This window comes from Streptomyces pseudovenezuelae (assembly GCF_001513955.1).
Classification (GTDB): domain Bacteria; phylum Actinomycetota; class Actinomycetes; order Streptomycetales; family Streptomycetaceae; genus Streptomyces; species Streptomyces pseudovenezuelae.
Map to the genome: position 1 here is coordinate 487,905 of NZ_KQ948148.1, position 56,168 is coordinate 544,072.

Below are 56,168 nucleotides of genomic sequence, written 5' to 3' on the forward strand. Positions count from 1 at the left end.
GCCCCCACATCCCCGCGACCCGCCGCCCCCGTTCCGCCCCCGGCCGCCGCGCCACCGTCCCCGAGTGCAAGGCGGCCTGTGAGGACGTAGAGCGCCACCGCCCCGGCCACGGCGCCGGCGAGCGAGGGAAGGGCGTCGCCGGGGCCCGGGGAATCGGGGCGGCCGGTCGCCGCGACCGCGCCGACCGCCCCGAACAGCAGGACACCCGCCGCTCCCGTGCGCCGGAAACGCAGTGCGGTAATTCCCAGGGTCAGGGCGAAAAGCGCGAGCACCGCGAGAATTCCGAGCTGGAGCACCAGTTTGTCGTCGGTGCCGAAATGCCGGATCGCCCAGTCCTTCACCTCCGCGGGCGTGCGGTCGATGGCCGCACCGCCCACCGCGACGACGGGACCGGACTGCGGACGCACCCCGCCGGCCACCGCCTCGGCGACCGCGAGCGCGGCGCAACCCGCCAGCACACCGCTGAGCGCGCCCAGCAGCAGCCGCACCGGGCCGCTTCGGCTCCTCGGTTCCCTCTCGATCTCCGTCACGTGGGGAATCCGGCCCCGAAAGCCGGGCGGATTGGTCGGACGCACGATCGGATGACATTCGATTTCCGACCCATCCGCGACCGCTTCGGCTACGGATATACGGGTATTCGGTCTTCCTGCTCTTCTCCGCCTTTCCCGCTCCTCACCGCCTTTTCTGTTCTTCACCGCTTTTCCCACGCCCCCCGCGTCCGCGAGGTGCCCGTACGGCGAAGTCCCCCGTAACGGGGAGGGCGCGACCGTGTCCAACCCTCGGAAGACCGGCCGAGAGGAGCCGCCCAGTGGCGGGGGCCCATACGCAGAGCACAGCACCGGACACCCGGGCCGACACCGACGACACCCTCCTGGCGGTGCGGGCCGCGGAGGGGGACGAGGACGCCTTCGCCGTGCTCGTGCAGCGGCACGCCCCGGCGCTGCTCCGGCTCGCCACGCGTCTGCTCGGGACCGCGGCCGAGGCGGAGGACGCCGTACAGGACGCCTTCCTCAGCGCCTGGCGCCGGCTTCCCGAGTTCCAGGGCCGCGCCGCCTTCGGCACCTGGATGTACCGGATCGTCACCAACCGCTGTCTGAACGTCCTGCGGGCCCGCAGACCCGTCGCCCCGCTGGAGGCGGCGGGCGAGGTCCCCGCGGCCGAGCACACCGTCTCCCCGGCCCGTATCACCGAGGGGCGCGACGCGGTGCGCGAACTGCGGGAGGCGCTGGACCTCCTGTCGGCCGAACAGCGCGCCTGCTGGGTCCTGCGGGAACTGGACGGCCGCTCCTACGAGTTCGTCGCGGACGCGGTCGGTATCAGCCAGGAGGCCGTCCGCGCCCGGGTCTTCCGCGCACGCCGTTGTCTGACTCAAGCACTGGGGGCCTGGCGATGACCGCCCACACCGATCCGCCGAACCGGGCGTCCGCCCACGGCGACGACGAGCGCCTGCCGTGCGGGCGGCTGCTGTCGAGAGCCTGGGAGGACCGGGAGCAGCGGCCCGACGACACGCACCCGCGGTCCTGCCCGCACTGCCGGGACGCCGTGCGCGAACTCGACCGGCTGGAGTCGGCCGTGCGCGGCCTGCGCACGGAGGCGGCGGACAACCCGGCGTACGACGCCGAGCCGCTGACCCGGCGGATCATGGACGTGGTCCGCATGGAACTGCGTCCCGGCCGCCCGCTGCCCCTCGGTGAGCCCGCCGAGGACCTGTGGATCATGGAGGCGGTCGCGGCCCGCACCCTGCGCGCGGCGGCCGAGACGGTCACCGGTGTCCGGGCCGGCTCCTGCCGGCTCCTCGACGCCGGACCGGACGGCGCCGCCGGAGCGGTCGGGGTACGCCTCGACATCCACGCCCCGGCCGACGCCCCGCTGCCCGAGCTCGCCGCCCAGGTGCGGGAGCGCGTGTGGGAGGCCGCCGACCACGAACTGGGGCTGGTCGTGGCGGTGGTGGACATCCGTGTCACCGACCTGGTCCCCGCCGGGACCGAGCACGGTCAGGAGGGCCGTACACGATGACCTTCGGCACAGCGGACACCGCGGGCCCCGCGCACGCGGTCCTCGTCGAGCAGGCCGCCGCGGCCGCGGCGGGCGTGGGCGGTGTGGCCTTCCTCCGGCCGGGCCTGGCCGACCGGCTGCGCTCCGTCAGGCACCGGGCCGCGAACGGCACCGGCGGCGCGCCCGCCCCCACCCCGGCGCCCGCCGGGGTGCGGATGACCCGGCCGGACGCCGACGGCCCCTGGCACGTGGAGATCCACGTGGTCGCGCTCCGGCGGGCCAGGACCGTGGACGTGGCCCGCGCCGTGCGGGTCGCCGTGGCACGCCGGCTGGAGGCCCTGGCGCCCTCGCAGCCCGCGCCGCGGATCACCGTGACGGTCACGGGTCTCGTCTGAGCACCGGGACAGGCACGCGGACCGTCAGCCCGGCAGGCTCATCAGGGCGACCGGGGCGGAGGTGGGGTGCGTGGAGCCGCCGGCGGGTTCGACGGTGACGCCCATGCCCGACGCCCCGTCGACCGCGCCCCGCATCAGGACCGCCTGGTCGCTGCGGCCGGGGTCCATCAGGCCGGCCGAGCGCATGGTGCCCTGCTCGTCGAACCACAGCTGGTAGACCTTGCCGCCGGGCGGCCGGGCCATCCCGGAGACGGCGAAGACCGCCCTGTCGAGGCCGCGGGAGACGACGACGGTGCCGGTGGCGCCGCCGGCCAGCCCGGCGGCCCGCGTCCGCGCGTCCGGCGCGGACAGCACGGCGGCGATCTCGTCCGTCGTCCGTGCCGCCTGGCCGGCTCGCCCACGAGCGTCCTCGGCCCGCTGGTACTGCCACACGGTCGTGCCGCCCAGCGCCGTGGCCGCCGCGAGACAGGCGGCCAGCGCCCACCGGGACAGCGCCCGGGTGCGCGGTCCGGGCCGGGCGGAGAGCGCCTGGGCCGGCGGGCCGGGCGGCACCTGGCGGACGGTGGTGATCCGGCGCAGCACCTGTGCGCGCAGGGCGGCCGGGGGTGCCGTGGTGGCGGCGAGCCCCAGCCGGGCCGCGGTGGCGGACAGTTCGGCGGTCTCCTCGGCACAGGACTCGCAGCCCGGGAGGTGGCGCTCGAACGCCGCGGTCTCCTCGTCGGACAGCGCGTGCACGGCGTAGGCACCCGTCATCCGGTGCAGGTCGACGGTCGTCACGCGGTCACCCCCAGGCAGTCGCGCAGCCGGATGAGTCCGTCGCGCAGTCGGGTCTTCACGGTGCCGAGCGGTAGCGCCAGCGCTTCCGCCACCTGGCGGTAGGTCAGTCCTCGGTAGTAGGCGAGGGTGACGGCCTGGCTCTGGATCTCGGTCAGGGTGCGCAGACAGCGCCGTACCTGTTCCCGCTCCAGACGGGCCTCGACGTGCTCGGCCACCTCGTCGTACTCGGGCAGCCGGTCCAGCAGGGCGGCCTTGTGGTCCCGGGCGGCCGCGGCGTCCGCCGAGCGGATCCGGTCCACGGCGCGCCGGTGCGCCAGGGTGAGGATCCAGTTGATGGCCGTGCCGCGGTCGGAGCGGTAGCGGGGAGCGGTCCGCCACACCTCCACGAGCACTTCCTGCACGACCTCCTCCGACTGCGCGTGGTCGCGCAGGACGGCGCGCACGACGCCCAGCACCGAACCCACGACGGTGTCGTAGACCCGGGCGAACGCTTCCTCGTCGCCCAGCGCCACCCGGCCCACCAGCTCCTGGAGATCAGGCTCCGCCGATGGCTTTTCTCCGATATGCACTGCTTCTTTCACCGAGGGCCTCCGCGATCGGGACATGTCCGGGTGTAATCCGTTTCTGCGCAGGCCGCGGATTGGATGCGCCCGGGAGGTCCTCGCGTCACGGGACGGTCCTTGCGCCCGTCCGTCCGGGGCGCCCTGACGTTCGGCGAACCCTTCACCCCGCAGACCGCCCCGGCCCCGCCTCCTGACGCCCACCGAAAACCCGTGGCCCCGCCCCCGCCCCTCCCCCTACGCTCCCCCCATGCAGCGTGCGCGAGCCATCCCGTCGATCACGACGACGCCGGAGCAGGTCCCGGCGCGCTGACAGCTGACGCAGTCCGAAGCCCCGGGGCGAGTGCCCCGGGGCTTCGTCGTTCCCGTCGGCTCCTCGCCCCCCACCGCGAGGGAGAGCCCCGTGAACACCGTGAACCCCGTGCACGACCACCGCCGACTCGGCCGTGAGCTCGATCTGTTCGACACCGATCCGCTGATGGGCGCGGGGCTGCCGTACTGGCTGCCCGACGGAGCCGTCGTACGGCATGTCCTGGAGGAGTACGTCAGGGAGGCGGAGCGGGCCGCCGGGTACCGGCACGTGTACTCGCCCGTGCTCGGCAAGCGGGAGCTGTACGAGATCTCCGGGCACTGGGACCACTACAGCGAGGACATGTTCCCGCCGATGCGGCTGAGCGGCGGCGAGGAGGTCGTGCTGCGGCCCAGCCTGTGCCCGCATCACGCCCTCATCTACCGGTCCCGTTCCCACAGCTACCGAGAACTCCCGCTCCGCATCGCCGAGTTGGGCGGCATGTACCGCTCCGAACTCTCCGGCGTGCTCGGAGGCCTCACCCGCGTCCGCGCCATCCAGCTCAACGACGCCCACATCTTCTGCACCCTGGAACAGGCCGTGGAGGAGGCCCGCGCCGCCCTCGACCTCATCCGGCGCGCCTACGACGACCTCGGCATCCGGGCGAGCCGGTACCGTCTCTCCCTCCCGGCGGACGGCGGCAAGTACGTCCCCGACCCGGACCTCTGGCGCCGCGCCACCGCCCTTCTCGAAGAGGTCCTGGACGGCGTCGCGTACGAGTCCGCCGAGGGCGAGGCCGCCTTCTACGGCCCCAAGATCGACGTGCAGATCACCGACGCCGCCGGCCGCGAGTCCACCCTCTCCACCGTGCAGATCGACTTCCACCAGCCCGAACGCTTCGACCTCCACTACATCGGCCCCGACGGGGGAAAGCACCGCCCGGTGATGGTCCACCGCAGCGTCATCGGCAGCGTGGAACGGGCGGTCGCGCAGCTCGTCGAGGCGCACGGCGGCGCGTTCCCGGTGTGGCTGGCCCCCGTGCAGCTGGTGGTCCTGCCGGTCGCCGAGGCACAGGAGGAGCGCGCCCTGGACGTCGTACGGCAGGCTCTCGCGCGCGGTATCCGGGCCGAACTCGCCGCTCCGGGCGACGGCACCCTCGGCGCCCGCATCCGCGCCGCGCGCCTGGTGCCGTACCAGGCGGTGATCGGCGGGCGGGAGGCCGACGCCGGCGGTGCGGCCGTACGGCTGCGGGACGGACGCAGGCCGGGAGCCGTGCCGGTCGCTGAACTGCTGGACCGGATCGGAGCCCGGGACGCAGACCGCGGGGCCGAACTCTGGGCGGCTGCGTAAGGTCGGTCCCGTACGCCAGTGACGAAAGGATCCCCGCCGTGACCGGTCAGCCCATCCCGGTGATCATCGACTGCGACACCGGTGTCGACGACGCCCTGGCCCTGCTGTTCGCCGTACGGCATCCAGGCATCGACCTGCGCGCGGTCACCTGTGTCGCCGGGAACACCGACGTCGACGGCGTCGTCCGCAACACGCTGACCGTGCTGGAGCAGGCCGGGGCCGGGGACATCCCGGTCGCCCGGGGTGCCGCACGGCCGCTGATCGAGCCCGTGCGCACCGCGCAGCACGTGCACGGCCTCGACGGCATGGGCGACCTCGGGCTGCCCGCGCCGACCCGGGTGGCGCTGGACATGGACGCAGTGACGCTGCTCAGGCGGGAGATCCTGGCCTCGCCCACCCCCGTGACGCTCGTCCCGACCGCGCCGCTCACCAACATCGCGCTGCTGCTGCGCACCCACCCCGAGGTGGTGCGCAACATCGAGCGGATCGTCTTCATGGGGGGCGCCGTGGCGACCGGGAACGCCACACCGGTAGCGGAGTTCAACGTCTGGCACGACCCGGAGGCGGCCGCCGTGCTGCTCACCGCCGGGGTGCCGATCACCATGTACGGCCTGGACGTCTTCCAGCAGGTCCTGGTGCCGGCCGCCGACGTGGAGCGGCTGCGCGCGAGTCCGGAACCGTCCCTGCGCATGGCCGGCGAACTCCTCGCCCACCGCGACCCCGCCACCTCCGGCGACCCCACCCCCACGGGCGGTCTCGGTGACGCGGGCGCGGTGTGCGCGGTCGTCGACCCGGACGGACTGACCACCGAACTGCTGCCGGTGGAGGTGAGCCTGGCCCCGGGCCCGACGCGCGGCCAGACCGTCGTCGACCGCCGTCCCCGCCCCGGCGAGTCCGAGATCCACGAGGGCGAGCGGGAAGTGACCCTCGTGGACGTGGGGTTGGCGGTGGACGTGGAGCGTTACGTGAAGCTGTGGCTGACGGCGGTGGAAGGGGTCTAGCCGGGCGTCGGGCGGGCGGTGGGCCCGTCGGGGCGAAGGCCGGTCAGGAACCGCTGACGCCCCACCGCTGCTCGACCTTCGCGAGTCGCCAGTAGGCGATCGCCGCCGCCCACACCACCACGAACAGGCCGACGATGACGTAGCCGACGTTGTCGAGGTCGATGTCGGCGATCCAGGTGGTGAGGGCGTCGGTGAGGTCGAACTTGTCGTGCAGGACACCGACGAGCTCGATCGTGCCGATGAAGAAGGCGACCGCGATGGACAGCCCGGTGATGGCGAGGTTGTAGAAGACCTTGCGGACGGGGTTGGAGAAGGCCCACTGGTAGGCGAAGTTCATGAACGTGCCGTCGAGGGTGTCGAACAGGCTCATGCCGGCGGCGAAGAGCAGCGGCAGACAGAGGATGGCGTACCAGGGCAGCCCGGCGGCCGCGCCGGACCCGGCCATCACCATCAGCGTGACCTCGGTGGCCGTGTCGAAGCCGAGCCCGAAGAGGAAGCCCAGCGGGTACATCTGCCCCGGCCGGGTGATGGACTTGGTGAGCCGCCCGAGGATCCGGTTCATGAAGCCCCTGGAATCCAGGTGCTGTTCCAGCTCCTTCTCGTCGTACGACCCCGCCCGCATCGACCGGAAGACCTTCAGGATGCCCAGCAGGGCGACCAGGTTGAGGGCGGCGATGAGATAGAGGAACGTGCCCGAGATCGTCGTACCGAGGAAGCCAAGGACCTGGTGGGTGCTCGACCCCTCGTTCATGACCTTGCCGGCGAGCTGGGTGCCGCCCGCGATGAGCGCGGCGAGCAGGACCACGACGCTGGAGTGCCCGAGCGCGAACCAGAACCCCACCGACACCGGCCGCTTGCCGTCGGCCATCAGCTTGCGGGTGGTGTTGTCGATCGCGGCGATGTGGTCCGCGTCGAAGGCGTGCCGCATGCCGAGGGTGTAGGCGGTGATGCCGAGTCCGATGCCGAAGGCCTTGTTGCCGACCTCGTAGTGCCCCGGCACGACCAGCAGGAACAGGATGCCGAAGGCGAGGACGTGCAGGGCGGCTATCGCGGCCATCAGACCGGCCGTCTTGACGGTGTCCTCGCGCCGCCAGCGGAAGGAGGCGGTGGCGGTCTCGGACACGGCAGGATCGGTCATACGGTGGTCACTCCAGCACCTCGTGGATGAACGCGTGAGCTGCCGTGGCCGGTCTCCTGGCTTACGGGTCGTACGTCTCCCTGCCCGCCTTCCCGGCCCGAGGGTGAGGGCCAGTGGCTGTCCCGCGAGGGACGTGGGAGGAAGACTCCCCGATCACAGTGGCGAGGGCCGCACCGGCATGGACCTTTGAGGGGTCGTCACCGGTTTCCCGAGCACCACGGCCCGCCCACCGTAGGCGGGGGCGGGGTCTCCTGCATAGCTGCACACCTGCGCAGGTATGGAAGATCACACAGCGCGGCCTGCGAGGATGTGCCGCATGCACCTCGTCCCGGCCGACCGAGCCGACCGCCGCACCATCGACGGGCACCGGGTGTGCGACGCCATCGCCGCGATCGGCGACCCGGGACACGTCCGCACCTGGTCCGACCGCTTCGCCCTCCTCGCCGACCCGAACCGCCTCTCGCTGCTCCTGGCCCTGCACCGCACCGGCCCGCTGGCCGTCTCCGACCTCGCGATCGCGACCGGCATGAACGACCCGGCCGTGTCCCAGGCGCTGCGGCTGCTGCGGGCGGCGGGGGTGGTCGCGGGGGAGAAGGAGGGGCGCGTGGTGCGGTATTCGGTGGTGGACGCGGAGGTGCGGGGGCTGTTGCAGCAGGTGTCCTGAGGCGGCGGTCCCCGGTGCGGTGGCAGACCTGCCGTGGTCCGGCCGCCGGTCGGTCGCCCACGGCGTAACCCATACGGCCCGGAACGCTGGTGACCTCCGGGAACCCGGTGATCACTTGAAGCATGACCCCGCCCCGCGCCGCCCGCGCCGCCACCCTCGCCCTCGCCCTGTCCGGGCTCCTCGCCGCCACGGCCTGCTCCGCGCTCTCCACGCCGCCCACCGCGCCCAAGCCGCCGATCACCCCGCCCAGCAGCGCGCCGCCCCGGTCCCCGAAGGCGTCTGCCGCCGCGTCCTCGGTCCTCACCGAGGCCATGGCGCAGGCCGCGCTCGTCACCGACGCGGACCTGGGTGAGCCCTGGACGCCGAGCCAGGGGGTGGCCACCTGGCACGACGGGGTGCTGAAGGCGAAGGCGGACCGGCGGGCGTGTCAGCGGCTGCTCGACGCGCTGTACGCGGACGAGGTGTTCGGGGCCGACGCGCAGGCCCGAGCGGTCGTCGGGATGGACGACGTGTGGAACGAGGCGCAGATGCGGTACCAGGTGCTCGCGCGTACGCCGGCGGAGATCGACAAGACCCTGTCCTGGCTCAAGGGCCTTCCCCGCACGTGCGCGCGGTTCGCGGCCACCACGGCCTCGGGCGCCGTCCTCGGTGTGCAGGTCGCCGAGCTGCCGTTGCCGGAGGCGGGGGACGCGCGGCAGGGGCTGCGGGTGCTGCTGACCGGGCAGTCGCGGGACGGCGAGCCGACGACGCTCACGCTGGACGTCGCCGCGCTCCGCGTGGGGGAGGACGCGATCAGCGTGACCAACGGCGGCTTCGGCGACGTGCAGACGGAGGCCACGCAGACGGCCGTACAGCTGGGTGCCGAGCGGCTGAAGGAGGTGCGCAGGCAGGGACGGGTGCAGGTGTGAGCTGTCCGTCCCGGTCGACCGCTCCGGCCCGGCCCCCTCATGCACCCTTCACAGACCGCACACTCATTCATTACGGTCGTCGGTGACGGTCAGGGAGCGGCCGCTCGGCGTCACACCGTGCCGGAGCCGCCCGCGCGCTCCCGCCCGTCCGCCCTCCCCCACCACCCCGAGCCGAGCCGTGCCGTGCTCTTCGTCCCTGTCCCGCGACGCCGACCGGGGCGCCTCCCGCCGTCCCGAGCGGGCCGGGGACCTTCCAGGAGGGCCGCGAGACGAGGCGCGCGGCCCCACCGGGGCGGTCGCCGTCCACCGAGGACGACGGCCGCCCCGGCACCCGGTTCAGCGCTTCTCGTACGGATCCGCCAGAGCTGTCACAGAGGGGGCTGTGCGGGTGCGGGTCCGAGCGTGGTGGTGCCGGGGGCCGTACGGTGTCCCAGGCCCGTCCGGTACGCGTCCAGCGCAGCCTCGACCCGTCCCGTACGGCGCAGCAGATCCCCGAGCAGCCGGCACAGGTCGGCCAGGTCACCGGCGGCGCCGGCCCGCTCCAGGAGGCTCAGGGCGCGGACGTAGTGCTCCTCGGCGGCCTCGGTGTCCCGGGCGTCCTCGGCGATGATCCCGAGGAGGCGGTGGGCGGCGGCGGAGTGCAGGGCGCCGCGCTCGGAGCTGAGGTCGCTGAGCACGTCGTGGAGCAGGGCGGCGGCCTCCTCGGACTTGCCGCGCCGGTGCAGTACGTCGGCGAGCTCGACGGCGGCCTGGCTGGAGTAGAGGGCGGCCCGCTTGGCGGAGAGCATGGCGAGGGCCTGCCGCAACTCGGCCTCGGCGCGCTCCAGTTCGCCGTTCTGGGCGTAGACGTATCCGCGCATCCAGTGGCAGTTGGCGAGTTCGGTACGGAGCTGGAGCTGCCGGTACAGTTCGGCGGCCTTGGCGAGGGAGGCGTCGGCCTCGGCGAGGCGGCCCTCGGCGAGCAGGGTGCGGGCCACGGAGCGGTGCATGCGGGCGACGAGGGCCGGGTCGCCGGACTGCGGGGCGAGCGCGAGGGCGAGTTCGGCGGCCTGGGCGGCGCGTGCGTGGGCGCCCATGTCCATGTAGGGGCCGATGACGCTCGCGTAGAGGAGGAGCAGGGCGTCCGGGTCGTGCAGGCCACCTCGGTTGAGCTCGTCGATGGTGGATTCCAACAGGTAGACCGAGTAGCGCAGTTCACCGGTGAGGTAGTGGGACAGGGCGCGTCCTCGCAGGGCGGGAACCCGGGCCGGCAGGGGCACGTCGTCGCCGAGGGCCTGCTCCGCTCGCTCGAAGTACTGCCGCGCGGCGCCGAGTTCGCCCGTCTCCACGGCGCACTCCCCGAGCCCGAGCAGGGCGGCGGCCCGCACCTCGGCGAGGTCGAGCGCGTCGGCCTCGTCGAGCAGCCGGGCGTACTGGGTGGCGGACTCCTCGGCCTCCCCGGTGGCGAGGGTGCGCTGGGCCTCGGTGAGGCGGAGCCGCAGATCGGTGACGAGCCGGGCCGGACGGCCGGTGGCCAGCTCCTCGAAGCCGACACCGAGGCGGTCGGCGAGGTGCCGGAGCGCGTCGTCGGAGGGCCGCACCCGCCCGGACTCCAGGGTGGAGATGTAGGCCGGCGTGTAGGCCGGTTCGGCCAGCTGCTTCTGGGTCAGCCCGCGTTCGACCCGCAGCTGCTGCACCCGTCGCCCGATGATGCCCGGGTCGTCCCGCTCCGACATGGCCAACTCCCCAAGCCCCTCTTGCCGTTCGGCTCGCGCAGCCCCTAGGTTAAACGGCGTATTAACCCTGCTTAATACACCGTCACCGCCATGGGTACTCACCGCCACCGCTGCGAGGTCGCCGTGCTCGAACGCACCAGCACCACCGCACGCTACGCCAGAGGGGTCGCCGCCGCGGTCGTGGCTGTGGCCACACTGGTCCTCGCGGCGAACGCGGGACCCGCGAGGGCGTCCGAGCCGCGCCCCGCCGAGCAGGCCGCGCAGACCCGGCACCAGGCCGGGCCGCCCACCGCGGACTGAGCGCCCGGGGAACGACGGCTGTCAGAGCTGGAACTCCGCGGGCGCGAGACCCAGAGCCCCGCAGGCCTCCCTCAGGACCGCCTGCTCCGCCTGGGAGAAGTGGCCGTCGGCACCGGCGATGACGATGCCGGTCTGGATCACCGCGCGGGCCTCGGTGGGCTTCTTCGCGGCCTTGGCGATCTCCTGGAGCGCCTCGGCCTTGCCCTGCGGGAAGTTGCGGGTCAGCTGGTCCACGTGCTTGTGGAAGCGCTGGCGCAGCTGCTCCGGCGGGAAGTTCTGCAACACCTCGTTGCCGAGGATCAGCGACTCCATCTGCTGCATCTCGGCCGCGTCCACCTGGCCGTCGGCTGCCGCGACCAGGGCGCACATCGCCATGCTGGCGTCCCGGTAGGCGCCGCTCTTCAACTCGGCCTTGAGCGAGCCGAGCTGGGTCTTCAGCACGCCGACGAGCTGGGACCGCGAACCGCCGCGCGAGGCGCCCTGTCCGTGCCCACCGGTCGCCGTGCCGTGCCCACCGGTCGTGCCGCGCCCGCCCTGCGCCTGCTGCTGCAGGTTCTTGGCCTGGTCCTTGAGCCGGTCGAACAGTGCCATTGACGTCACCTCGGTAATCGTCTGAGTGATCTCACCCCGTCAACGGACCGACCCGGGTAAAGGTTCCACCAAGCGTCCCCGGGGACCGCACCCCCTGCGGACGGGGTCCCCGGCGCCTACGCTGCCCGCATGACGTCTTCCGCCGCCCGCACCGCGCTGGACCTCACCGCCGGTCTCCCGGTCCCCGACCTGGAGGACTTCTACCGGGACCTGCACCGCCACCCCGAGCTGTCGTTCCAGGAGCACCGCACCGCGGCCCGGCTCGCCGAGCGGCTGAAGGCGGCCGGTTTCGAGACCGCCGAGGGCATCGGCCGCACCGGCGTCGCGGGCCTCCTGCGCAACGGCGACGGCCCGACCGTCCTGCTGCGCGCCGACATGGACGCGCTGCCGGTGGAGGAGCTGACCGGGCTGCCGTACGCCTCGCGGACGCCCGGGGTGATGCACGCCTGCGGGCACGACCTGCATGTGACCTGGCTGGCGGGGGCGGCGAAGGCGCTCGCGGACGGGCGGGACGCCTGGTCCGGGACGCTGCTCCTGGTGGGCCAGCCCGCCGAGGAGGCCGGGGGCGGGGCGGCCGCGATGGTCGCCGACGGCCTCTACGACCGTTTCCCGCGCCCGGACGTCCTGCTCGGCCAGCACGTGGTGCCGGGCCCGGCGGGCCTGTACCCGCACGTGCCGGGCCTGATCATGTCGGCGACGACGGACGTGGAGATCGTGGTGCACGGCCGGGGCGGCCACGGCTCGCGCCCGGAGACGACGGTCGACCCGGTCGTCACGGCCGCCTACATCGTCACGCGGCTCCAGACGATCGTCAGCCGGGAGATCAAGCCCCGCGAGTCGGCCGTCCTGACCGTCGGCCGGATCGAGGCGGGCACGGCCCCGAACATCATCCCCGCCACCGCCCGCATCTCCCTCAACCTGCGCACCCAGTCCGAGGCGGTCCGGGACCGGATGCTCGCCGCGATCCGCCGGATCGCCGAGGGCGAGTGCCACGCGGCGGGCTGCCCGCGCGAGCCCGAGGTGACCCTCGGCGGTTCGTTCCCGGCCACGGTCAACGACCCGGAGACCGACCAGCGGATCGCCGCCGTGCACCGCGAGGTGTTCGGCACCGACACCGTCTTCGACTCCGGCCCGGCGATGGCCAGTGAGGACTTCTCCAAGCTCGCGCTCGGCGAACTCCCGTACTCCTACTGGTTCGTGACCTCCACGCCGGCCGACACCTGGGACGCGGCGCCGGGCGCGGACCTGATGGAGAAGTTCGACGCCGTCCCCAGCAACCACAGCCCGCACTTCGCGCCGGACCTGTCGACGGTGGTGCCGGGCGTGCGGACGCTGGTGTCGGGCGCGCTCGCGATGCTCGGCTAGAACGGCGTGGCCTGCAGCTCCCGCAGCTGCTTGCGCACGTTCTCCAGGGCGCCGGGGCGCCGGCCCGGGACCCGGGCGCGCAACTGGGCGAGCAGGGTGCCCAGTTCCTGGGCCCGGGACTTGTCGCGTACCTGGCCCCACTGGTGGTGGGCCCGGTCGACGGCCTTCTCCACGCCCGGCGAGTCCGGGGCCTGTCCGGCGGCCAGCCGGGTCTCGGCCACCGTCAGCCAGATCCGGCAGCTGCGCGCCGAGTCCCTGGCGAACATGGCGAGGTCCGCCCGGACTTCGGACCAGTGCAGGGCCTGTTCGGAGGCGGGACCGTGGGCCCGGACGGCGGCCTGCTCGTGCGCCACGGCGAGCGCGTCGGCCTCCTGGTGGCGGCCGGCCTGCACGGCGGCGGTGACCTGGACGTGCGGGTCCGGGGGCGGGGGAGGAGCGACGACCGCAGGCTGCGGGGCCCGTTCCGCGCCCACCGGGCCCTGCGGCACCTGCGGACGGGGCCGTTCGGTCCGGTACGAGGGCCTGGGGGCGAAGCCACCGGGCGCGGCCACCGGCATCGGCGGCACGGTCAGCACCACGTCCCCGTACGCCTCGGGACCCAGCCTGGTGAACGCCTGCTGATGCAGCTGCTCGACGGGCGGACGCCACCCGCTGCGCAGAATCGTCGCGATCGTCTTCATGTACGCCGGCGCGGCCACCGTACGCCGGGACGGCGGGGGCGCGATCCGCCCGAACACGGCGTTGTTGCGGCCGGAGTCGAGCGCGTGCGTCCGCAGCCACCCCCACGCGTCGGCGTCGGCGTGCAGGTCGACGAGGAGCGTCGTCGACCCCGGGGAGCGCAGCCGGAACTCCTCGCGGATCCACTGCCAGGGCAGCGCGGTGTAGCGCACGGTGGCCGGTGTGGTGCGGGCCAGCGCGAGGTGGGGCAGGTGCTGGCGGCGGTCCAGGGCGAGTTGTCCGGTGACGAACACGGTGAGCGGGCCCGGCGTGGCCGCGACCGCTCGCAGCCGGGTCAGGACGGCCTGGGGTTCCAGGGGGTCGGCGAGCTCGACGACGTTGGCGGTGTCGGTGCCGGAGAGCACGGCCGGCGGCACGGCCGCGAGGACGGGAAGCACGGACGCCGCGTCCACCAGACGGCTCTTGCCCACCGGTGAGGCGGCGAGCAGCAGCACGGTTCCGGGCATCGGTCCCTCCCCATCCCCCTCGATCACTTACGGCAGAACGGTATCCGCTGCGGCCGCGAAGGGGGGTTCTCAGGAGGGCCGGCGTCCCTTTCCTGCCCGCTCGTCGGCTCTGCGCACCGCGAAGACGGTGGTGTCGTCGAGCAGGTGTCCGCCGCAGTGCCCGAGGGTGCCGTCGCGGACGAGGGCCACCAGGCGGCGGGGTTCGACGGCCCGCGGGTCGCCGGCGAGGGCGTAGAACTCCCCGGCGGGGTCCCGGGCCTCGGTGACGCCGTCGCTGGTCAGCAGGACGGTCTCGCCGGGGCCCAGGGGGACGCGGTGGACGGGCGGCGGCCCGTCGGCGGACAGCGCGCCGAGGCCCAGTGGGAGGCCGCCGGCGGCGAGCAGCGGCCGTACCCCCGACGGGCCGACCACCAGCGGCGGTTCGTGGCCGAAGACCATCGCCTCCACCACGCCGGTGTCGGCCTCGGGGAAGCCGAGCAGGACGGCGGTGGCGAAGCGGTCGCCGTCGTCGCGGCCGAGCGCGGTGACATGCCCGCCGTGCCGGCGCACCCGGATCTCCAGCCGTTCGGCGACCGTCGCGAGTGCCGGTTCGTGGTACGCCGCCTCACGGAACGTGCCGAGCAGCGCGGCCGCCTCCTCGACCGCGCCCAGCCCCTTGCCCTGGACGTCGCCGACGAGCACGCGGGTGCCGTGCGGGCCGGGCTGGATGTCGTAGAAGTCGCCGCCGACGCGGGCCTCGCTGTCGGCGGCGAGATACACCTCCGCGTGCTCCAGGCCGCCCCACACGGGCGGCAGCGGGCGCAGCACCGTGCGGCGGGTGGTGTCGGCGACGCCCCGCATGTGCAGCATGCTGCGTTCGCCGCGCAGCCGCACCGCGCAGGCCAGGACGGCGAGGATGAAGTCGGGCAGGCCGGACTGGTACTGGTGCGGCCAGGAGCTGTCGGCGGCGACGTAGGTGACCAGGGCGAGGGCGGCGAAGACGGCCGTTCCGGCGACTCCGCAGGTCGCGGCCGCGATGCCGGGGACCAGGACGACCCAGGAGATCATCCGGAGCTCGGCGGCCGTGTTGTAGTCGATCGCGGTGATCGCGACGAGCAGCAGGAGGGGCGGCAGCCAGGCGACACCGCGGCCGCGGACGCGCAGCACCTGCCCCCGGCCGACACCGCTCATGGAGTCAGCGAAACACGGGGCGCTTCAGGCCGCCATCCGACTTGCCAGCGGCCCCGCGCAGGTGTGCTCTGGTAGTCGGGGGCGTATCGGGGTGGAGAGAGAGGAGTGCTCTCATGGCTCATGCGGCACCCGCGGGCGGGTTCGCCCGGACACCCGATGTCTTCAGCGCCAAGGTGCACCTGGCCGCCAGGTACGGCATCCCGGTCGTGCTCGGGCTTGTCTACGGCTACTGGGCGGCCGCGAACCGCCGTGACGGCGGCCCGATCACCGGCTGGAACGTGCTGTTCGGCTGTGTCACGGCGCTCGCGTTCATCGTGCTGTGCGTCGCCGTGGCGACGTTCGCCCCGCTGCTGAAGCGGGAACTGCACTCGGCCGTGAAGTCCGGCTTCGCCGGGGCGGCCGTCGGGTTTCTGTACAGCCAGACGGGCGAGAGCGTGCTGCGCTCGACGGCCCTGGGCCTCGCGGTCGCGGCGGGCGTCTTCCTGGTGTTCTTCTACCGCTACTACACGCATGAGGACGGCGAGGGGAACCGGATCCGCTAGCGGACGTGCGTGGACCCCGGTCAGTGACTGACCGGGGTCCACGGCTTCCCTCATCCCACGCTCCAGCTCCAGGTTCCGGAGAAGCTCCAGGAGACGGAGCCGGAGGCCGCCCACGAGTCGGAACCGGAGTCCCAGCTCGGGTCGTTCATGTCGGCGTTGTCCCAACCGCCGTTTCTCCACTGCGGGCAGGGGTCCGCGCACGTCGGCACGGACCGCCGGCCGGTGTCGACGAACTCGGCGCTGACCCAGCCCCGGGCACCGGTGAACCAGTACCAGTACGGGTTGCCGTTGACGCTCTGTCCGCGGACCTTGCACTCGATCCGGTCCTGGCTGCCCGGCACGAGCCGGTCGACGACGGCGGAGTGCGTGGTGGGCGCCGCCCGCACGTTGAGCGCGGTGCGCGAGACGATGGTGCCCCGGACCGGACCGTCGCCATGGCCTTCGGCGTAGGCGGGCGGGGCCGCCGCCGCGAAGGTGCCCGTCGCCGTGACGGCGAGGGTCGCGCCGGTGAACAGGGCCACGGCCAGGGTCCGCAGGGCCGGAGTGGTGCGCATGATCGGCCTCCTTCTCCCCACCACCATGAGACACCCGTTCGGGTGAACCCTCCACCGGAGGGAGCAATCCCCGGCTCCCCCGCTCGCGCGTCCGGCCGCCACCGTTTTGCCTGGAAGGGTGACCTCCCGTGTCCGCGGCGCCCTGTCGGCCGCCCTGATCGCCCTGGCCTGTCTGCTCGTGCCCTTCGGCGCGTTGGCGGCCTGGGCGGCGTACGGCCTCACCGACACGGGCCGGTACGTCACGGCGATGGCACCGCTGGCCGCCGACCCCGCCGTACGGGACGGTGTCGCGGACGCGGTGGCGGGTGAAGTCGGGGAACCGGTACGGCCCTTCGTCCGCTCCCTCACCCGGACCCCGGCCTTCGGCACCGCGTGGGACGAGGGCAACAGGGCGGTCCACCAGGCCGTGTTGCGGGCGCTCAGGGAGGGCGGCCATCACGAGGTGACCGTCGACATCGCCCCGATCGCCGCCCGGGTGGAGCACCGGGCCGTCCTGCCCCGCACCGAGGTCGCCGTGCTCCCGGCCTCCGCACTGGACCGCCTCCGGAAGGGGTACGACGTGCTCGAAGTCGCCGGTTTCTGGCTGCCCGTCACGGCCGCCGTCCTCGCCGCCGCCGGCATCGCGGTCGCCGCCTGCCGCCGCCGCGCCGTCACCGCGACCGCCCTCGGCACCGCGCTCGGCGGCGCGCTGCTGGGCCTCGCCGTCGCCGTGGGCCGCCGTCTCACCCTGACCGACCTGCCCGACCCGGTGCGCCGCCCGGCCGCGGGCGCCGTCTACGACGCCCTGACGGGCACCCTGCGCACGGTCTCCTGGCTCCTGGTGGCCGTCGGTCTGGCGGTGGCCCTGACCTGCTGGCTCACCGGTCGGTACGGCTTGCCGCGAGGCCGGCGAGGGTCCGCAGGGCCCGTTCCAGATCCGGCACAGCAGCCGACGCGAGCCCGAGCCTGACCGCGTCCGGGGTGCGGTTCGGGTCGACGGCGAACAAGGGACCGGGCGTCAGGGCGATGCCGAGGGCCGCGGCGGCGGCCGTGAAGGTGTCCGCCCGCCAGGGGACCGGGAGTTCCCACCAGGCGTAGTACGCGCGCGGATCGGACCGTACCGCGAACCCGTGCAGGCACTCGGCCAGCACCCGCTGCCGGTGTGCCGCATCGGCCCGTTTCGCCTCGACCAGCCGCGCCACGGTCCCGTCCGCCGTCCACCGCACGCCCGCCTCCAGCGCGAACCGCCCCGCACCCCACCCACCGGAACGGACGGCGTGTGCCGCCGCGTCGACTTGCTTCTCCGGTACGACGAGAAAGCCGACGGTGAGCCCGGGCGCGACCCGCTTGGACAGTCCGTCGACGACATGGGTGAGGGCGGGGGCGTGCGCAGCGAAGGGGTCGTCGGCCGCCGCCAGGAACGACCAGATCCGGTCCTCCACGACAGGGAGGTCCAAGTCGTTCACGGTGGCGGCGAGTTGGCGCCTGCGTGCGGCACTCATGGTGACCGACGTCGGATTGTGCAGGGTCGGCTGCACATAGAGGGCCGACAGGGGAGCCGTGCGGTGGGCGGCGGCCACCGACTCGGGGCGCAGGCCGTCCTCGTCCGTGGCCAGCGGCACCAGGGTGATGCCGAGCCGGGCCGCGATCTCCTTGACCACGGGATACGTCAGCTCCTCGACGCCGACCCGGCCGCCCGGCCGCACCAGGCAGGCGAGGGCGGCGGCGACGGACTGGCGGGCGTTGCCCGTGAAGAGGATCCGGGACGGGTCGGGGCGCCAGCCGGGGGTGGTGAGGAGGGCGGCGACGGCCTCACGGGCGGCCGGGGTTCCGGTGGCGGCGGCCGGGCGGAGCGCCTCGGTCAGCACGTCGGGGCGCAGCAGGGGAGCGAGGGCGTCGGCGAGCAGCTCGAACTGGCCCTGCGCGGAGGGGTAGTTGAGCTCCAGGTTGACGGGGGTGCCCACGTCCTCGACGAGGCCCCGGGCGGGCCGCCCGGGCGCGGTGGCCTTCACGAAGGTGCCGCGTCCGACCTCCCCGACGACCAGTCCCCGCCGTACGAGTTCGCCGTAGGCCCGCTCCGCCGTCGACGCGGCGATCCCGTGCCGGCGGGCGAACTTGCGCTGCGGGGGCAGGCGTTCGCCCGGGCGCAGGCGTCCGGTGGTGATGTCGGTGGCTATGCGATCGGCGATGCGCCGGTAGTCGTGCACGAGGACCCCCTGTCATTGCACTGAGGGCAAAGATTTTATTGCACCGAGAAGTTCGGCGAACCTAGGGTCGGCGGCATGACGGCGATCCCCCTGGTACTGGTGCACGGCCACCCCTTCGACCACACGATGTGGCGCCCGCAGACCGAGGCGTTCGCCGCCTCCCGCCGCGTGGTCGCCCCGGACCTGCGCGGTTACGGCGCCTCGGTACCGGACGCCGAGGTCGACCGCTTCGAGCGGTTCGCGCAGGACATCGAGGCCCTGCTGGACGAACTCGACGTGCGGGCCTGCGTACTGGCGGGCCTGTCCATGGGCGGCCAGATCGCCATGGACTGCTACCGGCGCTTCCCCGGGCGGATCCGGGGCCTCGTCCTCGCCGACACCTTCCCGGCCGCGGAGACCCCCGAGGGCGTGCGGGTCCGGCACGCCATGGCGGACCGGCTGGAGCGCGAGGGGATGCGCGGGTACGCCGACGAGGTGCTGGAGAAGATGGTCGCCCCGTACGCCTCCCCCGAGGTCAAGGCGCACGTCCACGGCATGATGACGGCCACCCGTCCCGTGTCCGCGGCGGCCGCCCTGCGCGCCCGCGCCGCCCGCCCCGACTACCGCGACCTGCTCACCCGGGTCACGGTCCCGGCGCTGGTCCTGGTGGGCGCCGACGACACCTACACGCCGGTTGCCGACGCCGAGGCCATGCACGCGGCGCTCCCGCAGTCGCGGCTGCACGTCTTCGAGGGGGCGGCGCACCTGCCGAACCTGGAACGGGCCGAGGAGTTCAACTCCGTGCTCGGGGAGTTCCTGGCGCGGGTCGACGCCCGCTCGTAGGCTCGGGACGGTGACCCGCCGAAGACTCGGTACCTGGACCGCCGCCCTGCTCTTCGCCACCGTGAGCGTGGTCCTGGGGTGCCGGCTCGCCGACACGGACGGCGTCACCCCCGTCCCCCAGCTCCTCGCCTTCCTCCCCTGGCTGCTCGCGCCCGCCGGAGCGGGCCTGGCCCTCGCGCTGCTGACCCGCTGGTGGCCCGGGACGGTCTGGGCGGTCGTGATCCTCGCACTGCTGGCGTGGTTCATCGCCCCGTACGGGCGCGGCGGCGAGCCGGACGGCCGGGTGCTCGCCTCCTTGCGCGTCATGACCTCGAACGTCGAGTTCGGCCGGGCCACCGACGCCCTCGTCACCGCCGTCCGCGCGGAGAGGCCGGACCTCGTGTTCGTGGAGGAGTGCGAGTACGGCTGCTCGGACACCCTGCGCCGGACGCTGTCCGAGGACTATCCGTACCGGCGGTCCGTGGAGGGCGCCGGCTCGACGGGGTCCGTCGTCCTCAGCCGCTTCCCCCTGAGGCCCGCCGCCGGGATCCGGGGCACCATGGGCATGCCCGGCGCGGTCGCCGACGTGCGCGGTCACGCCGTACGGCTGCAGCTGGCGCATCCGATGCCTCCGCTGCCGGGACAACTCGACGTGTGGCGGCGGGAGTTGGGGGAGGTGCGGGACTTCGCCGCGGGCACCGCGGCCCCGACCGTCCTGGCCGGCGACTTCAACGCCTCCCAGGACCACGCGGCCTTCCGCGCGATCCTCGACACCGGACTGCGCGACGCGGCCCGCCTCGCGGGATCCGGCCGCACCCCGACCTGGCCGGCCCGCACCGCCCCGGCGATCGGCGCGCAGATCGACCACGTGCTGGTGTCGGCGGAGTTCTCCGCCGGCAGGGCCCGCTTCCTGGACCTGGCGGACACCGACCACCGTGCCCTGCTGGTGGACATCACTCTGCACGGGAGCGCGTGAGCCGGCTGTTCATAATGTCCCCATGTCCCGCATCGGCCTCACCCCGCCCGACTGGCTGGTCCGGAACCTCCAACCGCAACCGTCACCCGTCAACCGGCCCGCCATGGCCCGCGCGGCCATCGCGATGGCCATCCCCCTGGCGACCGGCCTCGCGGTCGACCAGGCCGCCTACGGCGCCCTCGCCTCCATGGGCGCCCTGTCCGGGGTCATCGGCGACACCGCGGACGCCTACCGGATGCGGATCCTCAACATCGCGATCCCCCAGCTGTTCGGTGCGGTCGGCGTCACCCTCGGTTCACTGGTGTACGGCCAGGGATGGCTCGCCGTCTGGGTGGTCACCGGCGTCGCCCTCGTCTCCGGGATGATCTCGACGATCGGCGCGGTCGCCTCGGTCTCGGGACTGCTCCTGCTGCTGAACTCCGTGGTCGGCGCGGGCCTAGCGATGCCGGGCCCCTGGTGGCTCGCCCCGCTGCTGATGACCGGCGGCGGCCTGCTCGTCCTGCTGCTGGCCCTGCTCGCCTGGCCGCTCAGGTCCGGGGTGCCGGAGCGGGCGGCGGTCGCGGGCACCTACCGGGCGGTGGCCGGCCTGATGGCCGCCTGCGGCCGCGAGGAGTACGACGAGGCACGGCACGCCGTCACCCAGTCCCTGAACCAGTCCTACGACCTGGTCCTCGCCCGGCGCGCCCGCCACCACGGCCGCAGCCCCGAACTGACCCGGCTGCTGGCCCAGTTGAACGCGATCACCCCAGTGGTGGAGGCGGCCCCGGCGGCCCACCTGTCCGGCAGGCCGCTGGCGCCGGAGATCCCGGCAGCGGTCCGCCATCTCGCCCAGGCGGTGGAGACGGGCTACACCGGACCGACCGGGCTGAGTCTGCCGGTCCCGGTCTCGGAGACCGCCCGCGCCGTCGACCACGCCCTGCGGCACGCGGCGGAGGTCGTCGCCGTACCGGACGTCGACCCCCGCGGCATCGACGACCGTCTGGGCCGCCCGGCCGCGCTCGGCGTCCGGGCCGCCGGCGCGGCGCGCAACGTGGTCCTGTCGGCGGCGTCCTGGCGGTACGGCCTGCGGCTGGCGTTGTGCATCGGGCTGGCCCAGGCCCTGGTCTCGATCGTCCCCGTGCCCCGCTCCTACTGGGTAGCCCTGACGATCACCTTCGTGCTGAAGCCGGACTTCGGTTCGGTGTTCTCGCGGGCCCTGCTGCGGGCACTGGGCACGGTGGCCGGACTCGTGGTCGCGGCGGCGGTGCTCTCCCAGGTGCCGCGCGGATGGTGGGACGTGGCAGCGATGCTGGTGCTGGCCCCGCTGATTCCGGCGCTCACCCCGCGGGGGTACGGCTACCAGACGGCCGCGATCACCCCGGTGATCCTGCTCCTGTCGGACGTCCTCAACCACCAGGGCACGGCCCTGCTGATGCCCCGCCTGCTGGACTCCCTGATGGGCTGCGCGATCGCCCTGGTCGCGGGCTATCTGCTGTGGCCGGAGAGCTGGCACACGCGGGTCGGCGACCGGCTGGCGGACGCGGTGGCGGACACGGCGGCCTATGTGGAGTCGGCCTTCCTCGACAGCACGGAACCCTCGGCCCGCGCCCGGATGCGCCGCCGCCTCTACCGCGACCTCTCGGTCATCCGTACCGAGTTCCAGCGCGCGTTGACGGAACCGCCGCCCACCGGACGCCGGGCCGCGGCCTGGTGGCCGCTGGTCGTCGCGGTGGAACGCATCGTGGACGCGACGACCGCGGCCCGCGTCCGCGTACGGCACGGAGCCCAGCCCCCGTCACCCGCCGAGGTGAGCCAGGTGGCCCTGCAGCTGAGCGAGTTGGCGGAGGGGCTGCGCGAGGCGGAGACCCTCTACGAGGTCCGCACCGACCTCACCGGGCCCGCGGGCAGTGTGCTGGAGCCGGTGCGCCAGGAGGTGGCGGCGGCGCGGGCGATCACCTCACCGCGCTGACCGACCGCATGCCGGTGCGGGCCGCCCTCTCGTGGTGGGCGGCCCGCACCGGGGTGGGGGGTGGCGGTCAGCGGTCGGACTTGTGCAGGGCCTTGTCCATGGCCGCGGCCAGGCCGTTGGCCCACAGCTGGTTGACCCGGCTGCGCTCGGCGGAGTTCGGGACGGAGTTGGTGCAGGACGTGCCGGGGCCGCCGCCCGACATCAGCTCGCTGCACGGACCGGAGTAGTGGTCGGGCAGACCGAGCACATGGCCGGTCTCATGGGCGGTGACACGGGTCGAGTCGTACTGCTGGTTCTGCCGGTAGTCCAGGAAGACGTAGCCGCTGCCGTGGCCGTCGGTCGAGGCGTACGAACCGCGCGAGTCGTTGCCCTCGCGGTAGGAGAAGTCGGCGCTCGCCGCCGACCCCGACTGGAGTCTGACGTTGGAGACCGCGCTGTTCCATATCTGGGCGCTGCGGCTTATCTGGGCGCTGAACGTCGGCGCCCGGGAGGCGTCGTAGACCACGGTGACGGCCGCGGCGCTGTCCGGGTTCGCGGCCCGCTTCTCGGCCACGGACGCGAGGACGGCCTGGAAGAAGGCCTCGCTGGTGTCCGTCGTCGTGGTCGCGGTGTAACCGGCCCGGGGTGCGGGGGCCGGGGCCGCGGTGGCGGGAACCGCCGTGACCAGAGCGGCCGTTGCCAGACCGAGGGCGGCCGCTGTCGCGGTGAGGGCACAGGTGTGCTTGCGCATCGAGGACTCCAGGGGTGGGGGTGAGTCGTCGATGTGAGTGTCGGTGCCTGTGCGGCGGCTGTGATGATGCCAACCGGTGATAGCGCGGCCCTACCACGGTGTGGGACACCCCTGGTGCAACCCCCGCCCCCGCCTTACGCTCCGATCGCATGGACCTTGAGGTGAGACACCTCCGCGCGGTGGTGGCCATAGCCGAGACCGGCAGCCTGCACCGGGCCGCCCGCCAGCTCGGCGTCGCCCAGCCGTCGCTGAGTACCCAGCTGCGCCGGATCGAACAGGCCCTGGGCGGCGCGCTGTTCGTGCGCGCGAGATCGGGCTGCCGCCCCACCCCGCTGGGCCGGCTGGTCCTCAGCCGCGCCCGCCCCCTGCTGGCCGAGATGCGCTCCCTGGTGGCCGACGCCCGCGCGGCGGCGACGGGCGGACCGCAGCTGCGGGTCGGCTCCACCGCGAGCCGGGCCCTGTCGGGCTGGCTGCGCCGGCTGCGCGCCCGCGGCCAGGACCCCACCCTCCACATGAACGTCTCCCCCAACGCCCTGCTGCGCATGGTCGCCGACGGCCAGCTCGACGTGGCGTTCGTGCACGAGGTGGAGGGCTGCCCGCTGCGCATCCCGCGGGAGCTGTGCGTGCGGGTGCTGGTGGAGCGCGAGCCGCAGTTCGTGTCCTTGCCCGCGGACCATCCGGCGACCGCGAAACCCGTGGTCACGCTGGCCGACCTGGCCCACGACCGCTGGATGATCGATCCCACGGTCGACGGCGAATGGGACGCCGTGCAGCGCATGTTCCGCGCGGCCGGCGTCAACCCCGCGGTCCTGCACGGCGATTACCACACGGCGGACGCCCTGGTGGCCACCGGCGAGGTCGTCACCGTCTGCCAGCCGACCCGGGTGCCCCGCCCCGACATGGCGGTACGACGCCTGCACGGCGACCCGCTCGGGGTACGACTCCTCCTCGCGGCCCGCACCGGGACGGACCTGGACGGGGTCCGTCCCGCGTTGGAGGAGGCGTACTGGGAGAGCGCGCGGCAGGCGCCCGCGTACCGGGAATGGCTGGAAGAGGACGGCCGCCGGGAGAGGCGACCGGCGGTTCCGGCCATTCCCTGAACGGGTCGTGCCGTCGCCGGGCTCAGACCCCGATGTCGTCGCCGTCCCTGCGCCACACGGCCACGACGGCCGGCCGCACGATCTTCCCGGGCCCGTCGGGCCAGGTGCTCGCCGGCTTCTCCACCGTCGCCCCGCTGATCTCCCCCGGGTGCTGCACGGCGACCAGCACGCGCCGGTCCTGCACCAGCGGACCACAGGTCTCGGCGCCGGTCGGCACGGTCAGGAACTGCTTGAGCTCGCCCCGCCGCTCGCCCCTGGTCGCGACACCGAACAGGCCGTCGTGGGAGCCGAGCTGATTGCCGTCCGTGGAGATCCACAGGTTCCCGTGCGGATCGAAGGCCACGTTGTCCGGGCAGGAGATCGGACTGACCTCGTCCTTCGGGAAGCCCGCGAAGTAGGTGGCCGGATCCTCCGGGTCCCCGGCGACGAGGAACAGCGTCCAGGCGAACGTCGTGCTGTCGGCCCGGTTCCAGCGCTCGGTGAGCTCCAGGATGTGCCCGTGCTTGTTGGCGTTGCGTGGGTTGGCCTCGTCGGCGGGGGCGTTGGCGCCGACCCCGCGGTTGGTGTTGTTCGTCAGGGCCACGTACACCTTGCCGGTGCGCGGGTTGGGCTCGATGTCCTCGGGGCGGTCCATCTTGGTCGCCCCGACCTTGTCGCCGGCGAGCCGCGTGAAGACGAACACCTCGTCGGCGCTCATGCCCTCGACGTGCGAGACGGCACCCCTCGCCGTGGCGGTGGCCAGCGGGATCCACTCCCCGCTGCCGTCGAACTCCCCGTCGGCGGGCAGCTTCCCGGTCCCGTCGATCTCGATGGCGGGGGAGTCACCGGTGAGGCGGGCGACGTACAGCGTCCCCTCGTCGAGCAGCGAGAGGTTGTGCTCCCGCACGGCCCGGCCGCTGCCGTGCTTCATCCGCTTGCTGCCGACGAACTTGTAGAAGTAGTCGAACCGCTCGTCGTCCCCGGAGTACACGACCGGCCGCCCGTCGTGCGTGAGCCGCACGGTCGCGCCCTCGTGCTTGAACCGGCCGAGCGCGGTGTGCTTGCGCGGCGCGGAGGAGGGGTCGTACGGGTCGAGCTCGACGACGTACCCGAAGCGGTGGACTTCGTTGGGCTCCTGGGCGACGTCGAACCGCTTGTCGAACCGCTCCCACTTGCGCTCGCTCGCGCCCGTCCCGATCCCGTACCGCTTGTCCGTCGCCCGGCTCGCGTTCGCGAAGTACTGGTTGAAGTTCTCCTCGCCGTGCAGGGTGGTGCCCCAGGGGGTCGTGCCGCCGGAGCAGTTGTTGAGCGTGCCGAGGACCGTGCGGCCGGTCGGGTCCGCGGAGGTCTTCAGCAGGGCGGACCCGGCGGCGGGACCGGTCAGCCGGAACTCGGTGGTGGCGGTGACGCGCCGGTTCAGGTGGTGCCGGGGTACGACGGTGAGCGCGCCGTTCTTCTTGTTCTCCTCCACGACGACGGCGGACAGCCCGTGCGCGGCCCAGGCGATCTCGACCTGCTCGCGGGTGGGGGCGGCGGCGTCGTAGCCGCGGAACATCAGGACCTCGTCGGTGTACTCGTGGTTGGCGACGAGCACCTGTCGGCCGCGCTCGCCGGGAAGCGGCAGCAGCGCGAGGAAGTCGTTGTTGTACCCGAACTGGCCGGCCTGGGCGGCGGCGGTCTGCTTCTCCGGGTCGAAGGCGGGGGCGCCGCGCAGGATGGGCTCGCCCCAGCGGACGACGACGTTCTGGGCGTATCCGGCCGGGACGGTCACGGTGTCGGCGGTGTTGGGCGCGACGGGGGTGAACCGGAGTCCACGGGCGGCCTTGCCCTGCGGCTTCCGCCCGGCCGGGGCCTGCGGGGCGGCCTGGGCCGAGGGAGCCTTGACGACGGTGCCCGCGGTGCCGGCCGCGGCGGCGACGGTCACGACCGCGGCGGCACGCATCACCGAACGGCGGCTGAGCGCGGTGGCGATGACATCGCCGACGTACGGGTTGGCGGAGGTGTTGGGCGCCGGGTGGAAACAGGCGTCCCCGCACCGGAAACGGCAGGTCAGGGCGGACCGTCCATGGACGGCGTTGATCAACGGCAGCTGTACACGCACTTTTGCTCTCCCCTTGCTTCCCCTTGAAGCTCGCTTGACGGACGCTAGGTGCACGTCCGTGCGAGAGCGGGGCGGGGCGCTGAACGGGGGATGAACGCGGGGTGTCCGGAGCGCAGTTGACGTCCCGCGCGAGTGAAGTCCGGAAGTAGGTCTTGACGCCCGGGGCCCCGGCCACCTGCCCCTGCCCAAGATCGCGATCCGGGGCCGCTAACCTTACGTGTCCGTCCTGGCCAGGGATTGACGGGCTACAACTCATGCGAAGGGTTGCGCACATGGGCATTCTCACTCTCCTGCGGAACGCGTTCGGCGGCCGATCACGCAAGGGCGCTGCCACCGAGGCAGAGGGTGCGGAGACGACTCCTTCGCAGGAGACGGAACCGAAGCTCCCCTCTCCGGCGCCCGAGCCGGCCCCCGCGGCGGCGACGGTCCCCGAGCCCCGCACGTCCACCGACCTCACCGATTCCGAACACGAACTGGTCGCGGCCGCCTTCGACAAGGTCGCGGTCCCGAAGCAGACACCTCCGGCGGAAACCCCGGAACCCACGACACCGAACGAGAAGCCGGCACCTGAGACCCCGGTAGCGGAGGAAACAGCCGCGGAGACGCCGGTCGCGGAGCCGGTGATCGCCGAGGAGCCTGCTGCCGAAACTCCGGTGGCGGAGGAGCCGACGCCGGTCGCGGAGCCGGTGGTCGCCGAGGAGCCGGTCGCCGAAGCCCCGGCTGCGGCGGAAGAAGCGACGCCAGAACCGACGGCGGTGGCGGAAACGCAGGCCGAGGAGCCGGTCGCCGAGACCCCGGTGGCGGAGGAAACGGCCGTAGAGGCGCCGACCCCCGTGACGGCGGAGGACGAGAAGGCGCCGACGGCTGAGGTCGCAGCGGAGCCGGAGCCTGAGCCCGAGCCGGTTGCCGAGGCTGTGGAACCCGAGCCCGAGGTCGAGGTCGCCCCGGAGCCGGAGCCGACCGACGAGGCCGAGCCGGTCGTCGCGGTCGCCGACGGCGAGGACGCCCCACAGGGGCCACCCGCAGTCGACGACGAAAGCGGTACGGGTGGTGCGGGTGGGAACGACGACCCGGCCGAAGGCCGGTCGATGACCGTCCCCGACACCCTCCGCACGGCCTACGCCGCCGCCGCCACCACCCTCGAAACCCACCACCTCACCGGCACCACCGCGAGGACCTACCTCGTCCTGGACCGCTCCGCGAGCATGCGCCCGTACTACAAGGACGGCTCCGCACAGGCCCTCGGCGAGCAGACCCTCGCCCTCGCCGCCCACCTGGACCCCGAGTCGAAGGTCCACGTCGTCTTCTTCTCCACCGAACTCGACGGCACCGGCGAGCTCACCCTCACCGAGCACGAGAACAAGATCGACGAGCTGCACGCCGGCCTCGGCCGCATGGGCCGTACCAGCTACCACGCGGCCGTCGAGGAAGTCCTCGCGCACCACACCAAGGAGTCCCCCGACACCCCCGCCCTGGTCGTCTTCCAGACCGACGGCGCCCCGGACGCGAAGACCCCCGCCACCCAGGCCCTCACGGAGGCCGCGAAGACCCACCCCGGCGTCTTCTTCTCCTTCGTCGCCTTCGGTGACCCGGAGAACAAGGCCTTCGACTACCTCCGCAAGCTGAAGCTCACCAACACGTCCCACTTCCTCGCGGGCGAGACCCCGAAGGAACTCACGGACGCGGAGATCTACGAGGGCATCCTGGCGAACTGGCGCCCGTAACCCCCGAAGGTCACCACCCCGCACCACCGGGCCGCCCGCTTCCCACCCCGTAAAACGGGAAGCGGGCGGCCCACCCATGTCGGATACGATTTCAAGACTCGCGAAGCGACTCACCCGCACGACCAACCTGGGAGCAGCCCCCGATGGCTCGACACCTCATCACCAGCGCCCTTCCGTACATCAACGGGATCAAGCACCTGGGCAACATGGTGGGGTCCATGCTCCCGGCGGACGTCTACTCCCGCTACCTGCGCCAGCGCGGCCACGACGTCCTCTACATCTGCGCGACCGACGAGCACGGCACCCCGGCCGAGCTGGCCGCGAAGGAGCAGGGCATCCCGGTCGCGGACTTCTGCGCACAGGCGCACGACGCGCAGAAGGCGGTCTACGACGGCTTCGCGCTGGCCTTCGACTACTTCGGCCGCAGCTCCAGCGAGCAGAACGTCGAGATCACCCAGCACTTCGCCCGCCGCCTCAACGAGAACGGCTTCATCGAGGAGCGGGCGATCCGCCAGGTGTACAGCCCCACCGACGGCCGCTTCCTCCCGGACCGCTATGTCGAGGGCACCTGCCCCCACTGCGGCTACGACAAGGCCCGCGGCGACCAGTGCGAGAACTGCACGCGCGTCCTGGACCCCACCGACCTGATCAACCCGCGCTCGGCGATCTCCGGCTCCACCGACCTGGAGGTCCGCGAGACCAAGCACCTCTTCCTGCTGCAGTCCAAGCTCCAGCACGAGGTCGAGGAGTGGGTCTCCCGGCACGAGGCCGACTGGCCGCAGCTGGCCTCCTCCATCGCCCGCAAGTGGCTGACCGAGGGCCTGCACGACCGCGCGATCACCCGTGACCTGGACTGGGGCGTGCCGGTCCCGTCCGACACCTGGCCGGAGCTGGCGGCGGAGGGCAAGGTCTTCTACGTCTGGTTCGACGCCCCGATCGAGTACATCGGCGCGACGAAGGAGTGGGCGGACCTGGACCCGGAGAACCGGGACTGGAAGTCCTGGTGGTACGACGTGGACACCACCGTCCGCTACACCGAGTTCATGGCGAAGGACAACGTCCCGTTCCACACGGTGATGTTCCCGGCCACCGAGCTGGGCGTGCGCGAGCCGTGGAAGAAGGTCGACTACGTCAAGGCCTTCAACTGGCTGACGTACTACGGCGGGAAGTTCTCCACCAGCCAGAAGCGCGGTGTCTTCACCGACCAGGCGCTGGACATCCTGCCCGCCGACTACTGGCGCTACTTCCTGATCGCCAACGCCCCGGAGTCGGACGACTCGTCCTTCACCTGGGAGCACTTCACGGCGACGGTGAACAAGGACCTGGCCGACACCCTCGGCAACTTCGTCAACCGCGTCCTGTCCTTCTCCAAGAAGCGCTTCGGCGAGGAGGTCCCGGCGGGCGGCGAGCCGGGCGAGGCCGAGACGAGGCTGGGCGAGGAGATCGCCCGTCTCCTCGCCGAGTACGAGTCCCAGCTGGAGGCGCTGCAGTTCCGCAAGGCGGCGGCCGCGCTGCGCGCCCTGTGGTCGGCGGGCAACTCCTACCTGGAGGAGAAGGCCCCCTGGCTGGAGATCAAGACCGACAAGGACGGCGCGGCGCTGACCCTGCGCACCGCGATGAACCTGATCCACCTGTACGCGGTGGTCTCCGAGCCCTTCATCCCGGCGACGGCGAAGACCATGCGGGCGGCGTTCGGCCTGGCCGACGACACGGCGACCTGGGTCACGGCCGACGAGGCCCGCACGCTCACCGCTCTCACCCCCGGCATCGCCTTCACCGTCCCCCCGGTCCTCTTCGCGAAGCTGACGGACGAGGACCTGGAGACGTACAAGGAGCGCTTCGGCGGCTCCCCGGAGTAGTCCGGAAACCGTCGCCGGGCAGTCCGGATACCGACCCGGGCATCGCCGTGTCCGCGCCAAGCCGTATGGTTTGCGCCATGGCAGTGCCCGGGGTCATTCCTGTCGCGTACGAGCCGAAGCACCGCACCGAGACGATCGGGCGGTATGCGGAGGGTCAGTTCCTGGCGTCGATCACATATGCCTTCCCTGAGGGATTCCGCCTCGAGGAGGGCTGGGAAGATCAGAAACGCCTGTATGCGGTCCTGCACACCTTCGACACCGAGGGCAATTACCGCGACTCGGACATCTGGTGCGCCGGGACCTGGGCGGAGCAGCAGCGCGACCCCGGCGGCGACGCCTCCCCGCTGACCCGCGCCCAGGTGCACCGCGCGACGCTGCTCCGCAGCCTGCCCCGCCGCTCGTACACCGACATCGCGATCCGCCCGTTCAGCGTCACCCACGAGGGCGTCCGCTTCGGCCTGGTGATCCGGGAGGACGAGGGCGAGCAGTGGGCGGAGCTCTATCCGGACCGCCTCGCCTTCGCGGAACCCTGGGACGGGACCTACGACACCTGAGCGGTGCGGTGTGGATACGCGAGGGCCGGGAGCTCGTGGTCACCCGGCCCTCGCGCGTCTGCTGTGCTACTTGAGCACGCCCGCGCCGGTCGTCGTGGCCAGGGCCGTGGGCAGGTTCTTCACCGCGGCGGCCGAGGTCTCCAGGCCCGCCGTCAGGGTCGGCGTCCAGTTCACCGTCGTCTTGAGGTCCTTCGAGGAGGCGGCGTTGTAGGCGGCCACCAGGTCGGTCGTCGTGCCGTTGACCAGGTTGCCGGAGCCCGCGATCGCGCCCGTGCCGTCGCCGGACAGCAGCTTGGAGACCTTCCCGCCCGACGGGACCGTCCAGTAGTTGTTCGCGGCGACGACCTGGGCCTTGGCGCGGGAGTTGATGCTGTACTGCACCGCGTAGCCGTTCAGGGGCGTGACGTCGTAGAGGTTGTTGTAGATGTGGACCTGGCCGACGCGGGCGAGCGGTGCGCGCTGGACGATGCCCTTCCACACGTTGTGGTGGATCGAGACCCGCAGCTTGCCGCTCGGCTCGCTGTCGCTGCTGCCGATCAGCATCGTCTTGTCGTGCTGGGTGAACTGGTTGCGGGAGACGGTCACCAGGTCCGAGCTCTTGGTGATGTCCAGCGACCCGTCGTGGATCTGGTACTCACGGCCGTAGTACTTCGGGTTGGCGGAGTCCAGGTGCGGCGCGTCCGTGAACGTGTTGTGGTCGGCCCAGACGTGGGTGGCGCCGCGCAGGGTCACCGAGTCGTAGTTCGAGTTCCAGTTGCCGTCGTCGCCGTCGGTCGGGTCCCACTGCGGGAAGCAGTCCTCGGTGGCCGCGAAGGTGAGATTGCGGACGATCACGTTGTCCACGTTCTGGATCTGGAGCATGCCCCCGGAGATGCCGGCCTTCGTACCCGGCTCCCCCACGATCGTGGTGTTCGCGGGCACCTTGAAGACGATGTTCGTGGCCTGCTTCTTCTGCGCGGCGGCCCGCGCGGTCTCCTGTGTGCCCGACGGCAGCTTCGAGCGGCCGTAGGTCGCCGGGTCGAACGCCTTCAGGTAGGAGGCGAGCGAGTAGCCCGTACCGGACGCGTAGTTCGCGCAGGTCAGCTTCTTGCCGGCGTCGTCGGTGTTGGCGTCGATCGTGCCCTTGACCTTGATGATGCGGGGGGTGGTGTCGGACGCGGACCCCAGTGCCTTCACGAGCTGTGCCCGGGTGGAGACGGTGAAGGTGTGCGCGGAGTCGGCCTTCGTGCCGCCGGTCGTGCCCGTGCCGGAGGACGCCCAGCCGTCCTTCGCGGCGAGCGTCTGGTGGTACAGGTCCACGGCCTGGGCGTTGGCGTTCATCACGAGGACACCGGCACCGACACCCGCGGCGGCCACGGCGGCGGAGACGACCAGGGTGCGGCGGGTGCGGAGGGACCGGCGGTGGGAGGCAGAGGCCACGGGGATTCCTTACGAGCGGTGGTGGGACATGCGTGATGCGTGAAGCACCCGTGAAGGCGCTTCCGTCCTCAAGTAGCCGCAGGAATCGGGGAGGTTGCCGCCCGCGCGGAAATTTCCCGCGCCCTCGCAGGACGCCGTCGTCGCGGCCCGGCCCACCGCCGCACGGACCGGGCCCGGGGCGGTGGAACCCCGCCCGGGACCGTACGGTCCCGGGCGCCCTCGACCGTTCTCACGGAGTCACATGGTCGTGTTGTCGTTCGTCGCGTCCGGGTCGACGCCCATCGTGATCGAACCGACGACACCCCTGGCGATGTGCTTCTTGTTGTACTTCAGGTTCAGCAGGCCGCCGGTGGTGCCGCTCTGGTCGTAGATCGTGTCCTCGGTGAGCGTGGTGCGGGTGGTGGTGCTGGTGGAGTACGGCTCGACCTCGGCGGAGGCCAGCACGGACTCCTCGTCGAAGAAGAACTGGCCGGTGTGGCAGGTGTTGCCGCCCTCGTAACCGGCGTCCGTCCACTCACCGTTGACGTGCACCTTCGTGTGGATGTGCACACAGCGGCCCTGGTACCAGCCGGGGAAGACGGTCCTGAAGGTGACCTGGCCGTGCTTGTCGGTCTTCCAGGTGCCGCGCAGATAGCGCTTGTCGTCGGTGGGGTCCTGGTGGACACCGCCACCGGTGCCACCGCTCGGCCCGCCCGACGGCGGTTCACCGGTCGGGGTGCCGCTCGGCGTGCCCGAGGGCGCGTCGGTCGGAGGGGTGCCGCCACCGCCGGTCGACGAGGCCTCGTAGCCCGAGTAGATGCCGAGCGCGTCGCAGTGCCAGATGTCCACGGCGGCGTCGGCGATCGGCTTGCAGGTCTCGGAGTCGATCACCTTGAGCCGGAGAGTGAGGGGGATGCCCTCCTTGTCCTCGGTGATGTCCTGGCGGATCTTGTCCGCGTCGATGTAGTACGGCCCCTCGGTGGTCTCCGAGGTGAGCTTGTAGCAGGCCTCCGACGCCGTGGAGCCGCTGCTCGCGGAGGCGGTCGTGCTCGTCTCGCCCGCGAAGGCACCCGACGCGGCGAGCGTGCCCGCCGCACCCACCGCCACCGCCGCGCCCGCTCCGGCCACGACGACCTTGCGCCGCGTCAGGTCCTTCTTGTGCTTCGGCTCATGGGCCGGCTGCTGATGGTCCCGCTGGATTCCTGTCATGGACAGGGAAGTTAGGTAAGAAGGCTGTCATGGGTGTGGGAGCCGACTGTGGCTTCCTGTGGCCTCGTTCAGTTCCGTCGGATCCGCGTCCTCACGAGCCGTGTCGGTGCGCCAGGCGCCGCGCGGACACAGCGAAGTGGCCCGGAACCGACGCCGGTTCCGAGCCACCTCCCGTCTGCGGGCCTTACTTCGGCTGCGGCTTGCGCACCGACAGGTGCAGCTCCCTCAGCCGGGCCTCCTCCAGCTCCGTCGGCGCGCCCATCATCAGGTCCTGGGCGTTGCCGTTGAGCGGGAAGGAGATGGTCTCGCGGATGTTGGGCTCGTCCGCGAGGAGCATGACGATGCGGTCGACACCGGGGGCGATGCCGCCGTGCGGCGGGGCGCCGAAGCGGAACGCACGCAGCATGCCCGCGAACTTCTCCTCGACGGTCTCCCGGTCGTAGCCTGCGATCTCGAAGGCCTTCAGCATGATCTCGGGCTCGTGGTTCCGGATCGCGCCGGAGGACAGCTCGACGCCGTTGCAGACGATGTCGTACTGCCAGCCCAGGATGTCCAGCGGGTCCTGGGTCTCCAGGGCCTCCAGACCGCCCTGCGGCATGGAGAACGGGTTGTGCGAGAAGTCGATCGCGCCGGACTCCTCGTCCTTCTCGTACATCGGGAAGTCGACGATCCAGCAGAACCGGAAGACGTTCTCCTCGAAGTGGCCGGCCCGCTTGGCGGCCTCGACGCGGACCGCGCCCATGATCTTCGAGACCTCGTCGAACTCGCCCGCGCCGAAGAACACCGCGTGACCGGCGGCCAGCGACAGCCGCTTGGTCAGCTCCGCGACGTTCTCCTCGGTGAGGAACTTCGCGATCGGGCCGGAGAGCGAACCGTCCTCGGCCACCCGCACCCAGGCCAGGCCCTTGGCGCCCTGCGAGACCGCGTAGTCACCGAGCTGGTCGAAGAACTTGCGCGGCTGCCCGGAGACGTCCGGCACCGCCAGCGCCCGCACGTGCTTGCCGGCGAACGCCTTGAACTCCGAGCCCTCGAAGACATCGGTGATGTCGACGAGCTCCAGCTGAGCGCGCAGGTCCGGCTTGTCGGAGCCGTACTTCAGCATCGCCTCACGGAACGGGATCCGCGGGAACGGCGAGGTGACATGACGGCCGTTGCCGAACTCCTCGAACAGCTCCGTCATGAGCTTCTCGATCGGCTGGAAGACGTCCTCCTGCTCGACGAAGCTCATCTCGACGTCGAGCTGGTAGAACTCGCCCGGCGAACGGTCCGCGCGCGCGTCCTCGTCACGGAAACAGGGCGCGATCTGGAAGTAGCGGTCGAAGCCGGAGATCATCAGCAGCTGCTTGAACTGCTGCGGCGCCTGCGGGAGGGCGTAGAACTTGCCCGGGTTCAGCCGCGAGGGGACCACGAAGTCACGGGCGCCCTCGGGCGAGGTCGCCGACAGGATCGGGGTCGCCATCTCGTTGAAGCCGAGGGCGACCATCTTCGAGCGGATCGAGGCGATCACCGACGACCGCAGCATGATGTTCCTGTGCATGCGCTCGCGGCGCAGGTCGAGGAAGCGGTACTCCAGGCGCCGCTCCTCGTTCACCCCGTCCTCGGTGTTGATCGTGAACGGCAGCGGGGCGGCCGCGCCGAGCAGCTCGACCTCGCCGACCTCGACCTCGACCTCACCGGTGGGCAGGTCCGCGTTGACGTTGTCGGTGCCCCGGGAGACGACCTTGCCGTCGACGCGGACCGTGGACTCCTTGGTCAGCTTGTCGAGGGCCTCGTACGCGGGCGTGCCCGGCCTGGCGACCAGCTGCGTGATGCCGTAGTGATCGCGCAGATCGATGAAGAGGATGCCGCCCAGGTCGCGCCGATTGTGCAGCCAGCCACTCAGTCGGACGTCGGTACCGACGTCAGAGGAGCGGAGCTCGCCGCAGGTGTGGGACCTGTACCGATGCATCGTCGTTCATCCAGTCTTCGCGGATCGGGGAGGTGTTTCACGTGAAACAGGTCCCAGCCTACCGGGGACCCCGAGATCGCCTCCCCACCATTACGACTCGGCCAACAGTGGCACTCCAGGATCTCCTGTTCTTAAAGTGGGGCAATGCGCACTGGTGAGCCCTTGCCCGCCGTGGGGGAGGTTCTCACCGCCCTCGCGACCGGCCTGTGGCACTGGGACACCGCCACCGAACTGGTCACCGTCGACGCGGAAGCGGCTCGGCTGCTCGGGCTGCCCGCCGAGCGGGCCACCCTCACGGAGGCCCAGGCACGGGCCCGCCTCCACCCGGTCGACTGGAACGAGATCATCAGCGTCGTCGGACTCGCCGTCGCCGAGGACACCCTCGCCGAGGTCCGGATCCGGATCATGGACGAGCGGGGCCACGTGATCCGTACCGTGCGCAGCCGCTCCAAGCCGTCCTACGACGCGGACAAGAAGTCCTTCCGGCTCATCGGCACCCTCCAGGAGGTCACCGAGCCGACCCCCGGCACCCCCGCCGGACGCACCGCGGTCACCGGAGACTGGCGCCGCTCCCGCGAGGCCTTCCTGCTCGACGCCGGACGCGCCCTGGCCGAGGCCCGCTCCACCGCCGAGGTACTGCGCGTGGCCGCCGGCCTGTCCATGCCCGGCTTCAGCCCCGACGGCCTGGCCGTCTTCGGCGTCGAGGGCGACCGCCTGACGATCATCGGCCACCACGGCCAGCAGCCCGGCGACGAGAGCCCCTTCTCCCACATGTCCCTGGAGACGGACTACCCCGCCGCCGAGGTCGTGCGCACCGGCCGCGCCGTCTACCTCTCCAGCCCCGAGGCCTACCGCTCCCGCTACCCGGTCACCTGGCCCCTCGCCCAGCGCTTCGACCGCCAGTCCTGGGCGTTCCTGCCCCTGACCGTGGCCGGCCGCACCATGGGGGCGTGGATGGCGGGCTTCGCCTACCCGGTCGCGTTCACCCCCGACGAGCGATCGGTCCTCACCACCGTGGCACGCATGCTGGCCCAGGCGCTCTCCCGCGCGGGGCTGGCCGAGTCGGAACGCGAACTGACCGACGGCCTCCAGCGCTCGATGCTCCCCACCCTGGGCCCCGAGATACCGGGCATGACCGTCGCCGCCCGCTACGTCCCCACCGGCGGCGGCCTCCAGGTAGGCGGCGACTGGTACGACATGATCCCGCTGCCCGGCGGCACCTCCCGGACGAAGCCCGGGGAAGGACGGTTCGCCCTGGTCATCGGAGACGTCCAGGGCCACGACGTGCGCGCGGCGGGCCTGATGGGCCAGCTCCGCATCGCCCTGCGCGCCTACGCCGCCGAGGGCCACCGCCCCGACGCGGTCCTCTCCCGCGCCTCACGCTTCCTCAACGGCATGGCGTACGGCGTCGACGACCCCTCCGACATGCGCTTCGCCACCTGCCTGTACGTCGAGGCCGATCCGGTGACCGGCGTCCTGGAGGTGGCAAGGGCCGGGCATCCCGATCCGGCCATCCGCATGACCGACGGCACGGTCCTGGCCCGCCGCACACAGGGCGGCCTCCCCCTCGGCATCGACCCGGACGCCGACTACCCCACCACCCGGATCACCCTGGAGCCCGGCGAGACGCTGATGCTGTGCACCGACGGGCTCATCGAGACCGGCGGCCACGACTTCGAGACCGGCTGGAAGCGCATCCGCACCATCCTGGAGAGCCACGACGGCGACCTGGAGGAACTCGCCGACGCCCTCATCCAGGCCGTCCACGGCCCCTCCTCCCACCACACCACCGGCCCCCTCGCCGACCGCCGCGAGGACGACATAGCGGTCCTGCTCCTGCACCGGCAGGAAGAGGGCGGCGACCCGGCCGCCGTACCGCCCACGGTCCGCCGCACGATGCTCTCGGTGGCCCAGGCCGAACCCGAACGGGTCGCGGTGGCCCGCCAGCAGCTCCGCGAACTCCTGCACGACTGGCCCTCCGCCGACCAGGTCGACTCCGCCGTCCTGCTGCTGTCCGAGACGCTGACCAACGTCCTCGTCCACACCGACGCGGACGCCCTGCTGCTCGCCGAGGTCCGCGGCGAGACGGGCGAACGCCGGATGCGGATCGAGGTGACCGACACCAGCGACGACCTCCCCCACAAACGCCGCCCCGGCGAACTGGCCTCCTCCGGCCGCGGCCTCATGCTGATCGAACTACTGGCGGACACGTGGGGGGTGGACCCCCAGGGCGAGGGCAAGAGCATCTGGTTCGAGCTGTACGAGTCGTCGGGTGGGGGCGACGAGTGACGCGCAGTCCACTTTCGTCGCATCGAGTGGATGCGATGGTGAACGGCGAGGCAGACCTCGTCCACTCCACCGATGCCCCGGACGCCTGACCTTCCGTTCCACCAGCATCGATCACCTTTCGCAATCGGCTGCGACACTCCGCCACGATCACTTAGCGTTCGCAGCAACAAACAACCCCGGTCGGGTGTTACCAGCACCCGCCGGGGTCTCACCACAGGATCGAACGGACCGATCTCATGGATACCAGCGACTTTAATGCCGTCCTGCCTGCTCCCTCACACCGCGTGCCTGCCATGAGGCCACCGATGGTGACCGGCATGGCGATTCACGCCGGGATTTACGTACGCCAGTCGGAACGTCAGGTCACCGGCAGTGAAGCCAGCACCACCACCCAACGCGAGGAGTGCGTCAAGGCCGCGGAGGGATGGGACCTTCCGCCGGACCACATCGAGGTGTACGAGGACCTGGGCGTGAGTGCCTTCAAGGACGTGGCACGCCCTGCTTACGAGCGACTGCTTCGCGATGCCCGAGCCGGTCGCGTCAACGTGATCGTGGTTCATTACATGTCCCGCCTCAGCCGGAGGACCGCGGCGCAGACAATCAGCGAACTCCGTCCACTTCTCATGAACCGGGTCCGGATCGTCAGCGTCGGCGAGCATCGCGAGTTTCACGCCGACGACCAGTCCGCCCTCGAGGAACTCCTGTTCAAGCTTCAGGCCGGCCACGAAGAGAGCCTGAACAAGAGCCAGGCGATCAGAGCCGTCAAGGCACTGGAAGCGAGTTTGGGCGGTTACACGGGTAAGGCCCCGTTCGGCTTCACGCTCGCCCACGAGATCCGCAGGTCCACCGATGGAAGGCCGGTCAACGTCAAGATCCTGACACCCGACGCGGAGCACGAGGCGCCGATCGTCCGCCGTATCGTGGAAATGGTCGAGGGCTGGATCGCCGCGGGGGACACATCGGGTACGTGCTGGAAGCTGGCCCGGCAACTGGAAGCCGAAGGGCTCCTGACGCGTGGCAGGAGGACCGCACAGCGACGCGCGGACGCATCCTGGGACGGATCCACCGTCAGACGCATTCTGACGGACCCGCGTATCGCCGGATTCGCCTGTGAGAGCGTGTACGGCACCCGGCGCGACGGCACACCGAGCAACAAGGTCGCCGAGTACCGGATCGTCCGGGACACCCACGGCGTCCCCCTCCCGGCATACGAGCCGATCGTCAGTCCCGAGCGTTGGTATCGCGTGCAGGACTGGGTCGGGGTCCGTCACCCCGGCGGAGGGGACCGGCAGAGCCGACCCTCAGGTGTCCTCTCCGCGATGGAACTCCTCTACTGCGAGTGCGGGGCGTACATGACGCACGGCGGAACCGGCTCCAGGAAGCACTACAGATGCCGCCGCCGGACTGCGCAGCCGGGCCAGCACACGGGAGACGTGACCATCGGGGCGAAGGGGATCGAAGAGTATCTCGCCCGCCAGGTTCTCGCCGTGATCGCGACACCAGGAACCGATGAGGCGGCCCACACCGTCCTCGCGATCGCTTCGGCGCGATATGCGAGTGACCAAGAGCGCCAGGAGCCCCCACAGATCGCGGAGGAGCGTGACTGGCTCCTCGCCGAGCGAGCGAACCTTCGTCTCGCGCGACGACAGCAGCATGCGGAGAGTCCGGAAGACCATGCGCTCGCGGAACGCATGAGGACACTCGATGCCCGCATCGCAGGACTGGGAGCCGACGAGGTCGAACTCCCCCGTGGCGCCTGGCTGCCACAAGACGGATCAGATCCCATCAGCACCGGCTCATGGTGGAATCAGGCCACCCGAGACGACAAGCGCGGCTTCTTCCGACTCTTCCTGGACCGAGTGGAAGTGCGCAAGGCCTACCGCTGGGCCGGACAAAGCGTGCCCACCGGGTCACGCGTCCGCGTCACTTGGGCCGGCGGGATCGACCTCGACGTACTGCCGTAGCACCAGGGCAGACGAACAGAAACAGGGCCCGAAGCGCCTTGGAGACTTGCGACTTCGGGCCCTGCCCTACCTGACGGACCTTCGCGCCTCTACAGGCCGCCCTCCGACATGCCGTGCACGGCGGGGATCGTCCCCAGCCGGCCCTTCTGGAAGTCGTCGAACGCCTGCTGGAGTTCCTCGCGGGTGTTCATGACGAACGGGCCGTAGTGGGCCATCGGCTCGCGGATCGGGCGGCCGCCCAGGAGCACTACCTCCAGGTCCGGCGCGTTGGAGTCCTGCTTGTCGTCCGCGCGCACGGTCAAGGACGAACCCGAGCCGAAGACCGCGGTCTGGCCCAGGTGGATCGGGCGGCGCTCGGCGCCGACGCTGCCGCGGCCCGCCAGGATGTACGCGAGGGCGTTGTAGTCCTCACTCCAGGGCAGGGTGATCTCCGCGCCCGGCGCCAACGTGGCGTGGATCATCGTGATCGGGGTGTGGGTGATACCGGGACCCTGGTGACCGTCCAGCTCGCCGGCGATGACGCGGAGCAGCGAACCGCCGTCCGGCGAGGTCAGCAGCTGCACCTGACCGCCGCGGATGTCCTGGTAGCGCGGGTCCTTCATCTTGTCCTTGGCGGGCAGGTTCACCCAGAGCTGCAGACCGTGGAAGAGACCGCCGGACTTCACGAGCGACTCGGGCGGCGTCTCGATGTGCAGCAGGCCGGAGCCCGCCGTCATCCACTGCGTGTCCCCGTTGGTGATGGTGCCGCCCCCACCGTTGCTGTCCTGGTGGATGAAGGTGCCGTCAATGATGTACGTGACCGTCTCGAAGCCACGGTGCGGATGCCACGGGGTCCCCTTCGGTTCGTTCGCCCCGTAGTCCACCTCCCCCATCTGATCCATCATGATGAACGGATCAAGGTGCCGGTAATGGATCCCCGCGAACGCCCTGCGCACCGGGAATCCCTCGCCCTCGAAGCCACTCGGCGCGGTCGTCACGCCGAGGACGGGACGGGCCACCGCGTCCGCCGTCGCGGTCACGCGCGGCAGGGTCAGCGGGTTGTCGACAGTCACTGCAGGCATGTCGGTACCTCCTCGTGGTGCGAGTTTAGTTGAGCGTTGAACTTTCTGCCACCCCTAACGGAGAAAGCCCGGAGGGCATTCCCTCCGGGCCGCTCCGTACAGGCCGTACCGCGTCAGTTGCTGAAGTACAGGTACTTCCATGCCCCGTACGTCGTCGAGTTCACGGTGTCGCCGGAGGAGCCGTTGACGTACACCGACCGCATCCGCGCCCGGATGCCGGACTCACCGGCCGCCGGGAGCGTGACGGCCGACTTTCCGTTCGAGCCGAGCGAGAAGTACTCCGAGTCCGCCGAGTACCAGGTGCCCTGGTAGTAGACCTGGAGGTCGAAGCGCTGCTGACGGCCCGGGTAGTAGGTCATCGTCGTGGTGAGCAGCGGGTCGGTGTTCTTGTGGAACCAGTAGTACGAGGTCGAGCCGATCTTCGCCGTCTTGTAGTGCTTGGAGACGGCCGTGGAGATCCTGACCCGGGCGTACGCCGTGGACGCCACCGTCTTCGGCTTGTACCGGGCGTCGCCCGAGAAGACCGCGGTGACCTTGGTGTCACGGGTCATGTCCACCACGGCGGAGATGTTGCCGTCGGCGTTGACGTTGCCGGTCTTGATCAGCTTCTTGGGCTTGTCGCCGCCGAAGGGGTCGGCGTAGATCGAGACCGAGCGGTTCTTGTAGGTCGTGCCGAGGTGCGCGGTGAACTTGACGTCGGTGCCGTAGTTGTACAGCTTGCCGTTGTTGTTCAGGCTCAGGGAGGTGGAGGCGCGGGAGACCTCGACGCTGTCGGAGGCGGTGACCGTGGTGTGCGTGGCGTCGCCCGCGTACTTCACCGTGTAGGTCACCTTGCCGCCGGCCGGCGGGGTGTTGGTGAAGGAGTAGGTGCCGTCGGCCTTCACGGTGACGGCGGGCAGCGCCTTGCCGCTCGGGCTTTCCAGGTCGGTGCGGGTGACCGAGACCCGGGCGCCGGCGGGCAGCGGCACCGTGGCCGAGAGCTTGCCGGTGACGGTGAGCGTCTTGGCGCGGGTGGCGGTGGCGGGGGCGTTGACCGTGAGGGTGGGGACGTTGAGGTTGGGGTCGGTGAGCGCCTTGACCGTCCAGCCGGCGCTGCCCACGACGAGGGCGAAGACCCGGGAGGAGTCGCCGGCCCAGGTCACGTCGGCCGCGGGCTGGGTGCCGGTGCTGTAGGTGCGGACCGGCCGTGTGGCGTCCGGGCGGTAGATCGCGACCTTGGTGCCGGTGACCTGGGCGATGAGGCCGCTGCGTCCGACGTCCGCGAGCTGTCCGCCCGGGTAGGCGCCGGCCTTGGTGAGGTTGCCGTTCGCCCAGGCGTGCCGGTCGGTGCCGTTGACGAGCAGCTGGTCGTTGCCCGCGACGAGGTCGATGTCGCCGAGGCCGTCGTTCAGCTCGTACGAGTTGTCGTTCCAGGCGATCACCTTGGGCGTGCCGCCGGACACGTCGAGGACGCCCTCGGTGCCGGTGGAGTCCCCGGTCTCGCCGACGGCCAGCAGGCCGGGCCGCAGCGGGTCGGTGTCCAGCAGGGCCTGCCCCCACAGTCCGCTGCCCGTTCCCTCGGTCGGGAGCTGGGTCAGCGCCACCGGGTCGGCGCCGGTCGTCGGGTCCACGGCCGGGTCGACCGAGCCCAGGTCGCCGTCCCACTGGTCGCCGTAGCTGAACCAGACCTTGCCGCCGGCGAAGGCCACGTGGCGTGGGCCGGTGTTGGTGGCGACCGGGTAGCGGGCCTTGACCTGGAGGTCGGCCGCGTTCAGGGCGACGATCTCGTGGCTGGTGGGCAGGGCCGCGTAGAGGGTGGCGCCGTCGTCGGAGACGGCGAGGTCGGCGGCGTTGTCGAGGCCGGAGGCCTGGGCGACGAGGGTGCCGTTGTAGTCGGCGGCCAGGATCTGGCCGTCGGCCTGGTCGCTGACGAAGACCCGCCGGAGGGCGTCGTCGACGACGAGGCCGCCGGGGCTGGTGACCACGGCGGAGGCGGCCGACGCGGTGCCGGCGGCGGCGACGCCGAGCGCCACCGAGCTGAACATGACCGCGAGCGCCGTCGCGGCCGAGGTGCTGCGCATGCGCACAGTGATGAACCCCCACAGAGAATCCCGGTGGTGCCGGGAGAGCTGAAAGCGCCGCGCGGCGTCCGGACGCTGTCCGCCGTGGGGCGGGGCGTGCGGGGCGCGGCTGCCGGAGGGAACTCTATGGCATGGCTGTGACAATCGAACGAGAATTTCGAACTCGCTGAGCGGCGGCTATCCGTACATGCGTCGCATCGCGAACTCGACCATCTGCTCCACGGCCTTCGCGTCGAAGACGATCCGGTGCTCGCCCTCCATGTCGAGGACGAAGCCGTAGCCCGTCGGCAGCAGGTCGAGGACCTCGGCGCCGGTGATGACGAAGTACTTGGACTCCTTGCCCGCATACCGCCGCAGTTCCTTGAGCGTGGTGAACATGGGGATCACCGGCTGCTGGGTGTTGTGCAGGGCGAGGAAGCCGGGGTTGTCGCCGCGCGGGCAGTAGACCTTGGACGTGGCGAAGACCTGCTGGAAGTCCTCCGCCGACATCTGTCCGGTGGTGAAGGCACGCACCGCGTCCGCGAGGGAGGGCGGGGACGGCTCGGGGTACAGCGGCGGCTGCTGGCCGTACCCGCCCACACCGCCGCCCATGGGCTGCTGCGGCGGGACGCCGTACTGCTGCTGGGCACCAGCGCTCTGGTCGTAGCCGTACATGGGCGTAAGCGTACCGAGGGGGGCGGCCCCGGCGGGCGGCTACCGGTATCCGGGAAACCGACAGCGACCCGACAGCGGCCGGCCCTGGGTTCCGGGCGCCCTGCGCTCGTAGCGTCGGGGCATGCGCAGACACGATGACGACGAGGTCCACGAGCACGACCGAGGGCTCTCGCACGACCTGCCCGTACTCGCCCGGCGGCGGATGATCCGGCTGCTGGCGGGGGCGGGAGTGGCGCTCGTGCCTCTGGCGGGCTGCACCTCCGAGGACGGCTCCTCCGCTTCCGCGGCGGACTGTGCCGCCGTTCCGGAGGAGACGGCGGGTCCCTATCCCGGGGACGGCTCGAACGGGGTGAACGTCCTGAAGGAGAGCGGGGTCGTCCGCGGTGACATCACGCGCAGTTTCGGCGATTCCGCGGGCGGGACCGCCGAGGGTGTCTCCCTGACCCTGACGCTCACGGTCGTGGACGCCGACTCCGGCTGCGGGACCCCGCGCAAGGGCGCCGCCGTCTACGTCTGGCAGTGCGACCGCGAGGGCGGCTACTCCCTGTACACGGAGGGCGTCACCGACGAGAACTACCTGCGGGGCGTCCAGGAGACCGACGCGCGGGGGCGGGTGACGTTCACCAGCGTCTTCCCCGGCTGCTACCCGGGCCGCTGGCCGCACGTCCACTTCGAGGTCTACGGCAGCCTGGCGGACGCCACGACGGCCACCGCGATCACCAGCACCTCACAGCTCGCCCTGCCGAAGAACGTCTGCGACGCCGTGTACGCCACCGAGGGTTACGAGCGGAGCGTGGACAATCTCGGCCGGCTCTCCCTGGAGTCGGACAGCGTCTTCCGGGACGGGCACGACCAGCAGCTCGCGGCGGTCATGGGGAGCGTCGAGGAGGGATACAGGGCCTCACTGACCATCGCGGTGTGAACCGTCACAGATGGCCGGATCGGGGTTGCGACTTATTACCGACGGGTAGCATCATCGTAGCTACTTGTTGGTACGTGAACTAGCGCGAGGAACCAAGTGCCTCGCCGAACTCTTAACGGAGCCGTCGCCATGGGGCACTACAAGTCGAATCTGCGCGACATCGAGTTCAACCTCTTCGAAGTACTCGGGCGCGACAAGCTGTACGGCACCGGGCCCTTCGCGGAGATGGACGTCGAGACCGCGAAGAGCATCCTGGAGGAGCTGACCCGCCTCTCGGAGAACGAGCTGGCGGAGTCCTTCGCGGACGCCGACCGCAACCCGCCGGTCTTCGACCCCGAGACGAACACCGCGCCGGTCCCGGCGTCCTTCAAGAAGAGCTACAAGGCCTTCATGGACTCCGAGTACTGGCGGCTGGGCCTGCCCGAGGAGATCGGCGGCACCACCTCGCCCCGCTCCCTGATCTGGGCCTTCGCCGAGCTGATCCTGGGCGCCAACCCGGCTGTCTGGATGTACTCCTCGGGCCCCGCGTTCGCCGGCATCCTCTTCGAGGAGGGCAACGAGGTCCAGAAGCACATCGCCAAGGTCGCCGTGGAGAAGCAGTGGGGCTCCACGATGGTCCTCACCGAGCCCGACGCGGGCTCCGACGTCGGCGCCGGCCGCACCAAGGCGGTCCAGCAGGAGGACGGCTCCTGGCACATCGAGGGCGTGAAGCGCTTCATCACCTCGGGCGAGCACGACATGGAGGAGAACATCCTCCACTACGTCCTCGCGCGCCCCGAGGGCGCCGGCCCCGGCACCAAGGGCCTGTCCCTCTTCCTGGTCCCGAAGTACCTCTTCGACTTCGAGACCGGCGAGCTGGGCGAGCGCAACGGCGTGTACGCGACGAACGTCGAGCACAAGATGGGCCTCAAGGCCTCCAACACCTGCGAGATGACCTTCGGCGACCGCCACCCCGCCAAGGGCTGGCTGATCGGCGACAAGCACGACGGCATCCGCCAGATGTTCCGCATCATCGAGTTCGCGCGGATGATGGTCGGCACGAAGGCGATCTCCACGCTGTCGACGGGCTACCTGAACGCGCTGGAGTACGCCAAGGAGCGCGTCCAGGGTCCGGACCTCGCCAACTTCATGGACAAGACCGCGCCCAAGGTCACCATCACCCACCACCCCGACGTGCGCCGCTCGCTGATCACGCAGAAGGCGTACGCGGAGGGCATGCGCGCCCTGGTGCTGTACACGGCCTCCATCCAGGACGAGATCCAGGTCAAGGAGGCGGCGGGCGAGGACTTCAAGGCGCTGGAGGCGCTGAACGACCTGCTCCTGCCGATCGTCAAGGGCTACGGCTCCGAGAAGGGCTACGAGCAGCTCGCCCAGTCGCTGCAGACCTTCGGCGGCTCCGGCTTCCTGCAGGAGTACCCGATCGAGCAGTACATCCGCGACGCCAAGATCGACACCCTGTACGAGGGCACCACGGCGATCCAGGGCCAGGACTTCTTCTTCCGGAAGATCGTCCGCAACCAGGGCGCAGCCCTCAACTCCCTCGCCGAGGACATCAAGAAGTTCCTGGCGCTCGGCACCGGCGGCGAGGACCTGGCGGGTGCCCGTGAGCACCTGGCCAAGGCGGCCGTCGAGCTGGAGGCGATCGTCGGTCTGATGCTGACCGACCTCGCGGCCACCGAGCAGGACGTCAAGAACATCTACAAGGTGGGCCTGAACACCACCCGCCTGCTGATGGCCTCCGGTGACGTGGTCGTCGGCTACCTGCTCCTCAAGGGCGCGGCGATCGCGGCCGAGAAGCTGGAGACGGCGTCCGCGAAGGACCGGGCGTTCTACACCGGCAAGATCGCGGCGGCGAAGTTCTTCGCGGCCGACGTCCTGCCCGGCGTGACCCTGGCCCGCAAGGTCGCCGAGGGCGTCGAGCTGGACCTGATGGAGCTGGACGAGGCCGCGTTCTAGGACACATCTGTACAGCTGCACACGCTCGTCACGAGAGCCCGCTCCCATCGCCGGAGCGGGCTCTCGTACGTCGTTAAGGTGAACCCCATGAGCGCACCCCACCGCTTCGACCGCGGCCACACCGACGACCTCATGACCTTCCTGGCGGCGAGCCCCACGCCGTACCACGCGGTGGCGAACGCCGCCGAGCGGCTGGAGAAGGCAGGCTTCCGCCAGGTCTCGGAGACGGACGCCTGGGACGGGTCGAGCGGCGGCAAGTACGTGCTGCGCGGCGGCGCGATCATCGCCTGGTACGTCCCGGAAGGCGCGGCGCCCCACACGCCGTACCGCATCGTCGGCGCGCACACCGACTCCCCGAACCTGCGGGTCAAGCCGCTGCCGGACAGCGGGGCGCACGGCTGGCGCCAGGTCGCCGTGGAGATCTACGGCGGCCCGCTGATGAACTCCTGGCTCGACCGTGACCTGGGGCTGGCCGGCCGGCTGACCCTGCGGGACGGTTCGACGCGGCTGGTGAACGTGGACCGGCCGCTGCTGAGAGTGCCGCAGCTGGCGATCCACCTGGACCGCGCGGTGTCGTCGGAGGGTCTCAAGCTCGACAAGCAGCGGCACCTCCAGCCCGTCTGGGGCCTCGGTCACGATGTGTGCGACGGCGACCTGATCGCCTTCCTGGAGGAGGAAATGGAGCTCGGCGCGGGCGAGGTGACCGGCTGGGACCTGATGACGCACTCCGTGGAGGCGCCCGCCTACCTGGGCCGGGACAAGGAGCTGGTGGCCGGGCCGCGGATGGACAACCTGCTGTCCGTGCACGCGGGGACGGCCGCCCTGACCGCGGTGTCGAGCGGCCCGCAGCCGTCGTCCATCCCCGTCCTCGCCGCCTTCGACCACGAGGAGAACGGTTCGCAGTCGGACACCGGCGCGGACGGGCCGCTGCTCGGCGGAGTGCTGGAGCGGTCGGTGTTCGCGCGCGGCGGGTCGTACGAGGACCGGGCGCGGGCCTTCGCGGGGACGGTGTGCCTGTCCTCCGACACCGGGCACGCCGTGCACCCCAACTACGCGGAGCGGCACGACCCGACGCACCACCCGCGCGTCAACGGCGGCCCGATCCTGAAGGTCAACGTCAACAACCGGTACGCCACGGACGGTTCGGGCCGTGCGGTGTGGGCCGCCGCCTGTGAGCGGGCCGGCGTGCCGTTCCAGTCCTTCGTGTCCAACAACTCCATGCCCTGCGGCACGACCATCGGCCCGATCACCGCGGCCCGGCACGGGATCAAGACCGTCGACATCGGTGTGGCGATCCTGTCGATGCACAGCGTGCGGGAGTTGTGCGGCGCGGACGACCCGCATCTGCTGGCGAACGCTCTGGTGGCGTTCCTGGAGGGGTAGTTCGCGAAAAGTGGGGGTACCCGGATGTCCGGGCCGGAACGACCGGACCGGACAGGGAGGCGACACTCATGGGCCTCGGCGGGTGCATCATCCTCATCGCCGTGGGAGCAATCCTCACGTTCGCCACCGACTGGCACATGCAGGGGGTCAACCTCGACCTGGTCGGTGTGATCCTGATGATCGTGGGACTGATCGGCGTGACGACGTTCAGCAGCATCGCCCGGCGGCGGCGCGTGGTGGTACCGCCCACCACGTCGACGGTCGTCGAGGAGCGGCGCCGGGACGGATACTCCGACGGATACGGCGTGTAAGGGACATCGGGCCGGACGACGGACGCACAGGGCGACACAGACAACCGTGAGCAATCCGTAATCACGGTTGTCTTGTCCGCTTGTGTGGAAATAGTGAAAACTCGGGATCCTTGAGAGCCCGGGGGGTCTGCAGTGCCGGGCGTGAACCACCAGCACACCCGGGGGCTCCCCGTGCTCCACCCCACCACGACCATCGAGGCGCCCGGTCCGAGATCACCGCGCCCTCACCGGCACGCCGCCCGCCGCGCGCACGCCGCTCCCGACGAACTCGACCTTCCGACGCGCCTGGTGGCGCTGATACCGGCCCACAACGAACAGGACCGCATCGCCGACGCGATCCAGGGCCTGTGGCGGCAGTCCCGGCGCCCCGACCTGATCGTCGTGGTCGCCGACAACTGCACCGACGCCACCGCCGAGATCGCCGTCGCGTACGGCGCCCGGGTCTTCACCACCGAGGGCAACACGCACAAGAAGGCCGGCGCCCTCAACCAGGCCATCGCCTGGGTGCTGCCCCATCTGGAGGACCGCGACCTCTTGTTGGTGCAGGACGCCGACACGGTGCTCGCCCCCTCGTTCAGCGAGACGGCGATCGGCACCTTCAACCGCAAGGTCGGCGCCGTCGGCGGGGTCTTCTACGGCGAGGACGGCGGCGGGCTGCTCGGACTGCTCCAGCGCATGGAGTTCCACCGCTACGCCTGGGAACTGGAGCGCACCGGCGGCAAGGCCCAGGTGCTCACCGGCACCGGCACCATGTTCCGCGCCCGCGTCCTGCGCGAGGTGCGCGCCGCCCGCCGCGACGGACTGATCGGCGGCGGCCACGCCTACTACAGTCTCGCCTCGCTCACTGAGGACGACGAGATGACCAAGGCGGTCAAGACCCTCGGCTACCGGGCGATGTCCCCGGCCGGCTGCGCGGTCACCACCGAGGTCATGCCCACGCTGGGCAAACTGTGGCACCAGCGGCTGCGCTGGCAGCGCGGCGCCCTGGAGAACCTGCGCGACTACGGCTGGACGCGCGTGACCGCCCGTTACTTCCTGCAGCAGTTCCTCATGGGCTTCGGCGCGCTGTCCTTCCTGGTCTACCTGACCTACATGGTCACCTACACCACGCTGTACGGCTGGCCCGGCTTCTCGCCCTTCTGGACCGCGATCGGACTCGTCTTCGTGGTCGAGAAGACGGTCTCCGTGCGCCGCGCGGGACCCCGTGCCGTGCTGGTGGCGGCACTCATGGTGCCGGAGATGCTCTACGACCTTTTCCAGCACGCCGTCTACTTCTCCTCGCTGTGGGGCCTGTTGCGCCGCAGCGAGGAGAAGTGGGTGGCGACGTAACCCTCGGATATGTACCCCGCATAGGAGAAAAGCGCATGTACGGAAGAGTGATCGGTGCCGGCACGACCGGGGCCGGAGGCGCCACGCTGGCCGCGACCGGGCTGTGGCTGAACAGCATGGCGATGCTGGTGACCGCCACGACCTTGGTGGCGGCGGGGGTGGCGCTGTTCAAGCTGGTCCCGCGCCGGCGGTAGGGCCTACGCGTCCTCGTCCGCCGCGGCGAGGACCAGCGGCAGCCGGTCCGTTCCGGTCCGGGTCAGGCGGACCGGAACTCCCCAGTCCTGCTGGTGGACGTGACAGGCCGGGAACGCGGCGGAGCCGTCGTCGGACGGTGTGTCGCAGGACGCGGCCATGGCCGAGATGTGCAGGACGCCCTGCTCGATCGCGGGGTTCAGTTCGAGGGTGCGGGACAGGTCTGTTCCCGCACCCTCGCCGCATGTCAGCAGCCCGGGCGGGGTGGCGGAGACCAGCAGACGCGTCGAGGGGCCGTACCTGGTGTCCGGTTCCTGGCCCGGCGGAGCCTGGAAGACCACGTCCAACCGGAGCCTGCCGGGCGCCACTTCGGTGACCGCGCGCTGCGTGCGGTGGGCCGTCGGCTCGACGCGTGCGGCCTCCTCGGGCAGCCGGAGCCGGGTCAGCCGGTGCCGGGCCGACTCGACGACCACGATCTCGTCGCCGGCCAGGACCGCGCCGCTCGGCTCCCGCAGGTCCGTGGCGAGGGTGGTGACCTCGCCGGTCGCCGGGTCGTAGCGGCGCAGAGCGTGGTTGTAGGTGTCGCTGACCGCGACCGAGCCGTCGGGCAGCGCGGTGACACCCAAGGGGTGCTGGAGCAGGGCCTGTCCGGCGGCGCCGTCGCGGTGCCCGAAGTCGAAGAGGCCGGTGCCGACGGCGGTGTGGACGGCTCCGTCCAGGTCGACCCAGCGCAGGGCGGAGGTCTCGGAGTCGGCGAGCCACAGGCGCTCGCCGTCCGCCGCCACCGCGAGACCGGAGGGCTGGGCGAACCAGGCCTCCTCGCCGGGCCCGTCGACCAGGCCCTCGTTGGCGGTGCCGGCCACGGCCGCGACGGTCTCGTCGCCCGGGTCGTACGCCCACAGCTGGTGGACGCCCGCCATCGCGATCCACACCAGGCCGCGCCACACCGCCACGTCCCACGGGGAGGACAGATCGGTCTCGCGCGCGGGGCCGGCGGTGGGGGAGCCCCGCCACCACTGGCGTCCGGTGCCGGCCAGGGTGGTGACCTCGCCCGTCCCGAGGTCGAGGCGGCGCAGGGCGTGGTTGACGGTGTCGGCGACGACCACGGCGCCCTCGTCGAGCAGGGCCAGCCCCTGCGGCTCGCCGAACGCGGCCGACTCCGCCGTACCGTCGGCGAAGCCGCGCGCGCCGGAGCCGAACCGCCGTACGACGCGCTCCCCGTCCGCGGCGAACTCCACCAGTCGGTGCCGGGTGGTGTCGCTGACCAGGAGGTGCCCGGACGGCAGCACCAGCGCCTTGCCCGGGAAGCGCAGGGTGGTCGGCTCGGGCTCGGGCGGCACATACGGCCCGTCGCCGCGCCGCAGGGTGCCCTTCGCGCCGTGCTCGGCCTCCAGCTCCGTCACCAGCCGCTCGATCGCGTGCACATGCCCCTCACCGGCGTGCTGCGCGACCACGTACCCCTCCGGGTCGATCACCACGAGCGTCGGCCAGGCGCGGACCGCGTACTGCTTCCAGGTCGCGAGCTCCGGATCGTCGAGGACGGGATGCCCGACGCCGTACCGCTCCACGGCGTCCGCCACCGCCGCGTGCTCCGCCTCGTGCGCGAACTTCGGCGAGTGCACACCGACCACCACGACGGTGTCGGAGTGCTTCTCCTCCAGCTCCCTGAGCTCGTCGAGGACGTGCAGGCAGTTCACACAGCAAAAGGTCCAGAAGTCGAGGACGACGATGCGGCCCCGCAGGTCGGCGAGGGTGTACCGCTTCCCGCCCGTGTTCAGCCAGCCGCCCTTGCCGATCAGCTCGGGGGCCCGGACGCGGACGCGGCGGGGTGCGGAAGCGCTCATGGACCAAGAGTGCCACCAGGCACCGACAGTCGGCCCAGCGTGTGCCCCGTGGTCACGTCCACGTGGTCGGGGACCTCCTCGTGGCGGTCCCCGACCGTGGAGGTGCCGGTCGGTTCGAGCAGGAGGATGTCGGTGGGGACGGGGGCGTAGGGCTTGTGCTCGACGCCTCGCGGGACGGTGAAGACGGACGACCTGGGCAGGACGACCGTGCGCTCGCCGGCCGGTTCGCGCAGCGAGATGTGCAGTTCGCCGTCGAGGACCAGGAAGAACTCGTCGGTGTCGTCGTGGACGTGCCACAGGTGCTCGCCCTCGACGTGCGTGACGCGGACGTCGTAGTCGTTGACGGCGGCGACGATGCGGGGGCTCCACTGCTCGGTGAAGGAGGCGAGGGCGGCGGGCAGGGAGACGGGTTCGGTTGCCATGGCGTCATCGTGCGGGGTGGCCGGGACGGCGGACGAGTGCTAGGAATCGCATATGCCGCAAGGATCCTCTCAGTCGAGCTCCCGTCCGCACCGGGTCGCGGTGATCGTCGACGAGGGCACCAACCCCTTCGAAGTGGGCGTCGCCACCGAGCTGTTCGGGCTGCCGCGGCCCGAGCTGGGGCCGGCGGGGCCGCTGTACGAGGTGACCCTGTGCACGCCGACCCCCGGGGTGCGCATGAACCACGGCTTCTTCACGCTGTCCGGGGTGCCCGGTCTGGACGCCGTGGACGACGCCGACACCCTCGTCGTGCCCGGGCGGCCGGACAACGTCGTCCCGCGCGGGAGGGCCGTACGGGAGGCGATCCGCCGCACGCACGCGCGTGGCGCCCGGGTGATCAGCCTGTGCACCGGCAGCTTCGCGCTCGCCGAGGCCGGGCTCCTGGACGGACGGCGGGCCACCACGCACTGGATGTGGGCCGACGCCTTCCGCGAGCTGCATCCGCGGGTGCGGCTGGAGCCGGACGTGCTGTTCGTGGACGAGGGTGACGTCCTGACGGCGGCGGGCAGCGCGGCCGCGCTGGATCTCGGGCTGTACGTCGTGCGGCGCGACCACGGCGCCGAGGTCGCGAACGCGGTGTCCCGCAGGCTCGTCTTCGCCGCCCACCGCGACGGCGGACAGCGGCAGTTCGTGGAGCGGCCCGTGCCCGACGTACGGGACGAGTCGCTGGGCCCGCTGCTGGCGTGGGCGCGGGAGCGGCTGGGGGAGCCGTTGACCGTCGCCGGCCTCGCCGCCCGCGCGGCGGTCTCCCCCGCGACCCTGCACCGCCGTTTCCAGGCGCAGCTCGGCACGACTCCGCTGGCCTGGCTGACGGGGGAGCGGGTGGCACTGGCGTGCCGGCTCATCGAGCGCGGGGAGGAGCGGCTGGACGTGGTGGCCGCGCGGAGCGGTCTGGGGACGGCCGCGAACCTCCGCGCGCGCGTGCGGCGCGAGACGGGACTCAGCCCGTCGGCCTATCGGCGGCGTTTCGGGACCGGCGCCGGGGAAGCGGTAACGGCATGAGATTCCTCGTACGCGACCGGCTCCTCGGCATCGGTGACGACTACTGGATCGAGGACGACCGGGGCAACAAGGTCTTCCTCGTCGACGGCAAGGCCATGCGGGTCCGGGACACCTTCGAGCTGAAGGACACCCAAGGACGGGTCCTGATCGACATCCACCAGAAGATGTTCGCGCTGCGCGACACGATGGTGATCGAGCGGGACGGTGAGCCGCTGGCCAGGATCAGGAGGAAGCGCCTGTCGCTGCTGCGCAACCACTACCGGGTGGCCCTGGCCGACGGCAGCACCGAACTCGACGTCAGCGGCAAGATCCTCGACCGGGAGTTCGCCGTCGAGTACGACGGCGAACTGCTCGCGGTGATCTCGCGCCGGTGGCTGCACGTCCGCGAGACCTACGGCGTCGACATCGTCCGGGACGACGCGGACCCGGCGCTGCTCATCGCGGTGGCGGTGTGCGTGATCCACCTCGCCGAGAAGGACCGGGAGGACGACTGACCCGGCGATCGGGGACGGGGATCAGAGCACCCGGTCCTTCAGGGCCGGGAACTGTTCCCTCGTCACGGCCACCTTCCCGGGGTCGAACTCCACGGTGAGGACCTCCTCGCCCGCGCCCGCCTCGGCGAGGACCTGGCCCCACGGATCCACCACGATCGAGTGACCGGCCTGCGGAACTCGCGCGTGCGTCCCGGCCGTTCCACAGGCGAGCACGAACACCTGGTTCTCGACGGCCCGCGCCCGGGCGAGCAGCGTCCAGTGGTCCCGGCGGCGCTCCGGCCAGCCCGCCGGGATCACCAGGGTCTCGGCGCCCGCGTCGACGAGACCGCGGAAGAGTTCGGGGAAGCGGAGGTCGTAACAGGTGGCGACGCCGAGGGTCGTCTCGGGCAGACGGACCGTCACCAGGTCCTCGCCCCGGCCCATCAGCACGGCCTCGCCCTTGTCGAAGCCGAAGCGGTGGATCTTGCGGTAGGTGGCGACGCGTTCGCCGGAGGGGGAGAACAGGAGGGAGGTGTTGTAGAGGGTGCCGTCAGAGGTCCGCTCGGGGATCGAGCCCGCGTGCAGCCACACGCCCGCCTCGCTCGCGGCCTTCGCCATGACCTCGTGGGTCGGCCCCTCCAGCGGTTCCGCCTGGCCCGCGAACTCCTCGAAGGCGAAGGCCCCGGTGGTCCACAGCTCCGGCAGCACGACGAGGTCGGCTCCGGCCTGTTCCCGCACCAGCGACGCCATCCGACGCCGACGCGATTCGACCGATTCGCCCTCATCCACGGCGATCTGGATCAAAGAGGCGCGCACACTACCACCGTCCTGGCATTCGGGCCGTCCCTTACGGGCCTACGATCGTCACACGAAAGCACTGCCGGGGTGCCTCACAGCAGCGTAACTTAGCGTTCCAAGACACCCGCCGACAGCCACCACCTCCACTGGCAACGCCGCCATCACCAGCCCGTGCTCCGACCGCCGAGGGGTCCCGTTCCGTGAGTCTGCATCCCACCCTCCAGCCCTACGCCGACGCCTGGACCCACTCCATCGAAGCGATATCCGAGCTGGTGACCCCCCTCGTGGAGGGGGAGTGGAACCGCCGTACGCCGTGTCCGGGCTGGTCGGTGCGGGACGTGGTGTCCCATGTCATCGGTCTGGACTGCGAGATGCTGGGCGACCCGCGCCCCATCCACACCCTCCCCCGCGACCTGTTCCACGTCACCAACGACCACCAGCGGTACATGGAGATGCAGGTCGACGTCCGCCGCCACCACACGGCACCGGAGATGACCTCCGAGCTGGAGTACGTCATCATCCGCCGCAACCGTCAGCTGCGGAACGAGTCCCGCGACCCCGGCACCAAGGTGCGCGGCCCGCTCGGCACCGAACTGACCCTCGCGGACGCCATGCGCCAGCACGCCTTCGACGTCTGGGTGCACGAGCAGGACCTGCGCACCGCCCTCGGCCGGCCCGGCAACCTCGACTCCCCCGGCGCGCACATCGCCCGTGACGTCCTGCTCGCCGCGCTCCCCGACATAGTGGCCGTCAAGGCGGACGCGCCCCGCAGTTCGGCGATCGTCTTCGACGTGCACGGGCCCATCGAGTTCCTGCGCACCATCCGCGTCGACATCCAGGGCCGCGGCACCCTGGAGACCGCGCCCGCGCTCGGCCCGGCCGCCGCCCTCAGCCTCGACTGGGAGACCTACGTCCGCCTGGCCTGCGGCCGGGTGAGCCTGGAGGCGGTGGCGGACCGTGTGAAGGCGGAGGGTGATCCGGAACTGACGTCGGCGATCCTGCGGAACTTCACGGTGACGCGCTAGCGGACGGGTGCGGCCGGGACCGTTCCCGCTCTCGGCCGACCCGCCCGTCCCGGTTCGCTGACGCGTGTTCAGACGGGCACGTGGACCGTCTCCACCCGGCTCGCCACCAGCCGCTCCCGCTCCCGCCGGGCCGCCCGCCCGCGCAGCCGCAGGATCTGGCTGACGCCGAGCGCCTGGAGCACGAAGACGGAGGAGAAGGCGACGGTGTAGTCGCCGTCGGTCGCGTCCAGGAGGACACCGACGGCGAACAGGGTGGTCATCGAGGCGACGAACCCGCCCATGTTGGTGATGCCGGACGCGGTGCCCTGCCGCTCCGGCGGGTTCGCGGGCCGCGCGAAGTCGAAGCCGAGCATCGACGCCGGGCCGCACGAGCCGAGCACCACGCACAGCACGACCAGCAGCCACATCGGGGCCCGTTCACCGGGCCAGGCCAGCGTGGCCGCCCACAGCAGCGCCGTCGCGCCCACGGTGCCGAGCGCGAGCGGCAGCCGGGCCTCGTGGTGCCGGGCGACGACCTGGCCGTAGACCAGGCCGACGACCATGTTGGACAGCACGACGAGCGTGAGCAGTTCGCCCGCCGCCGCCCGGGACAGCCCCTGCGCCTCGACGAGGAACGGCAGGCCCCACAGCAGCAGGAACACCATCGCCGGGAACTGGGTCGTGAAGTGCACCCACAGCCCCAGCCGGGTGCCGGGCTCGCGCCAGGACGCGGCGATCTGCCGCCGTACATAGGCGGCCCCCTGGTGCGGGAACGGCTCCGGCTCGTGCCCCTCGGGGTGGTCCTTGAGGAAGAGGAGCATCAGCACCAGCACCACGACACCCGCGAGCGAGCTGCCCGCGAACGCGGGCGTCCAGCCGATGCCGTGCAGCAGCCGGGCCAGCACCAGGGTGGAGACCAGGTTGCCCGCCATGCCGACGAGCCCGGCGAGCTGCGCGACCAGCGGTCCGCGCCTGGCCGGGAACCAGCGGCTGCCGAGGCGCAGCACGCTGATGAAGGTCATCGCGTCACCGCAGCCGAGCAGGGCGCGCGAGGCGAGGGCGGTGCCGTACGACGGTGAGAACGCGAAGCCGAGCTGCCCCGCCGTGAAGAGCACCACGCCGAGGGTGAGCACCTTCTTGGTGCCGAGCCGGTCGACCAGCAGTCCGACGGGTATCTGCATGCCGGCGTAGACGAGGAGCTGGAGGATCGAGAAGGTCGACAGCGCCGAGGCGTTCACATGGAAGCGGTCGGCCGCGTCGAGGCCGGCGACTCCGAGGGACGTACGGAAGATGACCGCGACGAAGTAGACGGAGACGCCGATGCCCCAGACGGCCATCGCGCGCCGGCCGCCCGGGGGGTCGCCCGGAAGAGCGGACCGGTTCATCGGACCTCACCCCGGGCGAGGTGGGAGAACCACTCGACATGCCCGTGAAT

Annotated in this window: 51 protein-coding genes, 1 pseudogene and 1 riboswitch (1 of these 53 only partly in view); of the genes and pseudogenes, 29 read left to right on the forward strand and 23 right to left on the reverse strand. The window is 71.7% G+C overall.

Features of this window, described 5'->3' with window-relative positions; translation table 11 throughout:
* A pseudogene (locus AQI94_RS22590) lies at positions 1–530 on the reverse strand (molybdopterin-binding oxidoreductase); the annotation flags it as partial.
* A gap of 278 nt (positions 531–808) precedes the next feature.
* Between AQI94_RS22590 and AQI94_RS22595 the strand changes: the two are divergent.
* From AQI94_RS22595 to AQI94_RS22605, 3 genes are read left to right on the forward strand one after another with little or no spacing between them, the layout of a single operon-like run.
* Complete coding sequence (locus AQI94_RS22595; RefSeq protein ID WP_031053843.1) at positions 809–1,393, forward strand: RNA polymerase sigma factor; 585 nt, start codon at positions 809–811, stop codon at positions 1,391–1,393.
* The gene (locus AQI94_RS22600; protein WP_031053845.1) at positions 1,390–2,016 is read left to right on the forward strand and encodes an Asp23/Gls24 family envelope stress response protein; all 627 of its coding nucleotides are present in this window, start codon (positions 1,390–1,392) and stop codon (positions 2,014–2,016) included. The genes AQI94_RS22595 and AQI94_RS22600 overlap by 4 nt, the downstream gene beginning before the upstream one ends.
* The gene (locus AQI94_RS22605; RefSeq protein ID WP_062229901.1) at positions 2,013–2,390 is read left to right on the forward strand and encodes a hypothetical protein; all 378 of its coding nucleotides are present in this window, start codon (positions 2,013–2,015) and stop codon (positions 2,388–2,390) included. The genes AQI94_RS22600 and AQI94_RS22605 overlap by 4 nt, the downstream gene beginning before the upstream one ends.
* 24 nt (positions 2,391–2,414) lie before the next feature.
* On the opposite strand, the gene AQI94_RS22610 is transcribed toward AQI94_RS22605, so the two are convergent.
* Both AQI94_RS22610 and sigK read right to left on the reverse strand, forming a co-directional pair.
* Positions 2,415–3,167 (reverse strand): anti-sigma factor, encoded by a 753-nt coding sequence (locus tag AQI94_RS22610; RefSeq protein WP_062229902.1) that lies wholly within the window; start codon positions 3,165–3,167, stop codon positions 2,415–2,417.
* The gene (sigK, locus tag AQI94_RS22615; RefSeq protein ID WP_031047965.1) at positions 3,164–3,748 is read right to left on the reverse strand and encodes an ECF RNA polymerase sigma factor SigK; all 585 of its coding nucleotides are present in this window, start codon (positions 3,746–3,748) and stop codon (positions 3,164–3,166) included. Before sigK ends, AQI94_RS22610 begins: the two co-directional genes overlap by 4 nt.
* 400 nt (positions 3,749–4,148) lie before the next feature.
* On the opposite strand from sigK, the gene thrS reads away from it, so the two are divergent.
* Both thrS and AQI94_RS22625 read left to right on the forward strand, forming a co-directional pair.
* Complete coding sequence (gene thrS, locus AQI94_RS22620) at positions 4,149–5,366, forward strand: threonine--tRNA ligase (protein WP_031047969.1); 1,218 nt, start codon at positions 4,149–4,151, stop codon at positions 5,364–5,366.
* A gap of 38 nt (positions 5,367–5,404) precedes the next feature.
* Entirely contained in the window at positions 5,405–6,367 is a 963-nt protein-coding gene (locus AQI94_RS22625; RefSeq protein WP_031047971.1) for a nucleoside hydrolase, read from the forward strand.
* 43 nt (positions 6,368–6,410) lie between these two features.
* On the opposite strand, the gene nicT is transcribed toward AQI94_RS22625, so the two are convergent.
* A complete protein-coding gene (nicT, locus tag AQI94_RS22630; protein WP_031047974.1) occupies positions 6,411–7,505 on the reverse strand; it encodes a Nickel transporter NicT in 1,095 nt (364 codons plus the stop codon).
* Between the two features lie 29 nt (positions 7,506–7,534).
* Positions 7,535–7,740: riboswitch (cobalamin riboswitch) on the reverse strand.
* An 81-nt stretch (positions 7,741–7,821) separates the two neighbouring features.
* On the opposite strand from nicT, the gene AQI94_RS22635 reads away from it, so the two are divergent.
* Positions 7,822–8,169, forward strand: a complete 348-nt coding sequence (locus tag AQI94_RS22635; protein ID WP_031047977.1) for an ArsR/SmtB family transcription factor — start codon at positions 7,822–7,824, stop codon at positions 8,167–8,169.
* 122 nt (positions 8,170–8,291) lie between these two features.
* Entirely contained in the window at positions 8,292–9,077 is a 786-nt protein-coding gene (locus tag AQI94_RS22640) for a hypothetical protein (protein ID WP_031047980.1), read from the forward strand.
* A gap of 368 nt (positions 9,078–9,445) precedes the next feature.
* On the opposite strand, the gene AQI94_RS22645 is transcribed toward AQI94_RS22640, so the two are convergent.
* Positions 9,446–10,792 carry a helix-turn-helix domain-containing protein gene (locus AQI94_RS22645; protein WP_031047983.1) on the reverse strand — a complete coding sequence of 449 codons (1,347 nt, stop codon included), beginning with the start codon at positions 10,790–10,792 and terminating at the stop codon, positions 9,446–9,448.
* Between the two features lie 90 nt (positions 10,793–10,882).
* Here AQI94_RS22645 and AQI94_RS22650 point away from each other — a divergent pair, with 90 nt between their 5' ends.
* Entirely contained in the window at positions 10,883–11,092 is a 210-nt protein-coding gene (locus tag AQI94_RS22650) for a hypothetical protein (protein WP_037942802.1), read from the forward strand.
* 21 nt (positions 11,093–11,113) lie between these two features.
* Here the strand turns inward: AQI94_RS22650 and AQI94_RS22655 are convergent, their stop codons facing one another.
* Entirely contained in the window at positions 11,114–11,683 is a 570-nt protein-coding gene (locus AQI94_RS22655) for a tellurite resistance TerB family protein (RefSeq protein WP_031047986.1), read from the reverse strand.
* A 129-nt stretch (positions 11,684–11,812) separates the two neighbouring features.
* Here AQI94_RS22655 and AQI94_RS22660 point away from each other — a divergent pair, with 129 nt between their 5' ends.
* A complete protein-coding gene (locus AQI94_RS22660) occupies positions 11,813–13,048 on the forward strand; it encodes an amidohydrolase (protein ID WP_031047987.1) in 1,236 nt (411 codons plus the stop codon).
* On the opposite strand, the gene AQI94_RS22665 is transcribed toward AQI94_RS22660, so the two are convergent.
* Together AQI94_RS22665 and AQI94_RS22670 are read right to left on the reverse strand one after the other, a co-directional pair.
* Positions 13,045–14,232, reverse strand: a complete 1,188-nt coding sequence (locus tag AQI94_RS22665) for a hypothetical protein (protein WP_031047989.1) — start codon at positions 14,230–14,232, stop codon at positions 13,045–13,047. The genes AQI94_RS22660 and AQI94_RS22665 overlap by 4 nt on opposite strands.
* A 69-nt stretch (positions 14,233–14,301) precedes the next feature.
* Positions 14,302–15,402 carry a PP2C family protein-serine/threonine phosphatase gene (locus tag AQI94_RS22670; protein ID WP_031047991.1) on the reverse strand — a complete coding sequence of 367 codons (1,101 nt, stop codon included), beginning with the start codon at positions 15,400–15,402 and terminating at the stop codon, positions 14,302–14,304.
* A 113-nt stretch (positions 15,403–15,515) separates the two neighbouring features.
* On the opposite strand from AQI94_RS22670, the gene AQI94_RS22675 reads away from it, so the two are divergent.
* Positions 15,516–15,944, forward strand: a complete 429-nt coding sequence (locus tag AQI94_RS22675; RefSeq protein ID WP_031048004.1) for a hypothetical protein — start codon at positions 15,516–15,518, stop codon at positions 15,942–15,944.
* 50 nt (positions 15,945–15,994) lie between these two features.
* Here the strand turns inward: AQI94_RS22675 and AQI94_RS22680 are convergent, their stop codons facing one another.
* Positions 15,995–16,498 (reverse strand): SH3 domain-containing protein, encoded by a 504-nt coding sequence (locus AQI94_RS22680; RefSeq protein WP_031048008.1) that lies wholly within the window; start codon positions 16,496–16,498, stop codon positions 15,995–15,997.
* Positions 16,499–16,616: 118 nt separating this feature from the next.
* Between AQI94_RS22680 and AQI94_RS22685 the strand changes: the two genes are divergently transcribed.
* The gene (locus AQI94_RS22685) at positions 16,617–17,447 is read left to right on the forward strand and encodes a hypothetical protein (RefSeq protein ID WP_062229903.1); all 831 of its coding nucleotides are present in this window, start codon (positions 16,617–16,619) and stop codon (positions 17,445–17,447) included.
* Here the strand turns inward: AQI94_RS22685 and AQI94_RS22690 are convergent.
* Complete coding sequence (locus tag AQI94_RS22690) at positions 17,356–18,684, reverse strand: aminotransferase-like domain-containing protein (RefSeq protein ID WP_031051517.1); 1,329 nt, start codon at positions 18,682–18,684, stop codon at positions 17,356–17,358. The genes AQI94_RS22685 and AQI94_RS22690 overlap by 92 nt on opposite strands.
* Before the next feature lie 75 nt (positions 18,685–18,759).
* Here AQI94_RS22690 and AQI94_RS22695 point away from each other — a divergent pair, with 75 nt between their 5' ends.
* From AQI94_RS22695 to AQI94_RS22705, 3 genes are read left to right on the forward strand one after another with little or no spacing between them, the layout of a single operon-like run.
* Positions 18,760–19,506 carry an alpha/beta fold hydrolase gene (locus AQI94_RS22695; RefSeq protein WP_031051518.1) on the forward strand — a complete coding sequence of 249 codons (747 nt, stop codon included), beginning with the start codon at positions 18,760–18,762 and terminating at the stop codon, positions 19,504–19,506.
* 10 nt (positions 19,507–19,516) lie between these two features.
* Positions 19,517–20,461 (forward strand): endonuclease/exonuclease/phosphatase family protein, encoded by a 945-nt coding sequence (locus tag AQI94_RS22700; RefSeq protein WP_031051519.1) that lies wholly within the window; start codon positions 19,517–19,519, stop codon positions 20,459–20,461.
* Positions 20,462–20,483: 22 nt separating this feature from the next.
* Positions 20,484–22,409: an FUSC family protein gene (locus AQI94_RS22705; protein ID WP_031051520.1), complete on the forward strand. Its 1,926-nt coding sequence runs from the start codon at positions 20,484–20,486 to the stop codon at positions 22,407–22,409.
* Positions 22,410–22,476: 67 nt separating this feature from the next.
* Here AQI94_RS22705 and snpA read toward each other — a convergent pair whose 3' ends face one another.
* Complete coding sequence (snpA, locus tag AQI94_RS22710) at positions 22,477–23,139, reverse strand: snapalysin (protein ID WP_031051521.1); 663 nt, start codon at positions 23,137–23,139, stop codon at positions 22,477–22,479.
* Between the two features lie 149 nt (positions 23,140–23,288).
* Here snpA and AQI94_RS22715 point away from each other — a divergent pair, with 149 nt between their 5' ends.
* Positions 23,289–24,239, forward strand: coding sequence for a LysR family transcriptional regulator (locus AQI94_RS22715; RefSeq protein WP_062229904.1), 951 nt, complete (start codon positions 23,289–23,291; stop codon positions 24,237–24,239).
* Between the two features lie 22 nt (positions 24,240–24,261).
* On the opposite strand, the gene AQI94_RS22720 is transcribed toward AQI94_RS22715, so the two are convergent.
* Positions 24,262–26,319 carry a PhoX family protein gene (locus AQI94_RS22720; RefSeq protein WP_031037938.1) on the reverse strand — a complete coding sequence of 686 codons (2,058 nt, stop codon included), beginning with the start codon at positions 26,317–26,319 and terminating at the stop codon, positions 24,262–24,264.
* 272 nt (positions 26,320–26,591) lie between these two features.
* On the opposite strand from AQI94_RS22720, the gene AQI94_RS22725 reads away from it, so the two are divergent.
* The 3 genes from AQI94_RS22725 to AQI94_RS22735 all read left to right on the forward strand — a co-directional run bounded on the left by AQI94_RS22725 (position 26,592) and on the right by AQI94_RS22735 (position 30,456).
* Positions 26,592–28,043 (forward strand): VWA domain-containing protein, encoded by a 1,452-nt coding sequence (locus AQI94_RS22725; protein WP_031037940.1) that lies wholly within the window; start codon positions 26,592–26,594, stop codon positions 28,041–28,043.
* Between the two features lie 143 nt (positions 28,044–28,186).
* Positions 28,187–29,902: a methionine--tRNA ligase gene (gene metG, locus AQI94_RS22730; RefSeq protein WP_031037943.1), complete on the forward strand. Its 1,716-nt coding sequence runs from the start codon at positions 28,187–28,189 to the stop codon at positions 29,900–29,902.
* Positions 29,903–29,979: 77 nt separating this feature from the next.
* Entirely contained in the window at positions 29,980–30,456 is a 477-nt protein-coding gene (locus tag AQI94_RS22735; RefSeq protein WP_031037947.1) for a hypothetical protein, read from the forward strand.
* Positions 30,457–30,522: 66 nt separating this feature from the next.
* On the opposite strand, the gene AQI94_RS22740 is transcribed toward AQI94_RS22735, so the two are convergent.
* From AQI94_RS22740 to aspS, 3 genes are all read right to left on the reverse strand, one after another.
* Positions 30,523–31,875: a pectate lyase family protein gene (locus AQI94_RS22740; RefSeq protein WP_031037951.1), complete on the reverse strand. Its 1,353-nt coding sequence runs from the start codon at positions 31,873–31,875 to the stop codon at positions 30,523–30,525.
* A gap of 237 nt (positions 31,876–32,112) precedes the next feature.
* Positions 32,113–33,063, reverse strand: coding sequence for an intradiol ring-cleavage dioxygenase (locus AQI94_RS22745; protein ID WP_031037954.1), 951 nt, complete (start codon positions 33,061–33,063; stop codon positions 32,113–32,115).
* Positions 33,064–33,247: 184 nt separating this feature from the next.
* Entirely contained in the window at positions 33,248–35,011 is a 1,764-nt protein-coding gene (gene aspS, locus AQI94_RS22750) for an aspartate--tRNA ligase (protein ID WP_031037957.1), read from the reverse strand.
* A gap of 144 nt (positions 35,012–35,155) precedes the next feature.
* On the opposite strand from aspS, the gene AQI94_RS22755 reads away from it, so the two are divergent.
* Positions 35,156–37,300 (forward strand): SpoIIE family protein phosphatase, encoded by a 2,145-nt coding sequence (locus AQI94_RS22755; protein ID WP_031037959.1) that lies wholly within the window; start codon positions 35,156–35,158, stop codon positions 37,298–37,300.
* 317 nt (positions 37,301–37,617) lie between these two features.
* Positions 37,618–39,264: a recombinase family protein gene (locus AQI94_RS22760; RefSeq protein ID WP_159050643.1), complete on the forward strand. Its 1,647-nt coding sequence runs from the start codon at positions 37,618–37,620 to the stop codon at positions 39,262–39,264.
* Positions 39,265–39,353: 89 nt separating this feature from the next.
* Here AQI94_RS22760 and AQI94_RS22765 read toward each other — a convergent pair whose 3' ends face one another.
* From AQI94_RS22765 to AQI94_RS22775, 3 genes are all read right to left on the reverse strand, one after another.
* Entirely contained in the window at positions 39,354–40,325 is a 972-nt protein-coding gene (locus AQI94_RS22765) for a pirin family protein (RefSeq protein ID WP_031037965.1), read from the reverse strand.
* Between the two features lie 113 nt (positions 40,326–40,438).
* Complete coding sequence (locus AQI94_RS22770) at positions 40,439–42,385, reverse strand: hypothetical protein (RefSeq protein ID WP_031037968.1); 1,947 nt, start codon at positions 42,383–42,385, stop codon at positions 40,439–40,441.
* 177 nt (positions 42,386–42,562) lie between these two features.
* On the reverse strand, positions 42,563–43,039 hold the full coding sequence (locus AQI94_RS22775; protein WP_031037970.1) for an SseB family protein: 477 nt from the start codon (positions 43,037–43,039) through the stop codon (positions 42,563–42,565).
* Between the two features lie 121 nt (positions 43,040–43,160).
* Between AQI94_RS22775 and AQI94_RS22780 the strand changes: the two genes are divergently transcribed.
* The 6 genes from AQI94_RS22780 to AQI94_RS45075 all read left to right on the forward strand — a co-directional run bounded on the left by AQI94_RS22780 (position 43,161) and on the right by AQI94_RS45075 (position 49,134).
* Positions 43,161–43,961: a dioxygenase family protein gene (locus AQI94_RS22780; protein ID WP_031037971.1), complete on the forward strand. Its 801-nt coding sequence runs from the start codon at positions 43,161–43,163 to the stop codon at positions 43,959–43,961.
* A gap of 129 nt (positions 43,962–44,090) precedes the next feature.
* Complete coding sequence (locus AQI94_RS22785) at positions 44,091–45,917, forward strand: acyl-CoA dehydrogenase (RefSeq protein ID WP_031037974.1); 1,827 nt, start codon at positions 44,091–44,093, stop codon at positions 45,915–45,917.
* Positions 45,918–46,004: 87 nt separating this feature from the next.
* The gene (locus AQI94_RS22790) at positions 46,005–47,300 is read left to right on the forward strand and encodes a M18 family aminopeptidase (protein ID WP_031037976.1); all 1,296 of its coding nucleotides are present in this window, start codon (positions 46,005–46,007) and stop codon (positions 47,298–47,300) included.
* A gap of 68 nt (positions 47,301–47,368) precedes the next feature.
* Positions 47,369–47,611, forward strand: a complete 243-nt coding sequence (locus AQI94_RS22795; protein WP_031037977.1) for a DUF6458 family protein — start codon at positions 47,369–47,371, stop codon at positions 47,609–47,611.
* A gap of 288 nt (positions 47,612–47,899) precedes the next feature.
* Positions 47,900–48,940 carry a glycosyltransferase gene (locus tag AQI94_RS22800; protein ID WP_031037979.1) on the forward strand — a complete coding sequence of 347 codons (1,041 nt, stop codon included), beginning with the start codon at positions 47,900–47,902 and terminating at the stop codon, positions 48,938–48,940.
* 35 nt (positions 48,941–48,975) lie between these two features.
* Positions 48,976–49,134 (forward strand): hypothetical protein, encoded by a 159-nt coding sequence (locus AQI94_RS45075; protein WP_020119422.1) that lies wholly within the window; start codon positions 48,976–48,978, stop codon positions 49,132–49,134.
* Between the two features lie 3 nt (positions 49,135–49,137).
* On the opposite strand, the gene AQI94_RS22805 is transcribed toward AQI94_RS45075, so the two are convergent.
* Positions 49,138–50,976 carry an NHL domain-containing thioredoxin family protein gene (locus tag AQI94_RS22805; RefSeq protein WP_031037981.1) on the reverse strand — a complete coding sequence of 613 codons (1,839 nt, stop codon included), beginning with the start codon at positions 50,974–50,976 and terminating at the stop codon, positions 49,138–49,140.
* Entirely contained in the window at positions 50,973–51,398 is a 426-nt protein-coding gene (locus AQI94_RS22810; RefSeq protein ID WP_031037983.1) for a cupin domain-containing protein, read from the reverse strand. Before AQI94_RS22810 ends, AQI94_RS22805 begins: the two co-directional genes overlap by 4 nt.
* Positions 51,399–51,450: 52 nt before the next feature.
* Here AQI94_RS22810 and AQI94_RS22815 point away from each other — a divergent pair, with 52 nt between their 5' ends.
* Both AQI94_RS22815 and AQI94_RS22820 read left to right on the forward strand, forming a co-directional pair.
* Entirely contained in the window at positions 51,451–52,458 is a 1,008-nt protein-coding gene (locus AQI94_RS22815; protein ID WP_031037985.1) for a GlxA family transcriptional regulator, read from the forward strand.
* Positions 52,455–52,952 (forward strand): LURP-one-related/scramblase family protein, encoded by a 498-nt coding sequence (locus AQI94_RS22820; RefSeq protein WP_031037987.1) that lies wholly within the window; start codon positions 52,455–52,457, stop codon positions 52,950–52,952. The genes AQI94_RS22815 and AQI94_RS22820 overlap by 4 nt, the downstream gene beginning before the upstream one ends.
* 21 nt (positions 52,953–52,973) lie before the next feature.
* Here AQI94_RS22820 and AQI94_RS22825 read toward each other — a convergent pair whose 3' ends face one another.
* Positions 52,974–53,747: a carbon-nitrogen family hydrolase gene (locus AQI94_RS22825; RefSeq protein WP_031037989.1), complete on the reverse strand. Its 774-nt coding sequence runs from the start codon at positions 53,745–53,747 to the stop codon at positions 52,974–52,976.
* Positions 53,748–53,929: 182 nt separating this feature from the next.
* Between AQI94_RS22825 and AQI94_RS22830 the strand changes: the two genes are divergently transcribed.
* Entirely contained in the window at positions 53,930–54,754 is an 825-nt protein-coding gene (locus AQI94_RS22830; RefSeq protein ID WP_031037991.1) for a maleylpyruvate isomerase family mycothiol-dependent enzyme, read from the forward strand.
* 68 nt (positions 54,755–54,822) lie between these two features.
* Here AQI94_RS22830 and AQI94_RS22835 read toward each other — a convergent pair whose 3' ends face one another.
* Positions 54,823–56,118, reverse strand: coding sequence for an MFS transporter (locus tag AQI94_RS22835; RefSeq protein ID WP_031037993.1), 1,296 nt, complete (start codon positions 56,116–56,118; stop codon positions 54,823–54,825).
* Positions 56,115–56,168: the final stretch of a GntR family transcriptional regulator gene (locus tag AQI94_RS22840; protein WP_031037998.1), read on the reverse strand. 597 nt of this gene lie beyond the right edge of the window; 54 of the gene's 651 nt are visible here — the last part of the coding sequence; its start codon lies off the right edge, out of view; its stop codon occupies positions 56,115–56,117. Before AQI94_RS22840 ends, AQI94_RS22835 begins: the two co-directional genes overlap by 4 nt.

Coding starts and splice junctions, on each gene's coding strand:
- AQI94_RS22695 (WP_031051518.1), top strand. CDS start 18,760: ATGACGGCGATCCCCCTGGTACTGGTGCACGGCCACCCCTTCGACCAC.
- AQI94_RS22675 (WP_031048004.1), top strand. CDS start 15,516: ATGGCTCATGCGGCACCCGCGGGCGGGTTCGCCCGGACACCCGATGTC.
- aspS (WP_031037957.1), bottom strand. CDS start 35,011: ATGCATCGGTACAGGTCCCACACCTGCGGCGAGCTCCGCTCCTCTGAC.
- AQI94_RS22790 (WP_031037976.1), top strand. CDS start 46,005: ATGAGCGCACCCCACCGCTTCGACCGCGGCCACACCGACGACCTCATG.
- AQI94_RS22635 (WP_031047977.1), top strand. CDS start 7,822: ATGCACCTCGTCCCGGCCGACCGAGCCGACCGCCGCACCATCGACGGG.
- AQI94_RS22665 (WP_031047989.1), bottom strand. CDS start 14,232: ATGCCCGGAACCGTGCTGCTGCTCGCCGCCTCACCGGTGGGCAAGAGC.
- AQI94_RS22640 (WP_031047980.1), top strand. CDS start 8,292: ATGACCCCGCCCCGCGCCGCCCGCGCCGCCACCCTCGCCCTCGCCCTG.
- AQI94_RS22600 (WP_031053845.1), top strand. CDS start 1,390: ATGACCGCCCACACCGATCCGCCGAACCGGGCGTCCGCCCACGGCGAC.
- AQI94_RS22760 (WP_159050643.1), top strand. CDS start 37,618: ATGGCGATTCACGCCGGGATTTACGTACGCCAGTCGGAACGTCAGGTC.
- AQI94_RS22725 (WP_031037940.1), top strand. CDS start 26,592: ATGGGCATTCTCACTCTCCTGCGGAACGCGTTCGGCGGCCGATCACGC.
- AQI94_RS22670 (WP_031047991.1), bottom strand. CDS start 15,402: ATGAGCGGTGTCGGCCGGGGGCAGGTGCTGCGCGTCCGCGGCCGCGGT.
- AQI94_RS22605 (WP_062229901.1), top strand. CDS start 2,013: ATGACCTTCGGCACAGCGGACACCGCGGGCCCCGCGCACGCGGTCCTC.
- AQI94_RS22785 (WP_031037974.1), top strand. CDS start 44,091: ATGGGGCACTACAAGTCGAATCTGCGCGACATCGAGTTCAACCTCTTC.
- AQI94_RS22815 (WP_031037985.1), top strand. CDS start 51,451: ATGCCGCAAGGATCCTCTCAGTCGAGCTCCCGTCCGCACCGGGTCGCG.
- metG (WP_031037943.1), top strand. CDS start 28,187: ATGGCTCGACACCTCATCACCAGCGCCCTTCCGTACATCAACGGGATC.
- AQI94_RS22765 (WP_031037965.1), bottom strand. CDS start 40,325: ATGCCTGCAGTGACTGTCGACAACCCGCTGACCCTGCCGCGCGTGACC.
- AQI94_RS45075 (WP_020119422.1), top strand. CDS start 48,976: ATGTACGGAAGAGTGATCGGTGCCGGCACGACCGGGGCCGGAGGCGCC.
- AQI94_RS22660 (WP_031047987.1), top strand. CDS start 11,813: ATGACGTCTTCCGCCGCCCGCACCGCGCTGGACCTCACCGCCGGTCTC.
- AQI94_RS22715 (WP_062229904.1), top strand. CDS start 23,289: ATGGACCTTGAGGTGAGACACCTCCGCGCGGTGGTGGCCATAGCCGAG.
- AQI94_RS22805 (WP_031037981.1), bottom strand. CDS start 50,976: ATGAGCGCTTCCGCACCCCGCCGCGTCCGCGTCCGGGCCCCCGAGCTG.
- snpA (WP_031051521.1), bottom strand. CDS start 23,139: ATGCGCAAGCACACCTGTGCCCTCACCGCGACAGCGGCCGCCCTCGGT.
- AQI94_RS22780 (WP_031037971.1), top strand. CDS start 43,161: ATGCGCAGACACGATGACGACGAGGTCCACGAGCACGACCGAGGGCTC.
- AQI94_RS22650 (WP_037942802.1), top strand. CDS start 10,883: ATGGGTACTCACCGCCACCGCTGCGAGGTCGCCGTGCTCGAACGCACC.
- AQI94_RS22755 (WP_031037959.1), top strand. CDS start 35,156: ATGCGCACTGGTGAGCCCTTGCCCGCCGTGGGGGAGGTTCTCACCGCC.
- AQI94_RS22770 (WP_031037968.1), bottom strand. CDS start 42,385: ATGCGCAGCACCTCGGCCGCGACGGCGCTCGCGGTCATGTTCAGCTCG.
- AQI94_RS22775 (WP_031037970.1), bottom strand. CDS start 43,039: ATGTACGGCTACGACCAGAGCGCTGGTGCCCAGCAGCAGTACGGCGTC.
- AQI94_RS22835 (WP_031037993.1), bottom strand. CDS start 56,118: ATGAACCGGTCCGCTCTTCCGGGCGACCCCCCGGGCGGCCGGCGCGCG.
- AQI94_RS22820 (WP_031037987.1), top strand. CDS start 52,455: ATGAGATTCCTCGTACGCGACCGGCTCCTCGGCATCGGTGACGACTAC.
- AQI94_RS22655 (WP_031047986.1), bottom strand. CDS start 11,683: ATGGCACTGTTCGACCGGCTCAAGGACCAGGCCAAGAACCTGCAGCAG.
- AQI94_RS22645 (WP_031047983.1), bottom strand. CDS start 10,792: ATGTCGGAGCGGGACGACCCGGGCATCATCGGGCGACGGGTGCAGCAG.
- AQI94_RS22795 (WP_031037977.1), top strand. CDS start 47,369: ATGGGCCTCGGCGGGTGCATCATCCTCATCGCCGTGGGAGCAATCCTC.
- nicT (WP_031047974.1), bottom strand. CDS start 7,505: ATGACCGATCCTGCCGTGTCCGAGACCGCCACCGCCTCCTTCCGCTGG.
- AQI94_RS22735 (WP_031037947.1), top strand. CDS start 29,980: ATGGCAGTGCCCGGGGTCATTCCTGTCGCGTACGAGCCGAAGCACCGC.
- AQI94_RS22745 (WP_031037954.1), bottom strand. CDS start 33,063: ATGACAGGAATCCAGCGGGACCATCAGCAGCCGGCCCATGAGCCGAAG.
- AQI94_RS22680 (WP_031048008.1), bottom strand. CDS start 16,498: ATGCGCACCACTCCGGCCCTGCGGACCCTGGCCGTGGCCCTGTTCACC.
- AQI94_RS22810 (WP_031037983.1), bottom strand. CDS start 51,398: ATGGCAACCGAACCCGTCTCCCTGCCCGCCGCCCTCGCCTCCTTCACC.
- AQI94_RS22705 (WP_031051520.1), top strand. CDS start 20,484: ATGTCCCGCATCGGCCTCACCCCGCCCGACTGGCTGGTCCGGAACCTC.